Source organism: Streptomyces sp. NBC_01775, from assembly GCF_035917675.1.
In the GTDB taxonomy this organism is placed as follows: Bacteria; Actinomycetota; Actinomycetes; order Streptomycetales; family Streptomycetaceae; genus Streptomyces.
Genome location: NZ_CP109104.1, coordinates 1,183,873 through 1,240,012 on the forward strand (window position 1 = coordinate 1,183,873; position 56,140 = coordinate 1,240,012).

At 71.7% G+C, this 56,140-nt stretch carries 51 protein-coding genes and 1 pseudogene (1 of these 52 cut by a window edge); 19 read left to right on the forward strand and 33 right to left on the reverse strand.

Annotated features, from left to right (window positions below; all coding sequences use genetic code 11):
• Positions 1-1,090, reverse strand: partial view of a beta-glucosidase family protein gene (locus tag OHB04_RS05655; protein WP_326806943.1) — the 5' end (the start) only. 1,553 nt of this gene lie to the left of the window's left edge; only the first 1,090 of its 2,643 coding nucleotides appear in the window; its start codon is at positions 1,088-1,090; its stop codon lies beyond the left edge, outside the window.
• Positions 1,091-1,219: 129 nt separating this feature from the next.
• Positions 1,220-1,939, reverse strand: coding sequence for a TetR/AcrR family transcriptional regulator (locus OHB04_RS05660; protein ID WP_326686573.1), 720 nt, complete (start codon positions 1,937-1,939; stop codon positions 1,220-1,222).
• A 119-nt stretch (positions 1,940-2,058) separates the two neighbouring features.
• Between OHB04_RS05660 and OHB04_RS05665 the strand changes: the two genes are divergently transcribed.
• The gene (locus OHB04_RS05665; protein WP_326806944.1) at positions 2,059-3,399 is read left to right on the forward strand and encodes an MFS transporter; all 1,341 of its coding nucleotides are present in this window, start codon (positions 2,059-2,061) and stop codon (positions 3,397-3,399) included.
• Positions 3,400-3,599: 200 nt separating this feature from the next.
• Positions 3,600-4,628: a cation diffusion facilitator family transporter gene (locus OHB04_RS05670; RefSeq protein WP_326686575.1), complete on the forward strand. Its 1,029-nt coding sequence runs from the start codon at positions 3,600-3,602 to the stop codon at positions 4,626-4,628.
• Positions 4,629-5,093: 465 nt separating this feature from the next.
• On the opposite strand, the gene OHB04_RS05675 is transcribed toward OHB04_RS05670, so the two are convergent.
• From OHB04_RS05675 to OHB04_RS05755, 17 genes are all read right to left on the reverse strand, one after another.
• Positions 5,094-6,005 (reverse strand): YceI family protein, encoded by a 912-nt coding sequence (locus OHB04_RS05675; protein ID WP_326686576.1) that lies wholly within the window; start codon positions 6,003-6,005, stop codon positions 5,094-5,096.
• 217 nt (positions 6,006-6,222) lie between these two features.
• The gene (locus OHB04_RS05680; protein WP_326806945.1) at positions 6,223-7,515 is read right to left on the reverse strand and encodes a lytic transglycosylase domain-containing protein; all 1,293 of its coding nucleotides are present in this window, start codon (positions 7,513-7,515) and stop codon (positions 6,223-6,225) included.
• Positions 7,516-7,552: 37 nt separating this feature from the next.
• Positions 7,553-8,179, reverse strand: a complete 627-nt coding sequence (locus tag OHB04_RS05685) for a hypothetical protein (RefSeq protein WP_326806946.1) — start codon at positions 8,177-8,179, stop codon at positions 7,553-7,555.
• 285 nt (positions 8,180-8,464) lie between these two features.
• Positions 8,465-9,010, reverse strand: a complete 546-nt coding sequence (locus OHB04_RS05690) for a nuclear transport factor 2 family protein (protein ID WP_326806947.1) — start codon at positions 9,008-9,010, stop codon at positions 8,465-8,467.
• Positions 9,011-9,180: 170 nt separating this feature from the next.
• The gene (locus tag OHB04_RS05695) at positions 9,181-9,768 is read right to left on the reverse strand and encodes a hypothetical protein (RefSeq protein WP_326686581.1); all 588 of its coding nucleotides are present in this window, start codon (positions 9,766-9,768) and stop codon (positions 9,181-9,183) included.
• 1 nt (position 9,769) lies between these two features.
• On the reverse strand, positions 9,770-10,450 hold the full coding sequence (locus tag OHB04_RS05700; protein WP_326686582.1) for a hypothetical protein: 681 nt from the start codon (positions 10,448-10,450) through the stop codon (positions 9,770-9,772).
• The gene (locus tag OHB04_RS05705) at positions 10,447-11,763 is read right to left on the reverse strand and encodes an MlaD family protein (protein WP_326806948.1); all 1,317 of its coding nucleotides are present in this window, start codon (positions 11,761-11,763) and stop codon (positions 10,447-10,449) included. Before OHB04_RS05705 ends, OHB04_RS05700 begins: the two co-directional genes overlap by 4 nt.
• Positions 11,763-13,010 (reverse strand): MlaD family protein, encoded by a 1,248-nt coding sequence (locus OHB04_RS05710; RefSeq protein WP_326806949.1) that lies wholly within the window; start codon positions 13,008-13,010, stop codon positions 11,763-11,765. Before OHB04_RS05710 ends, OHB04_RS05705 begins: the two co-directional genes overlap by 1 nt.
• Entirely contained in the window at positions 13,007-14,218 is a 1,212-nt protein-coding gene (locus OHB04_RS05715) for an MCE family protein (RefSeq protein ID WP_326806950.1), read from the reverse strand. The genes OHB04_RS05710 and OHB04_RS05715 overlap by 4 nt, the downstream gene beginning before the upstream one ends.
• On the reverse strand, positions 14,215-15,285 hold the full coding sequence (locus OHB04_RS05720; protein WP_326806951.1) for an MCE family protein: 1,071 nt from the start codon (positions 15,283-15,285) through the stop codon (positions 14,215-14,217). Before OHB04_RS05720 ends, OHB04_RS05715 begins: the two co-directional genes overlap by 4 nt.
• A complete protein-coding gene (locus OHB04_RS05725; protein ID WP_326686587.1) occupies positions 15,282-16,313 on the reverse strand; it encodes an MCE family protein in 1,032 nt (343 codons plus the stop codon). The genes OHB04_RS05720 and OHB04_RS05725 overlap by 4 nt, the downstream gene beginning before the upstream one ends.
• Positions 16,310-17,599 (reverse strand): MCE family protein, encoded by a 1,290-nt coding sequence (locus tag OHB04_RS05730; protein WP_326806952.1) that lies wholly within the window; start codon positions 17,597-17,599, stop codon positions 16,310-16,312. The genes OHB04_RS05725 and OHB04_RS05730 overlap by 4 nt, the downstream gene beginning before the upstream one ends.
• Entirely contained in the window at positions 17,596-18,507 is a 912-nt protein-coding gene (locus OHB04_RS05735; protein ID WP_326686589.1) for an MlaE family ABC transporter permease, read from the reverse strand. Before OHB04_RS05735 ends, OHB04_RS05730 begins: the two co-directional genes overlap by 4 nt.
• Position 18,508: 1 nt before the next feature.
• The gene (locus OHB04_RS05740; RefSeq protein WP_326686590.1) at positions 18,509-19,399 is read right to left on the reverse strand and encodes an MlaE family ABC transporter permease; all 891 of its coding nucleotides are present in this window, start codon (positions 19,397-19,399) and stop codon (positions 18,509-18,511) included.
• A complete protein-coding gene (locus OHB04_RS05745; RefSeq protein WP_326806953.1) occupies positions 19,396-20,511 on the reverse strand; it encodes an ABC transporter ATP-binding protein in 1,116 nt (371 codons plus the stop codon). The genes OHB04_RS05740 and OHB04_RS05745 overlap by 4 nt, the downstream gene beginning before the upstream one ends.
• A 19-nt stretch (positions 20,512-20,530) precedes the next feature.
• Positions 20,531-22,033 carry a DUF6801 domain-containing protein gene (locus tag OHB04_RS05750; protein WP_326806954.1) on the reverse strand — a complete coding sequence of 501 codons (1,503 nt, stop codon included), beginning with the start codon at positions 22,031-22,033 and terminating at the stop codon, positions 20,531-20,533.
• Positions 22,034-22,232: 199 nt separating this feature from the next.
• Positions 22,233-22,850 (reverse strand): hypothetical protein, encoded by a 618-nt coding sequence (locus OHB04_RS05755; RefSeq protein WP_326686593.1) that lies wholly within the window; start codon positions 22,848-22,850, stop codon positions 22,233-22,235.
• A 568-nt stretch (positions 22,851-23,418) separates the two neighbouring features.
• On the opposite strand from OHB04_RS05755, the gene OHB04_RS05760 reads away from it, so the two are divergent.
• A complete protein-coding gene (locus OHB04_RS05760; RefSeq protein ID WP_326686594.1) occupies positions 23,419-24,735 on the forward strand; it encodes a helix-turn-helix domain-containing protein in 1,317 nt (438 codons plus the stop codon).
• Between the two features lie 44 nt (positions 24,736-24,779).
• Here the strand turns inward: OHB04_RS05760 and OHB04_RS05765 are convergent, their stop codons facing one another.
• Positions 24,780-25,499, reverse strand: coding sequence for a hypothetical protein (locus OHB04_RS05765; protein WP_326686595.1), 720 nt, complete (start codon positions 25,497-25,499; stop codon positions 24,780-24,782).
• A 387-nt stretch (positions 25,500-25,886) separates the two neighbouring features.
• Here OHB04_RS05765 and OHB04_RS05770 point away from each other — a divergent pair, with 387 nt between their 5' ends.
• On the forward strand, positions 25,887-26,999 hold the full coding sequence (locus OHB04_RS05770) for an isoaspartyl peptidase/L-asparaginase family protein (protein ID WP_326686596.1): 1,113 nt from the start codon (positions 25,887-25,889) through the stop codon (positions 26,997-26,999).
• A gap of 213 nt (positions 27,000-27,212) precedes the next feature.
• Here the strand turns inward: OHB04_RS05770 and OHB04_RS05775 are convergent, their stop codons facing one another.
• Together OHB04_RS05775 and OHB04_RS05780 are read right to left on the reverse strand one after the other, a co-directional pair.
• Positions 27,213-27,983 carry a CoA-transferase subunit beta gene (locus OHB04_RS05775; protein ID WP_326806955.1) on the reverse strand — a complete coding sequence of 257 codons (771 nt, stop codon included), beginning with the start codon at positions 27,981-27,983 and terminating at the stop codon, positions 27,213-27,215.
• A gap of 57 nt (positions 27,984-28,040) precedes the next feature.
• Entirely contained in the window at positions 28,041-28,988 is a 948-nt protein-coding gene (locus OHB04_RS05780) for a CoA transferase subunit A (RefSeq protein ID WP_326806956.1), read from the reverse strand.
• A gap of 150 nt (positions 28,989-29,138) precedes the next feature.
• On the opposite strand from OHB04_RS05780, the gene OHB04_RS05785 reads away from it, so the two are divergent.
• Entirely contained in the window at positions 29,139-30,038 is a 900-nt protein-coding gene (locus tag OHB04_RS05785) for a LysR family transcriptional regulator (RefSeq protein WP_326686599.1), read from the forward strand.
• Between the two features lie 135 nt (positions 30,039-30,173).
• Positions 30,174-31,391: an acetyl-CoA C-acetyltransferase gene (locus OHB04_RS05790; RefSeq protein ID WP_326806957.1), complete on the forward strand. Its 1,218-nt coding sequence runs from the start codon at positions 30,174-30,176 to the stop codon at positions 31,389-31,391.
• A 208-nt stretch (positions 31,392-31,599) separates the two neighbouring features.
• Here OHB04_RS05790 and OHB04_RS05795 read toward each other — a convergent pair whose 3' ends face one another.
• A complete protein-coding gene (locus tag OHB04_RS05795; protein WP_326686601.1) occupies positions 31,600-32,553 on the reverse strand; it encodes a helix-turn-helix domain-containing protein in 954 nt (317 codons plus the stop codon).
• 453 nt (positions 32,554-33,006) lie between these two features.
• On the opposite strand from OHB04_RS05795, the gene OHB04_RS05800 reads away from it, so the two are divergent.
• Together OHB04_RS05800 and OHB04_RS05805 are read left to right on the forward strand one after the other, a co-directional pair.
• On the forward strand, positions 33,007-33,201 hold the full coding sequence (locus OHB04_RS05800; protein ID WP_326806958.1) for a hypothetical protein: 195 nt from the start codon (positions 33,007-33,009) through the stop codon (positions 33,199-33,201).
• On the forward strand, positions 33,202-34,371 hold the full coding sequence (locus OHB04_RS05805) for an amidohydrolase family protein (RefSeq protein ID WP_326686603.1): 1,170 nt from the start codon (positions 33,202-33,204) through the stop codon (positions 34,369-34,371).
• A gap of 97 nt (positions 34,372-34,468) precedes the next feature.
• On the opposite strand, the gene OHB04_RS05810 is transcribed toward OHB04_RS05805, so the two are convergent.
• The 3 genes from OHB04_RS05810 to OHB04_RS05820 form a co-directional block, all read right to left on the reverse strand.
• Positions 34,469-34,984, reverse strand: coding sequence for a lytic polysaccharide monooxygenase auxiliary activity family 9 protein (locus OHB04_RS05810; protein WP_326686604.1), 516 nt, complete (start codon positions 34,982-34,984; stop codon positions 34,469-34,471).
• A gap of 323 nt (positions 34,985-35,307) precedes the next feature.
• Positions 35,308-36,402 carry a PP2C family protein-serine/threonine phosphatase gene (locus OHB04_RS05815; protein WP_326806960.1) on the reverse strand — a complete coding sequence of 365 codons (1,095 nt, stop codon included), beginning with the start codon at positions 36,400-36,402 and terminating at the stop codon, positions 35,308-35,310.
• A 255-nt stretch (positions 36,403-36,657) separates the two neighbouring features.
• Positions 36,658-37,548 (reverse strand): NmrA family NAD(P)-binding protein, encoded by an 891-nt coding sequence (locus OHB04_RS05820; protein ID WP_326686606.1) that lies wholly within the window; start codon positions 37,546-37,548, stop codon positions 36,658-36,660.
• A gap of 164 nt (positions 37,549-37,712) precedes the next feature.
• Between OHB04_RS05820 and OHB04_RS05825 the strand changes: the two genes are divergently transcribed.
• From OHB04_RS05825 to OHB04_RS05850, 6 genes are all read left to right on the forward strand, one after another.
• Positions 37,713-38,627, forward strand: a complete 915-nt coding sequence (locus tag OHB04_RS05825; RefSeq protein ID WP_326686607.1) for a hypothetical protein — start codon at positions 37,713-37,715, stop codon at positions 38,625-38,627.
• A gap of 174 nt (positions 38,628-38,801) precedes the next feature.
• On the forward strand, positions 38,802-38,933 hold the full coding sequence (locus OHB04_RS05830; RefSeq protein ID WP_326686608.1) for a hypothetical protein: 132 nt from the start codon (positions 38,802-38,804) through the stop codon (positions 38,931-38,933).
• A gap of 268 nt (positions 38,934-39,201) precedes the next feature.
• Positions 39,202-40,557, forward strand: coding sequence for an OFA family MFS transporter (locus OHB04_RS05835; RefSeq protein WP_326686609.1), 1,356 nt, complete (start codon positions 39,202-39,204; stop codon positions 40,555-40,557).
• A gap of 688 nt (positions 40,558-41,245) precedes the next feature.
• Positions 41,246-42,271, forward strand: coding sequence for a diiron oxygenase (locus tag OHB04_RS05840; protein WP_326686610.1), 1,026 nt, complete (start codon positions 41,246-41,248; stop codon positions 42,269-42,271).
• A gap of 23 nt (positions 42,272-42,294) precedes the next feature.
• Positions 42,295-43,263, forward strand: a complete 969-nt coding sequence (locus OHB04_RS05845; protein ID WP_326686611.1) for an ornithine carbamoyltransferase — start codon at positions 42,295-42,297, stop codon at positions 43,261-43,263.
• Positions 43,264-43,365: 102 nt separating this feature from the next.
• On the forward strand, positions 43,366-44,298 hold the full coding sequence (locus OHB04_RS05850) for a methyltransferase domain-containing protein (RefSeq protein WP_326686612.1): 933 nt from the start codon (positions 43,366-43,368) through the stop codon (positions 44,296-44,298).
• 25 nt (positions 44,299-44,323) lie between these two features.
• Here the strand turns inward: OHB04_RS05850 and OHB04_RS05855 are convergent, their stop codons facing one another.
• Positions 44,324-45,181: a phytanoyl-CoA dioxygenase family protein gene (locus OHB04_RS05855; protein ID WP_326686613.1), complete on the reverse strand. Its 858-nt coding sequence runs from the start codon at positions 45,179-45,181 to the stop codon at positions 44,324-44,326.
• Between the two features lie 450 nt (positions 45,182-45,631).
• Here OHB04_RS05855 and OHB04_RS05860 point away from each other — a divergent pair, with 450 nt between their 5' ends.
• From OHB04_RS05860 to trxA, 3 genes are all read left to right on the forward strand, one after another.
• Complete coding sequence (locus OHB04_RS05860) at positions 45,632-46,006, forward strand: ectoine synthase (RefSeq protein WP_326686614.1); 375 nt, start codon at positions 45,632-45,634, stop codon at positions 46,004-46,006.
• Between the two features lie 74 nt (positions 46,007-46,080).
• On the forward strand, positions 46,081-46,356 hold the full coding sequence (locus OHB04_RS05865; RefSeq protein ID WP_326692603.1) for a muconolactone Delta-isomerase family protein: 276 nt from the start codon (positions 46,081-46,083) through the stop codon (positions 46,354-46,356).
• Between the two features lie 288 nt (positions 46,357-46,644).
• Positions 46,645-47,049 carry a thioredoxin gene (trxA, locus tag OHB04_RS05870; protein ID WP_326686615.1) on the forward strand — a complete coding sequence of 135 codons (405 nt, stop codon included), beginning with the start codon at positions 46,645-46,647 and terminating at the stop codon, positions 47,047-47,049.
• A gap of 165 nt (positions 47,050-47,214) precedes the next feature.
• On the opposite strand, the gene OHB04_RS05875 is transcribed toward trxA, so the two are convergent.
• A complete protein-coding gene (locus OHB04_RS05875; RefSeq protein ID WP_326806961.1) occupies positions 47,215-48,636 on the reverse strand; it encodes a carboxypeptidase regulatory-like domain-containing protein in 1,422 nt (473 codons plus the stop codon).
• A gap of 180 nt (positions 48,637-48,816) precedes the next feature.
• Between OHB04_RS05875 and OHB04_RS05880 the strand changes: the two genes are divergently transcribed.
• On the forward strand, positions 48,817-49,506 hold the full coding sequence (locus OHB04_RS05880; RefSeq protein WP_326806962.1) for a TetR/AcrR family transcriptional regulator: 690 nt from the start codon (positions 48,817-48,819) through the stop codon (positions 49,504-49,506).
• Here OHB04_RS05880 and OHB04_RS05885 read toward each other — a convergent pair.
• Entirely contained in the window at positions 49,473-50,540 is a 1,068-nt protein-coding gene (locus tag OHB04_RS05885; RefSeq protein WP_326686618.1) for an ATP-dependent DNA ligase, read from the reverse strand. The two genes, OHB04_RS05880 and OHB04_RS05885, sit on opposite strands and share 34 nt — an antisense overlap.
• Before the next feature lie 51 nt (positions 50,541-50,591).
• Between OHB04_RS05885 and OHB04_RS05890 the strand changes: the two genes are divergently transcribed.
• Positions 50,592-52,127: an ATP-dependent DNA ligase gene (locus tag OHB04_RS05890; RefSeq protein ID WP_326692604.1), complete on the forward strand. Its 1,536-nt coding sequence runs from the start codon at positions 50,592-50,594 to the stop codon at positions 52,125-52,127.
• Positions 52,128-52,170: 43 nt separating this feature from the next.
• Here the strand turns inward: OHB04_RS05890 and OHB04_RS05895 are convergent, their stop codons facing one another.
• From OHB04_RS05895 to OHB04_RS05910, 4 genes and pseudogenes are all read right to left on the reverse strand, one after another.
• Positions 52,171-52,578, reverse strand: coding sequence for an HIT family protein (locus OHB04_RS05895; protein ID WP_326686619.1), 408 nt, complete (start codon positions 52,576-52,578; stop codon positions 52,171-52,173).
• 16 nt (positions 52,579-52,594) lie between these two features.
• Positions 52,595-52,882: pseudogene (locus tag OHB04_RS05900) on the reverse strand (aldo/keto reductase); the annotation flags it as partial.
• Positions 52,883-52,987: 105 nt separating this feature from the next.
• The gene (locus OHB04_RS05905) at positions 52,988-54,571 is read right to left on the reverse strand and encodes a purine-cytosine permease family protein (protein WP_326686620.1); all 1,584 of its coding nucleotides are present in this window, start codon (positions 54,569-54,571) and stop codon (positions 52,988-52,990) included.
• Positions 54,572-55,059: 488 nt separating this feature from the next.
• Positions 55,060-56,016 carry a universal stress protein gene (locus tag OHB04_RS05910; RefSeq protein WP_326686621.1) on the reverse strand — a complete coding sequence of 319 codons (957 nt, stop codon included), beginning with the start codon at positions 56,014-56,016 and terminating at the stop codon, positions 55,060-55,062.
• Positions 56,017-56,140: the final 124 nt, after the last annotated feature.

A 56,140-nucleotide genomic window follows, 5' to 3' on the forward strand; every position in this document is an offset into this window, starting at 1 on the left:
AGGAGCGCGCTGCCAACTCGCGCACAGTGGCCTCGCCGTCCAGGGGGCGGGGCAGCGCGTGCGGGGGCACGGCGGGGGGCGCGCCGTCCAGCACGCCCGCGCGGGCGGCCAGCAGCAGTACCCGCCGCACCAGCGTGTCGACGGTCTCCTCGGGCACCCGGCCGTCGCGGACCGCGGCGACCAGGTGTTCGCCGTAGACCGTGTCGGGGCCCGGCATCGCCAGGTCGAGGCCGCCCAGGGCGCAGCCCGTGGTGGAGCGGGCGCCGGTCCAGTCGGATACGAGGACGCCGTCGAAGCCCCATTCGCCGCGCAGGACACCGTTGTTGAGCGTGTCGTGCTCGCTCATCGTCACGCCGTTGACGCTGTTGTAGGCGGCCATCACGCCCCAGGGGCGGGCCGTGCGCACGATCCGTTCGAAGGGGGCGAGGTATTGCTCGCGCAGGGTGCGGCCGTCGGCGCGTACATCGACGGTGTAGCGGTCGGTCTCCGAGTCGTTGCCGACGTAGTGCTTGGGAGTGGTGCCGACGCCGCCCTGCTGGATTCCCGACACGAGCGCGGCGCCCACGACTCCGGTCAGCTCCGGGTCCTCCGCATACGCCTCGAAGTGCCGCCCTCCGTAGGGGGTGCGGTGCAGGTTGACGGTGGGCGCCAGGACGACGTGGGCGCCCTTGCGGCGGGCCTCCTGGGCGAGCAGCAGTCCGGCCTCGTGGGCGAGCGCGATGTCCCAGGTGGCGCCGAGCGCGGTGGGCGAGGGCAGCGCGACGCTGGGGTCCTCGGGCGTCCAGTCCTCGCCGCGCACCCCGGCGGGGCCGTCGGACATCACGAGTCTGCCGAAGCCGGCGCCGGACTCGGGGCCGACCGACCACATGTCGGTGCCGCCCAGCAGCGCCGCTTTGGCGGGCAGGCTGAGCTTGGCGAGCGCGTCCTCCACGGCGGCGGCCCGCGCCCTGGCGTCCGCGCCGGCGCCGCCGGCTGCGGGTGCCGCGCCGAGGGAGGCACCGCTGTCGGGCGTGGTGACGGGGTTCGCTCCGTCTTGGGGCGCACTTCCGGACGTTGGGTTCACACCACTCACATCGCTCATGTCGCTCATGTCGATCACCTGGCTGCCCAGCCTCTCAGATCCAGCCCTCAAGAGCCCTGAGAACGCCGTCGAAGTCGTCGCGGTGGATGACATGACCGGCGCCGTCGGCGAGGGCCGCCGGGGAGGACCTCTTGCGCTTCACGGGGCGACGCGTGCGGCCAGACCCTCGGTGAGGGTGCTCAGCGCGAAGTCGAAGAGCGCGTCGGGCGTGGCGGGTGGCAGCCCGGCGAGACGGGACAGATGAGGCAGCTCCACACCGGCATCCCGCTCGTGGGGGGTGAGCCACGGCGGCGGGACCCGCGTCACGTCGGAGGGGTCCACCTGCTCGGGCGGCCGGTCATGGGGGCCGTCCTGGAACTCGACGAACCCGACGACCGTCCGCAGCGTCTCCCCACACGCCCGATAGGCGTCGGCGAGGGGCAGCCCGACCTCTTCGAAGAAGCCTATGAGCGCGTCCACGTTGCGCAGCATGACCGGATGGCGGGCCATGGTGATGTTCTCGCCCAGCGCGAGGCTGGTCATCCCCGGATGGCGGCGGTAGTGAGCGCGCAGGTCCCGGCAGAAGAGCGCCAGGCTCTCGCGCCACTTCTCGGGAGCGGGGTCGAGCGGCGGCGGCTGCCAGCCGGACTCGAAGATCTCCGCAGCGACGGCGATCAGATCGCGCCGGTCCTCGACGTAGTTGTACAGCGCGCGGGGTGAGACTCCCAGATCGGCGGCGAGCGAACGCATCGTCAGCTCACCGGCCCCGCGGCGGCCGAGGAAGTCGAGCGCGGCCCTGCCCACCGACTCACGGGAGAGCGTGGGACGGCCCTTGCGGTGCGTGGGCCGGCGACGGGTGGCCGGAGGATCGCTGCTCATCAGGGCCCGAGGCTAGCAAGCCACTGAACTTCACATACGTTGACTTTAAAGGCCGGGCTGCGCCAAGGTGATCCAAGTAAGGCTCACCTAACCCACCCCAGCTCTCCTGGAGTCGCCGCATGCCCCGCCCGGCCGGTCTCACGATGGACCTCACCCCGCTACGGGAGAGCCGCGACTACCGGCTCCTGTACACCGGATTCATCGGGGTGGTCTTCGGCACCCTGATGACCTCCGTCGCCATCGCCGTTCAGGTCCACGACCTCACCGGCTCCTCGCTGCACGTCGGGCTCGTCAGCCTCGCGCGGGCGCTGCCGCTGGTCGTGGGGCTGCTGGCCGGCGGGGTGCTCGCCGACCGGGTCGACCGGCGCACGCTGATGCTGGCCACCCGGCTTCCGCTGGCACTGGTGGCGGCGGCGCTCGCGGTCAACGCGCTGTTGCCCGAGCCTCGGTTGTGGGTCATCTACGCGGCCACGGGCGCCACGGGATTGCTGGCCGGACTCGGCGGCCCCGCGATGCTGGCGGCCATACCCGCGCTGGTCGGCCCCCAACGGCTCGCCGCAGCCGGTGCCCTGACAGCCGCCTCCACCCAACTGGCCGGCGTGTTCGGCCCCGCCGTCGCGGGCGCACTGATGGCCGGGCCGGGGCCGGCCATCTGTTTCATGGCCGACGCGGCGGGATTCCTGGTCTTCTCGGCCGTCCTGCTGTTCATCCGGCCACTGCCGCCGGGCGCGCCACGACCGGCTGATGCGACACGACCGGATGGGGTCCCAGGCGGAGTCGGGGAAACGGCCGGGGAGGAACCGGCCGCTTCCCGGCCCGGGGCCATGACGGGTATCCGGCAGGCTTTCGGAGCCGTCGCCGACGGGGTGCGGTTCATCAGGGGACACCGGCTGATCGTCGGGCTGCTGCTCATCGACGCCGCCGCCATGGTCTTCACCATGCCGCAGGCCCTCTACCCCACGCTGGCCGAGGACCGCTTCGGCGGCGGGCCCGGCCTGGTGGGCCTGCTGTACGCGGCACCCGCGCTCGGCGCGCTGGTGGGTGCCGCCACCAGCGGCTGGACGGGGCGGGCAGGCGGGCACGCGGTGATCGGGGCCGTACTGCTGTGGGGGCTCTCGCTGAGCGGATTCGGGCTGACCGCGTATCTGCCGGTCGCGCTGCTGCTGCTCGCACTGGCCGGGTTCGGCGACCTGATCTCGGAGACGCTGCGATCAGCGCTGCTCCAGCACGGGACGCCCGACGCGCTGCGGGGCCGCGTGAGCAGCCTGTGGATGGTGCAGGCGACGGTCTCCCCCGCACTGGGCAACGCCGCCTTGGGCGTGCTGGCCGAACTGACCGGCGCGGCCTCGGCGGTCGTCATCGGCGGGCTCGTCTGCACGGCGGCCACCCTGGCGATCGCCGCGGCCTTCCCCTCCCTGCGCCGGGCCAGGCTCACCGCGCCCGGCGTCGCGAGGTCGTGAACCGGCCCCTTCGTCACTCGTACGTGGGACTTCGCGCCCCGGCTTCCGACAACGAGAATCACTAAGAAATTGCAGGTCAGAGGCATGTTATCGGTATTGACAACGGTCACCGGTGCAGCCTTTGCGCCTTTCGGCGCGGGTGGGTTTCACTGCACTCAGCCGGACGCCGCGTGGGCGGGTTCCGATGGGGAGGACGGACTGTGAGCGCAACGCAGAAGCAACGAGATCAGACACACGGCAGCGGGCACGGGCACGAGCACGGCCCCGGCGGGGGCCACGGTCACGACGGCCATGGGCACGGGGTCTCCGCCGACGCCGACCGACGCTGGCTGTCGATGGCGCTCGCGCTGATCGCCGTCTTCATCGTGATCGAGTCCGTGATCGCCGTGCTGGCGGGATCGCTGGCCCTGCTGTCCGACGCCGCGCACATGCTGACCGACGCCGTCTCGATCGTGCTGGCGCTGGTGGCCATGCGCCTGTCGGCCCGGCCGGCCCGCGGGGGCTACACCTTCGGCCTGAAGCGGGCCGAGATCCTCTCGGCGCAGGCGAACGGGCTGACGCTGATACTCGCCGGGGTCTGGCTGGGGTACGAGGCGGTGCACCGGCTGATCGACCCGCCCCAGGTGACGGGCTGGATGGTGCTGGCGACCGCGCTCGCGGGCATCGCGGTGAATCTGCTGGCCACCTGGTGCCTGTCGAAGGCCAACCGCTCCTCGTTGAACGTCGAGGGGGCCTATCAGCACATCCTCAACGACCTGTTCGCGTTCATCGGCACCGCGATAGCCGGTCTGATCGTGCTGCTCACCGGCTTCGCCCGGGCCGACGCCATAGCGACGCTGGTCGTCGTGGCGCTGATGTTCAAGGCGGGCTACGGGCTGCTGCGCGACTCGGGCCGCATCTTCCTGGAGGCCGCCCCCGTAGGGCTCGACCCGGACGAGGTGGGCTGCAAGCTGGCGTCGGCGCCCTCGGTGACCGAGGTGCACGACCTGCACATATGGACCATCACCTCGGGCGAGCCCGCGCTGTCGGCGCACGTGCTGGTGAAGCCTGGCGGGGACTGCCACCGGGTGCGGCGCGCGCTGGACCGCATGCTGGCCGAGGAGTACGGGCTGACCCACACCACACTCCAGATCGACCACGCGCCGGCGGGCGCCCCGGAGCCCGTCGGGACCGGACACTGCGCGACCCCGCACGGCCCCGTCCACCATGACGGCCCGCACGCACACTGAGCGTTCGGCGCCGAGAGGGGCGGAACAGCCGGGGCAGGACATGAGAGGAGTGAGGGGCCGGCGGAGCCGCGCTGACGGATATCTCCTCAGACAGGGCCGTTCGGCCCCTGCGGGCGAGGGCCGACGATGGGCACTCTGAAGCACATCACCCCCGGGGCTTGCCTCGGACCCCGGGACAGTGGGGGGGGGAATGAAGGGGGCCAGGTCCATCGCTGAGCGGCCACGGACCGGCCCCCCGTACGCCCAGGCGTTACCCGTCGCACGCCTGGGCGTACGGCATCACAACCGCCGCCCGCGGCCCGTGGGGGGACCGCGGGCGGCCACTCCGGGGCACGGGGCCGAGGGGGCACCGGGGCAGGGGCTCTCGGCGGACCGGGCGGCAATTCAGCCCAGCCCCGGGCCCGGAAGCTTGTCGGGAGGCCGTCTCGCTGGGGGCCGTTCCGGGGGTTGGAGGCTGTTCCGGGGCTATTCCGGCGGGGTGGGGGTGCCTTCGTTGCGGTACATCGCTTGGATGTCCATCTCCAGCTTGACCGTGGGGCCGACGATGGCGATGCCCCGGGCCAGCATGTTGCGCCAGTTCAGCGTGTAGTCCTCGCGGTGCAGTTCGGCCGTGGCCAGGGCAGCACAGCGCAGCTCCTCCGCGTAGCCGCCGTTGACGGCGCCGAGGTAGGTGGTGTCCAGGCTGACGGTGCGGCTGACGCCGTGCAGAGTGAGCGTGCCCTGGACCGCCCACTTGGTGCCGCTGCGGTGGGTGAGTTTGTTGCTGACGAAGTGCAGGTAGGGGTAGCGCCCGACGTCGAGGAAGTCGGGCGAACGCAGGTGGTTGTCGCGGGACTTGTTGCCCGTGTCGATGCTGGCGGCGTCGATGGTGATCTCGATGTACGAGTCCTCCATGCGATCGGCGACCCGGATGCCCCCGTCGAAGCGGGTGAAGCGGCCGTGGACATGGGCCATTCCGACGTGCCGGGCGACGAAGCGGATCGAGGTGTGCGGGGGGTCGAACATCCACACGCCGGTCTGCGGCAGCCCTGGCTGCTGGCCCGCCTCCATCCGCACCCGCTCGGGCTGGGCACGGAAGCCGGGGGCGACCTCGACGGTGCGGTGCACCGGCTGAAGTCCCTCGACGCTCCCCATGAGCGTGTAGCCACCCGCTGGCAAGGTCACGGTGACCCGCCCGTAGGGGTCGGTGGTGGCCTTGATGACGCGCCGGCCGTTGGCGGCGTCGGTCAGGGTGACGTCCGCCCCGGGAAGCGGGTGCCCCATCGGGTCGCACAGCTCCACGCTGAAGAGCCCGGCCCCCTCCGGGAGCCCGACAGCCTGCGGGCCCCCGGTGTCGGCGGTCTTCGACTTCCTCCTCAGGAGTGCCCCGAGGCCCATAACTCTTCGCCCTGCTTCCTGGCTGCTGTGCCGCATTGGTGCGCGTACTCGTGGGGAACGGCCGGGTGTGGCCGGTTCCGATCGTACGTACGTGCCCCATATTCCCGCACACCAGGTCCTCCCAGGCAAAGCTCCCGAACGGTTCAGCGGCGCGGTTCACCGGCGGCGCCGCCCCGCCGCCGGCGTCCGACTCCCGGCCGGGAGCTGTCCGTTCGCCTCATGTCCCGGGCGTCTCGCAGGGGGTCTCACTCGGGGAGGAGGTCGGGGTGGGCGAGGGCGACCCGGTGTCCGTCGGGCTCGGCGAAGGGGACTCGGTGTCGTCCTGGCAGCCGGGCGGGTCGCCGGGATCGCTGCCGCCGGGGCCGGGCGTCCCGGGGCCGGTGGGGTGGGGGCCGGGCTCGCCGGGCCCGGGCTCGCCACCACCGTCTGTGCCGCCGCCCGCGCTCCCTCCTCCGGAGCCCCTGCCGCCCTGGCCCTTCCCCTTGCCCGGGGCCTTTCCCTTGCGGTCCTTGCCGCCCTTCCCGTCCTTGTCGCCCTTCTTTCCGTCACCGTCGCCGTCGCTGCCCGCGCCGGGGCTTGAGGGGAGCACTCCCTCGCCGTCGGGTACGGCATGGGTTCCCTTGCGGTAGAAGTCGAGCCAGGCGAGGACGGTGCGCAGGTAGTCCCCGGAGTGGTTGTAACTGAGGACGGCGGCGTGCAGACCCGGCTTGTCTCCCAGGTCGCGACCGCCGGCGCACAGATAGCGGCCGGCCGCGAGGGCGGCGTCATGGATGTTGTGCGGGTCCTTCCTGCCGTCCCCGTTGCCGTCCGCGCCCCAGCCGCGCCAGGTGGAGGGGATGAACTGCATGGGGCCGACCGCCCGGTCGTACGTACTGTCTCCGTCGTAGGCGCCGCTGTCGGTGTCGGTGATGCGCGCGAACTCTCCACCGTTGAGGACGGGGCCGAGTATGGGCTTTCGCGTGGTGCCGTCGGCTCGTACGTCTCCGCCGCGGGCCTGGCCGGACTCGACCTTGCCGATGGCCGCCAGCAGTTCCCAGGGCAGGCGGCAGCCGGGGGACTTGGTACGCAGCGTGCGCTCCGCGTTCTTGTACGCCTTCAGCACGGTGGCCGGGATGCCGGACTCGGCCTTGATCTCGCTCTTCAGCGCGCGGGCCGCCAGTTTGCCGTTCGCGCCCTTCAGGGGCGGGAGTTCGGTGTGGTACGAGCCGTCATCGGGGCTGCCCGCCTGGTAAGGGGCGCCGGAGCGGCCCGACTCCCAGGGCTTGCGGGCGTCCCGGGCGCCGACAGCGCCGGGGGCCTGCGAGGCGGTGAGGGCGGCGACGGCGACCGCGGCCAGCGCGGTGGCCGCCGCGCCCCTGCGCAGCCTGACCCTGTCACGGGTCCGGGCGGGCCCGGCCGCCCCGTGGCGTCCGGCGTCCTCGGGACATCCGGTCTCCTCGGGACATCCGGTCTCCTCCGTGCGGGATGCCGCTGTGTGGCGGCCCCGGCGGCTGCTGTCCCGCTGCGTCATGTCTCGTCCTTCCGCCGCCGTCGGCTGAGGGTGTCGATCAGTTGAGGGTGTCGATCGCGGCGATCTTCCATGTGCCGCCCTTGCGCACGGCGTCGACGGAGAGCATGGCGCCCGCGTACGTGGCGCCGTCGTCCGTTTCGGCCTTCTTTCCGTCCTTCTCGCCGTCCTTCTCGCTGCCCTTGCCCGCCTCGCCGCCGGACGCTCCGGTCCTGGCGCTGTGCTGGTCGGCGAACAGGAGTACGCGGGCCCGGTCGCCCTCCAGTGCCGAGACGGCACTGTCGGTGACGGTCGTGGTGAGCACGAGCCGCTGCTTGCCCGCCTGGGCGCGCACCTGCGCGAGGAGCTTGCGGTGCTGGGCGACGGCGCGACCGGTGAGCAGCTTGCCGGCGGCGCGCGCGTTCTTGCCCGGGTGGGCGTGGTCGTAGGAGAACAGGGCGTCGACGGCGCTGGTGACCTCGCCCTTGACCTCGCTGGTGCGGCCGGCGTCGGCCAGCGCGGTGTTGTGCGTGGCTGCGCCGTCCCGTAACGCGCCTGCCTCGGTCGCCGCCCAGGCGGCGAACCCGCCGAAGACGACGGTGAGGACGGCGCACACCACCAGCAGCCGCCGGGAGGCGTGCGCCGCGCGGCCGGGGTGCTGCCCGGCAGGCGCTGTCGCGGTCTCCATCGCCGTTGTGTGCGTCTTCGGCTTCGGCTTCGACTCCGGACCGGGCGTGGTGCCGGGGCCCGGTCTCGCGGTGGCCCCAGTGGGTGTGCGAGGCCGGACAGCCGTGGTGACAGCACTCTTCGCGGACGTACTCCTGGGCGCGGACATGTTCCTGGGCGCGGGCGTGCTCTCGGCCGCGGGCGTGCTCTCGGCCGCGGGCGTGCTCTCGGCCGTGGGCGGCTGAGCGGCCAGCCGACGACGGCGGTTGAGGAGGTGGCGGGTGGTGGACATGGCTTCCTCCGGTTCTCAGTCGCGCTCGGACGGGTCGGTGGCGGTGTAGCCGACCGGCACCTGTTCGAGGGCGCTGAGCTTCCAGCCGCCGGCGGTGCGGGTGAGTTCGCCGCGCATCCGTGTCTGCTTGGTGGCGGGCTTCTCCTTGGGTGCCTTGACCGTTGTCCGCACGGCGATGAGCACCCCGGCCCGGCCGGCGCGCTCGTCCAGTTCGGCGACGGCGCTGGAGAGGATCCGCGCCGAGGTCACCGTCCTGGCCCCCCGGATCTGCTTCTCGAACTGCTTACGGCCCTTCTTGAGCTGCCCGCGCAGGTCGCCCGTCGTCGAGGACTCCCAGGCGTCCAGGCCGCTGTTGAGCTTGCGGTGATCGAGGGTGTTGAGGTTTTGCACCGACTGCTCTCCCGCCGCACGCACCTCGTCCCGTGTCGTGGCGTAGCCGAGCGCGTCGTCGTGTGCCGCGCCGTACCAGGCGGCGCCCGCCCATGCCGCGCAGCACACCGCCGCCAGGGCCAGGACCACCGCCACCAGGGCCACCGGATTGGCCCGTCTCACCCATCCCACCTGAGTCACCTCTTCCGCCCGTCCTCGTCCTCGCACCACTGCGTTCCTGTGTTCCGCCGCGCTCCCGCGTTCCGCCGCGTTTCTCGCGTTCCGCCGCGCTCCCGCGCTCCCGCGTTCCCGCGTTCCCGCGCTCCGTTCCGTCCGTCCGTCGTCTCATCGCGCCCCGATGCTCATCGCGCCTTGATGGCGACGATCCGCCAGTCGCCGCCCTGGCGTTCCGCCGTGACCGAGAGCTGGGCACCGGCGTGTGCGGCCTTGTGTCCGGGGCGGCTGCTGGTCTGGTCGAGGAAGACGAGGAGGTGGGCGCGGTCGCCGTGCAGCCGGGTCACCCCGGAGCTGACCACCCGGCTGGCCAGCGTCAGCTTCTGCTCGGCGACGCGCTGTCCGACCTGCCCGAACAGCGCCTCGTACTGGCGTGCGGCCTTGCCGTCGAGCACATCCCTCGCCGCCTGTTCGGTCCCGGCGACGCCGTCGGGGGTGTAGGAGAAGATCCGGGCGAGCGCGTCGCCCACCTCGCCCGAGACCCGGCCGGTGGCGGCCCGGTCGGTCAGCGCCTGGTTCCTGGCGGCGTCGTCGCCCGTCAACTGGCCCGCCCGCATGAGCAGTCCCGCGCCCGAGGCGAAAGCCAGGACGAGCACGGCGAAGGCGCACCAGCGGGCGCGGCGCCCCTCCAGGACGGCGAGCGCCCGTCCCACCCCCGGGACACGGAGCGTGCGGGGACGGCGCAGGGCGCGGGGAATCCGTGGCGTCCAGCTCATCTCAGTTCCCCTCCCCCACCGGCACCGGCGTGAGGGAGGTGAGCTTCCAGCCCTCGTCCGTGCGCTCCAGACCGGCCTCGAACCGCTTGCGGTCGCTCGCGGGTGTGCCGCCCCGGGTCGTGGTCTTGACCTGTACGGTCGCGATCAGGGCCGCTGTGCCCGCCCTGTCGTCCAGTTCGGTGAGCGCGGCGTCGGTGACCCGGGCCCGCGCGCCGGTGCCGCGCTCGCGCAGGGTCTGTGCGCTCTTCTTCTCGCTGCGGCGCAGCTCTTCGCGCAGCGGGCCGGTCGCGGTCTCGCGCCAGGCGCGCAGGCCGGGGCCGACGCGCCGTGCCTCGATGGAGTTGAGGGTGGTGATGTGGGCGCGGCCCTCGGCGAGGGCGCGGTCGCGGGCCCGGGAGTAGGCCAAGTCCTCGTCCGAGTGCGCCGTCCAGTAGATCCAGCCGGAGAACGCGCAGAAGAGCAGCGCGGCCACCAGGAGTCCGCCGAGCCAGGCGGCCCGCCGCGCGCCGGACGCGTCGCCCGCTCCGTCCTCGGGGCGGGAGGGCGCCTGCTCGTCGACGCCCTGCTCGCCAGACGCCCCCTCGCCGGACACCTTCTCGCCGGACATCTCCTCCGTGCCGGGTGCCACGGAGCCGGAGCCCTGCTCGTCCGGCTCGGTGGGGTGTTGGAGCTCGGTGCTCATCGGCCGTCCTCCAGTCCGAGCAGGCCCGCCATGTCGCGCGGCCCGCGGTCGGGCAGCGCGGGCAGTCCGAGCGCTCCGGGGGCGCCGGAAGCACCAGGGGCGGAAGCGCCCTTCGCGTGGGAGCCCGCAGTGCCGTCGCTCTTGGCGCCGTGCGCGGTGCCGCTCAGCGGGAGGGAGCCGGGCCGGGCGGGGGCGGGGAGGGCGCCGCCGCCGGGCGCGTGCGCGGAGCCGCGCACGTTCTTGCCGCTGGAGGCCGGGGACGCGCAGTGCGCCCGGTCGTTGAACGGCGGGGGTGTGCCCGTCTGGAGACCGTTGCGGTAGCGGGTGCCCTGGTAGCCGGCGGTGCACGGCAGCGGGTCGAAGAAGGTGAGTGACATGCCGAAGGAGGCGCCCTTCTTGGTGATGGCCGTCGAGCCCGCCGCTGCCACCCGGGGAAGCTTGACGAGGAGTTCCTCGATGCCGCGCTCGCGGGTGACGGCGAGCTCCGAGGTGGTGGTCAAGTTGGCGAGCAGCACGCTCACGCTGGGGTCGAGGTCGCGCAGCAGCCCGGTGATCTGGGTGGCGGCGCCGGGGGTTTCGGCGATGAGCCTGCGCAGGTCCGGGTCGGAGTCCTTGAGCCGGCCCATCAGTTCCTTGGCGCCCTTGGCGAAGGACTTGAGCGCCTCGCCCTCCTCGCGCTGGGTGCGCAGCACGGTCTCGCTGTCCGTGATCAGGCCGGTGGTCTCGGGTGCCGCGCGGTCCGCCGCGTCCAGGAATTCGCTGCCGGTGTCGAGGAGGACCTCCAGGTCGTCGCCCCGGCCCTCGAAGGTGGTGCCCAGCTCGTCCACGAGGGTGCGCAGGGAGTCCAGCGGCACCGAGGAGACGAGGCTGTCGACGCTGGAGAGCACCTTGGTGGGCGGCGCGGGCAGCGCCGTGTCGGGCTGCTTGATGACGGAGCCGTCGTGCAGGTAGGGGCCCTTGCCGGTGGCGGGCCGCAGGTCGATGTACTGCTCGCCGACGGCGGAGAGGTTGGCGACGACGGCCTTGAGGTCGCCGGGGATCCGCGGGGCGGACTTCTTGATCTTCAGCTCGGCCTCGACGCCGCCGTCGGTCAGGTCGATGGCGCCGACCCGGCCCACGGACACACCCCGGTAGGTGACGTTGGAGTGCTCGAACAGGCCGCCGGTACGGGAGAGTTCGGCGCGGACGGTGTAGTGGTCGCGGAAGCCGAAGTAGTGACCGACGTCGGCGTAGCGGACGCCGATGACGCCGAGTACGAGGGCGGCGAGCGCGAAGAAGGCGAGGTTCTTGATGACCGTGGCGCGGGTGAGCATCAGCGATCGCCTCCGGCGTCCGGTGGCGTGGTCACGGCGGGCAGCGGCAGCGCGGCGGTGTCGCCCGTGCCGCCTGCCGCGCCCGTCGCGGGCCCGGGGTCCTGCGGGATCGGCTCTTCCTTCAGGGGCGGGGTGAGGATGGTGCCGGGCTGGGCCGTGAGGTTCAGATAGAGGTTGAGGTAGTCGCCCTTGACGCCGCGCAGCACCTCGTCGGTGAACGGGTAGGTGAACAGCACCTGGAGGGAGTCGGGCAGGTCCTGGCCCGCGTCGGCGAGCCGTCTGAGGGTGGGCGCCAGCGCCTTGAGGTCGGCGACGATGTCGTCCTTGCTGCGGTTGACGGTGCTGACGGCCACCTTCGAGAGGGAGTCCAGGGAGCGGAGCATGGTCATCAGCTGGCCGCGCTGGTCCTCCAGGGTGGTCAGGCCGGGGCTGACGTCGGTGAGGACGGTGCCGATGCTCTTCTTGCGGGCGGCCAGGGTGGCGGAGAGACGGTTGACGCCGTCGAGGGCCTGGGTGATGTCGCCCTTGTGCCGGTCGAGGCTGCCGACCAGCTTGTCGACTCGGCCCAGCATGGATCTGACCTCCGGTTCGTTGCCGTCCAGGGCCTTGTTCAGCTCGGTCGTGATGGTCTTGAGCTGGTTGACGCCGCCGCCGTTGAGCAGGAGGGAGAGCGCGCCGAGCACTTCTTCGACCTCGGGGTTGCGGTTGGTGCGGGAGAGGGGGATGTGGGTGCGGCCCCGGCGGGAGGCGACGGACTCCGCGGCGGAGACGCGGCGGTCGGCCGCTCCCCCGCTGTCCGGGCCCTTCCCCGTGGTGCCCCGGCCGGCGCCCTTGGGCGGCGCGAGGATCTGCACGTACTTCTCGCCCAGGAGGCTGGATTGTTCGATGCGCGCGTACGGCTCGGCGGGCAGCTCGACGTCGCCGTTGACGCGCATGGTGACCTTCGCCGTCCACCCCTTCTCGGCCAGCGAGATCTTGGTGACGCGGCCGACGGAGACGTCGTTGACCTTCACAGCGGACTGCGGGACGAGGCTGAGCACGTCGCGGAACTCGGCCGTCACCTCGTAGGGGTGGTCGCCCAGGTCGGCACCGCCGGGCAGCGGCAGGTCCTCGATGCCGGAGAAGCGGGGCACGTCAACGCCGCCGCCGAGCAGGGTGAGGGCGAGTGCCAGCGCGACCGCTGCCGCCGCCACGCCGGTCCCCGCGCGCGCCGTGCGCCGCGACATGTGCCGTCGGGATCCGCTCATCTGCCCGCCCCCTTATGTCCCTTGCCGCTCCCGGAGGCGTCGCTCTTGCCGCCGTCGGCGGGTGAGCCGTAGACCGTGCCGACCGGGGGCAGCGGGACGGCCGGGAGCGCCTTGCGCCGTCCCGGGTCGACGGGTACGAGGCCCGCCGTGCCGTTGGCCGCCGCGCCTGTCGAGGGGGTGAGGGGGCCGCCCATGCTCAGCTCGTTGATGTTGGCGCGGTTGTCCAGCGTGCCCTTGCCGGGGTTGTACGCCTTGAGGAAGTTGTCGGCGGCCAGCGGTGCCGTGTCGAGGGCCTCGGCGAGGGAGGCCCGCTGGTCGACCAGGGTCTGGGTGATCGGGGCGAGCTTCTTGACATTCTTCTTGAGGCTGCCTCTGTTGTCGTCGATGAACTTCTTCACCTTGCCCAGGGCTGTGCCGAGCTGTTTGAGGGCCTTGGCGAGGTTCTCCTTGTCGTCGGCGAGGAAGGTGTTGACGTCGGCCAGCTGCTTCTCGGCCTTGTGCACCCGTTTGTCGTTCTTCTTGAGCATGCTGGTGAAGGCGTGGAGGTACTCGACGGTGTCGAACATGTCGGTGCTGCTGCCGTTCAGGGTCTTGGCCGCCTTGCCGAACTCCTCGATGGACCGGCCGATGGCGGCGCCGTTGCCGTTGAGGTTCTTCGCGCCGGTGTCCAGCAGCCCGGAGAGCGAGCCGTCGGAGTTGGCGCCCTTGGGGCCGAGCGCGTCGCTGAGTTCGGTGATGCTCGCGTAGAGCTGGTCGACCTCCAGCGGCACCGAGTTGCGGCCGGAGGGCAGCACCGCGGCATCGGCGAGCCGGGGCCCTCCGGTGTAGGCGGGGGTGAGCTGGACGTAGCGGTCGGAGACGAGGCTCGGGGCGATGACGACGGCGCGGGCGTCGGCGGGCAGCTCGATGCCCTCGTCCACCAGCAAGGTGACCTCGACCTTCGTGCCATGTGGCGCGACGGCCGCGACCCTTCCGACGCGTACGCCCAGCACCCGCAGATCGGAGCCCTCGTAGACGCCGACGGCGCGGTCGAACCAGGCGGTGACGCGGATGCCGTCGGAGCCCCCACCGAGGACCGCGGCTCCCCCGGCGCCCGCGCCGATCACCAGCACGGTGGCGGACATCAGCGCGAGGCTGCGCAGCGGCCGGGAGCGCGGTCGCTCCGAGGCGGAGCGGGACCGCTTCATGGTCAGGTGGGGTCGCTTCATCGGCTGCGGCCTCCCGGTTTCGGCGGCCGGCAGTCGTTCTCGGGCGGGGTGCCGGGCGGCAGGTAGCGCTTGGGGACCAGCCCGCACAGGTAGCTGTCGAACCAGCGGCCGTTGCCGAGGGTGTTGCCGATCAGCCGGTAGTAGGGCCCGGCCACCTTCAGTGCGCGGTCCAGCCGTTTGCGGTTCTTCAGCAGGACGTCGGTGACCCGGTCGAGGGCGCGCAGGGTGGGGCCGAGTTGCTTGTTGTTGTCGTTCACCAGCCCCGTCAGCTCGGTACCGAGGTCGCGGGTGCCGGTGAAGAGCTGGTGGATGGCGGTGCGGCGTTTGCGGATCTCCTCCAGCAGGAGGTTGCCGTCGCGCAGGAGCGCGGTGAAGTCGGCGCGCTGGCCCTTGAGGGTCTTGGTCAGCTTCTTGCTGCCGCGCAGCAGTTCGGCCAGTTCGGTGTCGCGGGAGGAGATGGTGCGCGACAGCGCCGAGAGGCCCTTGGCCGCGCCTCGTACGTGTTCGGGGGTGTTCTGGAAGGTCTCGGAGACGGCCTGGAAGCTCTTGGCGAGCTTGTCCGAGTCGATCTCCTCGAAGGTGCGGCCGAGTCCGCTGAACGCCTGCGTCACGTCGTAGGGCGAGGTGGTGCGGCTGGTCGGGATGCGCTTGCCAGGATCCTGTGCTCCGGTGCCGAGCGGGTCGAGGGCCAGGAACTTCTCGCCCAGCAGGGTGCGGATGCTGATGGCGGCTCTGCTGGCGTTGCCGACCCAGGTGTCCTTCACCTTGAAGGTGACCTTGACCTTGGCGCCGTCGAGGGCGACATCGGTGACCTTGCCGACCTTGACGCCCGCGACCCGCACCTCGTTGCCCGGGCGCAGCCCCGCGCCCTCGGTGAAGTCGGCGGTGTAGGAGGTGCCGCCGCCGATGAGGGGCAGATCCTCGGCACGGTAGGCGACGGTGCCGAGCAGCGCGAGGACCACCAGCCCGACCAGGCAGACGGCGATGGGGTTGCGCTCGTGCATGGGTTTCAGGTGCGGCAGTCTCGGCCGCCGCCGGGTACCACGCCGGTTCGCCGTCGCGCTCATGAGCGGCACCTCGACTCCGAGATCTCGATGCCGGTGGGCGGCGTACTGCCGTCGGACGTGCTCAGGCCGTGCGTCCTGGCTTCGCACAGATAGGTGTTGAACCACGAACCGTAGGAGGCGGCCCGGCCCAGCGTCGTCATCTTGGCCGGTGCGTTGCGCAGGAAGGTCTCGAACTGGGGCGTGCCCTTGTCGAGTTCGCGGGAGAGGCGGCCCAGCTCGTGGATGTCCTGCTTGAGCGGCGCCCGGCCGTCCTTGAGGAGCCCGGCCGTGGTGGTGGCCAGGCCGCCCATGGCGGTGACGGCGTCACCGAGGGGCTTGCGGTCCTTGGCGAAGCCGGACACCAGTTCGCGCAGGCTGCCGATGAGGTCGTTGAAGCCCTTCTCGCGTGCGTTGACGGTCTTGAGCACGGAGTTGAGGTTCTTGATCAGGGAGCCGATCACCTTGTCCTTGCCGGCGAGGGTAGTGGTCAGCGAACTGATGTGCCCGACCAGCGAGGAGACGGTGCCGCCCTCGCCCTGGAGGACCTGGATGATCTCTCCGGCGAGCTGGTTGGTGTCCTTGGGCGAGAGCCCTTCGAACAGCGGCTTGAAGCCGTTGAACAGCTGGGTGAGGTCGAGCGCGGGCGTGGTGCGCGAGAGCGGGATGGTGCCGCCGGGGCGCAGGGTGCGGCCGACGGGCCCGCTGCCGCGCTGGAGGTCGACATAGCGCTGGCCGACCATGTTGAGGTACTTCACCGAGGCGCGCGCCGAGGCCGGGACGTCGCGGCCCTCCTCCACGGAGAACCGCACCTCGGCGACCCTGCGGTCCACCACCGCGATCTTCTCCACCTTGCCGACCTTGACCCCGGCGATCCGTACGCTGTCGCCCTCGACGAGGCCGGTGGCGTCGGTGAACCTGGCGCGGTAGGAGTCGGTGTCGCCGACGCCCGCGTTGGAGATGCTCAGCGCGAGGACGGTGGTGGCCAACGCGGTGACCAGCACGAAGATCAGTGACTTGACGAGGGGCCCGGCCAGACTGGCGCGCCTCATTTGATCCTCACCTCCGTCCCGCGCAGGGCCGGCCCGACCAGGACGCTGGACCAGCCGGGCAGGTCGTCCGCACGGGGCGCCTTGCCGCCGTCCAGCGAGGGGGCCAGGAGTTCGTTGACGAGCTGGTTCTCCTGGGGCGAGTTGGGCATCCCCATGCCGCCCTTGGCGTCCGCGATGGTGGCGCCTTCGGGGGCGGCTCCGGCCGAGGCCCGGTCCTTGGCGGCCGTGCCGCCGGAGGGGCCCAGGTAGGGCACGGAGTAGCAGCGCGGTGAGCCGCCGCCGGTGTAGGCGGGGGCGTCCTTGCCGGGCACGTACTTGCCGCGCGACGGCACGACCTTCAGCTCGACATGGAGGCCGGGCTCGTCGGTGCCCTTGCCGAGCGCCTTGTCCATGACGGGCACGAAGTTGCTGAGGGTGCGCAGGGTGCAGGGGAAGGAGGGCGACTGTGCGGCCAGTGCCCGGAGGGTGGGCCGCCCCGCGCGCGCGAGGCGGATGATGTTCTCCTCGTTCTCCCGCAGGAAGGTGGTCAGCTCCCGTGCGGTGCCCGTGGCGGCGTCGTACGCGGTGGCCAGGTCCTCGGCCTTCTCCGCGAGGGTGCTGCTGGTGGTGGCGAAGTCGGAGAGCGCCGTGAGCACGTCGGGCGCCGCCTCCGCGTAGAGGTGGCTGACCTTGACGAGTTCCTTGATGTCCCGGTTGAGCGCGGGAAGTTGGGGGTTCAGCTTGCGCAAGTAGGCGTCCAGTGTGACGAGGTTGTCGCCGAGCTTGCCGCCCCTGCCCTCCAGCGCCTGCGAGACGGCGGTCAAGGTGGCGGAGAGCTTGTGGGGCTGCACGGCGGTGAGGGTGGGCAGCAGGTCATCCAGGACCTGTTCCAGCTCGATGGCGTTGCGGCTGCGGTTCTGCGGGATGGTGGCGCCCGCCCGGATCGCCTCTCCCGTGGAGTTCCTGGGCGGTACGAGTGCGACGTAGCGCTGTCCGAAGACGGTGGTGGGCAGCATCTGCGCGGTGACGTCGGCGGGGATTCCGTCGAGCTTTCCGGGCTGGAGCGCGAGGCGCAGCCGGGCGCCCTCCCCGTCGGAGTCGATCTCGCGCACCTGGCCCACGACGACGCCGCGCAGCTTCACATCGGCGTTGACGTGCATCTCGTTGCCCACCTGCGAGGTGCGCACGGTCAGGTCGGCCTCGTCGGTGAACTGCTTGTCGTAGACGGCCACCGAGAGCCAGATCAGCAGCGCCGGCACCAGCAGGAAGACGACTCCCGCCAGCCTGCGGCGCAGCGTGGCGCTCATCCGGCGACCTTCACCGTGGTCGTGGCGCCCCAGATGGCCAGGCTGAGGAAGAAGTCGGTGACGCTGATGAGCACGATCGCGTTGCGCACCGACCGGCCCACCGCGATGCCGACACCCGCGGGCCCTCCGCTGGCGCGGTAGCCGTAGTAGCAGTGGGTGAGGATCACCATGACGCTGAAGATGAGGACCTTGAGGAAGGACAGCAGCACGTCGGTGGGCGAGAGGAAGAGCCCGAAGTAGTGGTCGTAGGTGCCCGCCGACTGGTCGTTGTAGTAGACGGTGATGAAGCGCGAGGAGAGGTAGGAGCTGAGCAGCCCGATGCCGTAGAGCGGGATGATGCCGACGACACCGGCGATGATGCGGGTGGTCACCAGGTAGGGCATGGAGCGGATGCCCATGCTGTCGAGCGCGTCGATCTCCTCGTTGATGCGCATCGCGCCCAGCTGCGCGGTGAATCCGGCGCCGAGGGTGGCGGAGAGCGCGAGGCCCGCGACGAGGGGGGCGATCTCGCGGGTGTTGAAGTAGGCGGAGATGAAGCCGGTGAAGGCTTCGGTGCCGATCTGGTTGAGCGCGGCGTAGCCCTGGAGGCCGACGACGGTGCCGGTGAACAGGGTCATCGCCGTCATCACGCCGACGGTGCCGCCGATGACACCGAGCCCGCCGCTGCCGAACGCGACCTCGGCGAGCAGCCGTTGGACCTCGCGCAGATACCGCAGCAGGGTCTTGGGCACCCACAGCAGGGCGCGGATGTAGAAGAGCAGCTGGTCGCCGGGCTGGTCGAGCCAGGCGAACAGCCTCCCCGGGCGCACGGTGCGCTTCGCGCGCTCCCCCGCCCGGCGGTCGCCGTCCCCCTGCGGGGTGGGCTCGGGCTCGGGGGCTCCGGTCTGGTCCTTGTCGAGGAGGGCCATCTCAGGCTCCCTTCGGCGGGACGAGCTGGAGGTAGATGCCGGTGAGGACCATGTTCACGAAGAAGAGGAGGAGGAAGGTGATGACGACGGACTGGTTGACGGCGTCCCCCACGCCCTTGGGCCCGCCGCGCGGGTTGAGGCCCCGGTAGGAGGCGACGATGCCGGCGATGAAGCCGAAGATGAGGGCCTTGATCTCGCTGATGTAGAGATCGGGCAGCTGGGCGAGGGCCGAGAAGCTGGCGAGGTAGGCCCCGGGGGTGCCGTCCTGGAGAACGACGTTGAAGAAATAGCCGCCCAGGGTGCCGACGACCGAGACCATGCCGTTGAGAAGTACGGCGACGCACACGGTGGCCAGCACCCGGGGCACCACGAGCCGCTGAATGGGTGAGACGCCCATGACCTCCATGGCGTCCAGTTCCTCGCGGATCTTGCGGGAGCCCAGATCGGCGCAGATCGCCGAGCCGGCCGCGCCGGAGATCAGCAGCGCGACGATCAGCGGGCTGGCCTGCTGGATGTTGACGAGCACGCTGGCCGCGCCGGTGAAGGACTGGGCGCTGATCTGGCTGGTCAGCGAACCGACCTGGAGGGCGATGACCGCGCCGAACGGGATGGAGACCAGCGCTGCCGGGAGGATGGTGACGCTGGCGATGAACCAGAACTGCTCGATGAACTCCCGCACCTGGAACGGCCGCCGGAAGATCGCGCGCAGCACGGTGACCGACAGCGCGAACAGCTTGCCGGGCTCGCGCAGGAAGCCGAGGCCCCGCAAGGGCGTCCTGGCTGCGGAGGTCTTGGCAGCGCGCTTCTCGGCTGCCGACGTCTTGGCTGCGGGCGTCTTGGCGGGTGGCGCCTTCTTCCGCTTCCCGGGGGGCCGGGGCTCGATCGCTGTCATGGCCGCTCCTCCGGCCGGGGGGCGGAGGTGTCCACGGAGAGGGGGGCCGCGTTCGGGTCGACGGCCTGGGCGCTGCCGGAGCCCGGGCCTCGGCCGGGGCCGCTGCCCGGACGGTGCGCGGTGCGCCGGGGTAACGGAGGCGCGTTCTGCGGCAGGCTGGCCTCGATGGCGCGGCGCGCGGCGGGCGGCAGTTGGCCGAGCATGCCCATGACCCGCTCCCTGCGTCGGCGTACGGCTTGGCGCTCGGGCAGGCCCGGGGTGGGTTCGAGCTGGGGTACGACTTCGCGCGGTACGGCGTTGAGCGGCCCGGGCGCACTGCCGTCGGCCTCGCGGGCGAGGGTCGCCGCGTCCTTTTCCTCGGACATTCCGATGGGCCCGGTGCGGCTGCCGCTCAGGAATTGCGCCACCACGGGCTCGTCACTGGTGAGCAGCACCTCTCGCGGGCCGAAGGTGACGAGATTACGGCGGAAGAGCATTCCCATGTTGTCGGGAACGGTCGCCGCGATGTCGAGATTGTGCGTGACGATCAGCATCGTCGCGTCGATCTGGGCGTTCAGGTCGATGAGCAGCTGGGAAGTAAAGGCGGTGCGCACCGGGTCCAGCCCGGAATCCGGCTCGTCGCACAGGATGATCTGCGGGTCGAGGACGAGCGCGCGGGCGAGCCCGGCGCGCTTGCGCATTCCGCCGGATATCTCGCCCGGCAGCTTCCCCTCGTCGCCGATCAGGCCGACCATGTCCAGCCGCTCCATGACGATGCGGCGGATCTCGGACTCCTTCTTCCTCGTGTGCTCACGCAGCGGAAAGGCGATGTTGTCGAAGAGGTTCATCGAGCCGAACAGCGCGCCGTCCTGGAACATGAGCCCGAACTTCTTGCGCGCCTCGTACACATCGCGCTCGCGGCTGTTGACCATGTCGACGCCGTCCACGTCGACGCTGCCCCGCTCGGGCTTGACCAGCCCGATGAGCGACTTGAGGAACACCGTCTTGCCCGTGCCCGAGGGCCCCAGCATGACGCTGACCTCACCGGCGGGCAGCGTGAGCGTGACGTCCTGCCAGATGTTCTTCCTGCCGAAGGACTTGGTGAGCCCCCGGACGGCTACTTCGATTCCCATGACGCCTCCCGGCACGTGGTCACTTCGGCAGTTCCGGGACCGCTGGAGGAGCCGGGCACTTTCCGGTCGAAGCCGATACGCTGCACACCGCCCCTTGGTGCATCTTCAGGTAGTTTCCGCTTCCCGAAATGGCGGCGGTGAAGAGGCTGTCCAGGTCTTCACCGCCGGTACCGCACCCGGAGAAGGGGGGAATGTCGAGCTTGGCCCGCAGGACTCCCCCTTTCAGCACGCTGTATTCGGGCGTCGCACCTTTCAGTTGAATGTCGATGGGGCGGGAGGTGCGGCAGTCAGGCCCCACCGGGAGCGGCTGCCCGTTCACCTTCACGTCGTGCATTCTGAGTGTCTGGCTCATGTAGATGCTGGCGTAGTTCGGCGCCGAGGAGCTGCGCTGTTCGGTGATGATCGTCAGCGGGGAGCTGATGAACTCCACCTGTGCGGTGACCGGCATGAAGTCGAAATCCAGGAATGTGGCGGTGGAGTCAGGGAGGTCGATCTCCCCCACGCTGCGGGTGGAGTTGTAGTTGCCCTGCGGGGTGGTGGCCGAGACGATGGTCTGGTTGGCCCGGAGATTGACGGTCTCGGCGCCGTCCATGGGGTCGTTGATCACCATCGCGCCGTTCAGCTTCGTCACGTTCGACACCGCGACGGGCACGGCGCACCAGTGGACGCCCGGAAGGTTGGTCACTCTCGCGTTGGGCGGCAGCGGCGGGATCTTGGACTTGTCGATCTCGGCCGTGGGCGGGGTGGTCGCGCACGGCTTGGCAGGCGGCAGCGGTTCGTCACCCACGTCGATGCCGCCCTCACGGGCCGACGGGCCGGACTTCGGATCCGACCCCTTCGACGGCGCGGAGGGCTTCGGCGTGTCCGAGGGGCTCGGCGAGGAGGGGTCCGTCTCCTGATCGCGCACCCGCACCGTGGCCAGCCGGAGGTCCTGGTCCGGCGCGGGCCGGCAGACCGCGCTCGGCGGAGCCTTCGCCGGCAGGGTCGAGGGCTCGCCGGTGGGCCGCTGCTCAGGGGTGAGATCGAGCGCGAGGTCCCCGGCGGTGAAGGTCACGTCCCCCTCTTCGGCGACGGTGACGGGCGGGACATCGCCCTTGTGGCTCAAGGACAGCTCGCCGGATTCGGGCACCGGCGTCGGCTCCGCCTTCAGCCCCTCCCATCTGGCGTCGGCGGACGAGTCCCCCTGGACGACCCGCACCGTGAGCGCCGCCTCGGAGGTGACGGTCCCGGTCCCGGCGGGCAGCAGATCACCGAGCGCGCCCTGCGGGATCTTGACCTCGACGCTCAGCTCGCGGGGCTGAAGGGGTACTCCGGGAGCCGCCGCCTCCGGGAAGTCCGCCGAGAGCAGGGCCTGGACGCGCTGGGCCCCCGACGGGAACGCGCAGTCGTAGGACACGGTGACCTTCGCCGTCTGCTCCCTCGCCTCCGAACCCGTCCCGGGCAGCATCCCGGCCAGCAACGCCGCCGCGCCCACGGCGGCCAGCCGCGCGGACAGGCGCCTGTTGTTCGCGCTCCGGTTCACTGTTCTCCTCGTACGGGTGAGGGATGCGCCGCTGCTCCTCGTGCGGGTGAGGGTTCTCCTCGTGCGGGTCAGGGTTCTCCTCGTGCGAGTGCGAGTGCGGGATGCGTCGCCGCGTCACCGGGCGGCGGACGTACCGGCGAACTCGACGGTGCGACTGCCGCGCCCCTCCCGGGTGGGACAGGCGCGACAGCCCCGGTGGTCAGTCGGCCGTGATCGTCTGGGCCGGGTCCGTGTCGTAGGCGGCGTCGAACGTCGCCGCGTCGCCCGGGTTGATCAGGCCGAGGCAGTTGGCATCGGTGGCCTCGAGGTTGCCGGCGTTGATGACCAGCTGATGGGTGGTGTTGTCGAAGTAGCCGGTGACCGTGGCGTTCCCGCCGCCCGGCCCCGCGAAGGAGGCGGTGCACAGGCCGTCGGGGTCGCTGATGGTGGCCTTCACTCCGGACACCGAGCCCACCACCCGGTTCGGGTTGGAGGCGTCGACCGACTGGGCGTTGATGCTCAGCGGGCTGGAAACGGTGACGTTGAAGCTGATACCGGCCAGCGAACAGCCGGAGAACGTCAGCGAGCTGATGGAGCCGAGGCCCGCTCCCGCGTTGCCGGAGCCGGTCTTCAAGCTGCCGGAGGCCGCCGAAGAGTCGCACGTCAGCGTGGCGTTGGGAACGGAGAGGGTGGGGTTCGCAGCCGAGGCCGAGAACGACCCGCCCGGTGCGGCCGTCCAGGTCACCGCCGAGGTGGCGGACGCCGAGGCGGCGGAGAAGCCGAGGGCAGCGGTTGCGGCGACAGCCGCGACCGCGGCCCGCCTGGTGAATTTGCGCACGTGATTCCCTCCACTGGATTTGGGATCCTGAAGAGCTGTACTCCGCACCGGGGCAACCTTTGACGCAGCCGTTTCGATCACTCGGAAGGCTGCGCCACGCCAATTTCCGTATGCCCTGCGGGCATCTGGCAAGACGGACGTTACGCACTAGTAACGCAGCCGTGCAATACCCCTGGACAAGAAGCAATCCGGCTCCTTTGGGGGATCTTTTTTCTTGTCATCCGGCGAGTGTCGGGAAAGAAAAATTCATCACCGGGTGCGCGTCCGGGTCCGTACCGGGTGACGCGACAGCGCGCCGGTGGCAGCGTGGTGGCTCCCGCGTGTACCCCGCATCTTCGTCGTTCCGGAGGGCTGCGCTGCCGGGTCGGCTGGTTTATGGTCTGCGGTGCACGAGCGCCGAGGCCGTACCCCCCAGCGGCCCAGGTGTTGCCCCGCGCGGGCCCGGGAGAGGGGTGCCGCGCCCCGATCGGAACCCGCCGGCCGCACAGGCCGCACACACCGGACTCGTCCCCCACCCTGGCCGGTTGGCTTTCGCCACGCCCCGAGGCCGGCAGTGGAGGGTACGTCCATGGTGCACACAGCAGTTCCCCCGGTCCTGACGGAGGCACCGGGCCCGCTCCCCCAGGAGCTGGCGGCCATCATGTGGCCCGAACTCCCCGCCGTCGCGGAGGAGATGGTGCACGAGATCGGCCGGGCGGTGCCCGAATACCGCCCCTTGCTGGAGGGGCCGTACCGCACCGTCCTCCTGCACTGCGTACAGCAGAACCTCACGACCTTCGTGGAACTGGTCGCCGACCCCGGCGCCTCCACGGACCAGCGGGACGCGATGTGCCGCAGGCTCGGCCGCTTCGAGGCGCACGAGGGCCGGGGGCCGCACTGCCTCCAGTCGGCGATGCGCACCAGCGCCCGGGTGGGGCTGCGACGGGCGAACAGCGTCGGCACCCGCTACAGCCTCCCGGCCTCGCTGATCGTCTCCTTCGCCGACGCGGTCTTCGCCTATACGGACGTGATCGAGTCGCTGTGCCGCGAGGGCTACGTGGAGGCCAAGGGCGGCCGGGACGACGAGTGGGAGTCGCAGCGCGGCAGGCTGCTGCGGCTGATCCTGGCGAGCCCGGCGCGGGAGAGCGCGGGCCCGGCGCACGAGGGCGGCGGCAGTCCGCACCCCACGCTCCTCGAACTCGCGCAGCGCGTCGGCTGGCGCGTGCCGGAGCAGGTGACGCTGGTGGCGCTCGCGCCGGGTGAGAGCCGAAGACGCTTACGCCTGGCGGGACTTGACGACGACGTGCTCGCCGATCTGGACGACCGGCGGCCCCATCTGCTGGTGCCGGGCGAGGTGGACGAGGCACGTCAGGCGATGCTGGAGGCCGCGCTGGAGGGCCGGCGCGCGGTGATCGGCGCGACGGTGGGGCTGGGCGGCGCGCCCGACTCGCTGCGCTGGGCGCGGCAGACGCTCTCCCTGGTGGAGACGGGCACCATCCAGGGGGCGGCCACGACGCGCTGCGAGGAGCACCTGGTCACCCTCTGGCTGCTGGGCGACCCGGCGCTCGCCGAGCGGCTGGCCCTGCGACAGCTCGCCCCGCTCGACGGCCTGACGCCGGGGCAGAAGGAGCGCCTGGCCGACACGCTCAGGACGTGGCTGACCACGCGCGGCACGGCGGCGCACATGGCGGAGCTGCTGCACCTGCACCCGCAGACGGTGCGCTACCGCATGCGGGCGCTCAAACGGATACTGGGCACCCAACTGGGCGATCCCGACCAGCGGTTCGCGACGGAGCTGGCGCTGCGCGCGCTGCACCTGCGGCGGCGGAACACGGGGCGGCTCCCGGCCGCCGCGCACGCACAGGGCCCGGAGCCGGAGATGCCGCGGGGCCACGACGGCGGCTGAGACCGCGCCGGGTCCGCGGCACCTGAACGCTCACTTGTGGCGGGTCACTTCGCCGTCTGCGCCGCGGGAGCCGACGCCGCCGCTGACGGCGGCGGCTGCGTGGCCTTGCCGAGGGTGAGGGTGATGGTGTTGCCGTCCCCCGGGACCATGCTGTTGATGACCGGGGTGGCCAGCAGGCAGTGCTCGAACTCGGGGATGGTGTAGGTCCCGCTCAGCTTGCCGCCCGCGAAGACGCTGAAGCCGGGCTCGGACTTCAGGTCGATGACGGCGGGCGTCTTCGTCTTGCAGTTCGGCCCCACCGGGGTCGGGATACCGGCGACCTTGAGGTTCTTCAGCCGGAGCGTCAGGTGCGAGGAGGTGGTCACCGAGCCGGTTTTCAGGTCGAGCTTGCCGGCCGTCGGCTCCTCCTCGATGAACTCGGTCGTCACCGAGACCGGGATGCCCAGCGCCTTGAACGACCCGTCCGCGTCGGGGAGCTGGGTCTGTGCCGTCAGGGCGCCGGTGGCCATGTCGGTCGAGGACTTCAGCGTGCCGGGGCCCAGCGCCAGGTCGTTGTCGGGCCCCGCGAGGTGGGTGGTGCCGCTGAGGGGGTAGTCGAGGCGGACCGGCGCCGCCGCCGCACCGGCTTCGGCCTGCGCGGTTCCCGTCGCGAGCGCCACACAGCCGAGTGTGGCCGCCACCGCCGCTCCCGCGCGCGCGGCGGCTCCGGCGCGGCGGGACGATCCGTACAGCGTGCGTTTCGTACCGGACAGCGTGCGTTTCATATCAGCTCCTGAATGTCGTGGGCTGCACCCACACGCATGAGCGGACCCCGCGGCCAAGGGGGGCAAGGCCACGGGGTCCTGGCCGCGGAATGCGGCCTGGGGAAACGACTCGCGAGCCATGACGCCGACGGAAAGGCGGCGCCCCGGTGAAACGCACGCTACGGACGGGTAACTCCGGTGGCAATACCCATTCCTTGATTTCCGGAATGCGGCACGGAAAGAGCGTATTTCTTGTCTGTGCCCGAGCAATTCAACGGGATTATTCATCGGCGGCTGAGCACACGCGGGGCGGCCGGGCATACGAGCCGGTGGCGTCCAAGGGGCTCTCGGAGCGCCGCGCCTCCAGTAACGTGCGCGGCGTTCCAAGGTCGTGGATCAGGAGGACTCATGCGTATACGTCCCAGATCGTGGCTGTTCCCCGCACTGGCGACGGCGACGACGCTCACCGTGGCGCTCGTCGTCGTCCCCCGGCAGCTGGACCCGGACGACGACGGCACCCCGGCGGCCTCCGCCGCCGCACCCGCCGCACAGGCGGCACCCGCCCCCGCCGGCAAGGCGAAGCCCGACGCCCGCGATGTGGTGCTCGCCGTGCACGGCGGCGCCGGTACCGCCCTCTCGCGCGACGAGACCAGCCCCGAGCAGGAGAAGGCGTACCGCGACGGGCTCGCGCGGGCGCTGCGGGCCGGAAAGAAGGTGCTGGACAAGGGCGGCACCAGCACCCGGGCCGTCGAGAAGGCGGTGAACGTGCTGGAGGACGACCCGCTGTTCAACGCGGGCAAGGGCGCCGTCTTCACCGCCGACGCGGGCCACGAACTGGACGCCTCGATCATGCGCGGCTCGGACCTGGCGGCCGGAGCGGTGGCCGGGGTCAAGCACGTACGCAACCCGATCACGGCCGCCCGGCTGGTCATGGACAAGACCAAGCATGTGCTGCTGGCCGGTCAGGGTGCGGACGACTTCGCCGTCCAGCAAGGACTCAAGCCCGTGACACAGGACTACTACTGGACCCAGCGGCGCTGGGACGAGCTCATGAAGGCCAAGGGCCACCAGCCCGTCAAGGACACCACCAAGGGCACGGTGGGCGCGGTCGCGGTCGACGGGAAGAAGGACCTGTCGGCGGCGACCTCGACGGGCGGGCTCACCAACAAGATGGCGGGCCGCGTCGGTGACTCGCCCGTCATCGGCGCCGGGACCTACGCCAAGAACAGCACCGTCGCCGCCAGCGCCACCGGCCAGGGCGAGGTCTTCATCCGGGGCGCGGCGACCGCCACCATCTCGAACCTGATGGAGTTCGGCGGGAAGGACCTCGCCAAGGCGTCGTACGAGGTACTCGTCGAGCGGCTGCCGAAGCTCGGCGGTGACGGCGGTGTCATCGCGCTGGACGGCAAGGGCACCTTCGACGCACCGCACAGCAGCGAGGGCATGCTGCACGGGTACCTGACCCGGGACGGAAAACTCGTCACGAAGATCTTCAAGGACGAGTCCCCGCCCAACAGCTGAGTCCCGCTCACGTCCCCCCGCGACGGCGGGACGTCCCACGGCGCGAACCGGCGGTGCCGAACTTCCGTGCGGTGCAGCTTGCTCGGCACCGCCGAACGCGTCGTGTCCGCGACGGAGGATCCTCAGCGGACGGCGAGGAGACCGTCCACCAGAGCCCGGAGCCTGTCCAGGCTCGCTTCAGGCCGAGCCGGGCCCGCAGGGCCGACACGCTCCTCAGCGCAGGTAGACGCGGTCGGGGTCGACATCCTCGCGCAACAGCCGCAGCTCGGCGGGGGCAGGGGGCTCGATCGTGGCCAGGTCGACGGCGACCTGGAGGTCCCAGCCGGTGGCGGCCCGCACCTGGTCGGCCGTCATCCCGGGGTGCACAGCCGTCAGCCGCAGTTCCTCGCCGACGCGCTCGCGGGCGAGTATGCCAAGCTCGGTGATGACACGGGTGACCCCGGCCCCCAGCGGCCTGATGCCCTCGGCGAGGGCGCGGTCGGGGGCGGGTGAGGTGCAGAAGTCGAGCTGCTCGGTGAACGAGCGCGGGTCGTGGCGGCGCATGACGACGAAGACCTCGCGGGCGCTCGCCATCACCTCAAGCGCGCCGCCGGACCCCGGCAGCCGTACCTTCGGCGCACTCCACTCACCGATGACGGAGGAGTTGAGGCTGCCGAACCTGTCGATCTGCGCGGCCCCGAGGAAGCCGACGTCGATATGGCCGCCCTGGAGGACCGAGCCGAAGAGCGTGGGCATCGGCAAGACGGCCTCGGCCCCCGTGATGAGGACGGCGTCGGCGATGGTCTCCGGCAGGTGGGAGGGGTGGGCGCCGCAGACGCCCGACTCGTAGACGATCTCCAGGCCCGGAGCGACGGTGAGGTGGGCGAGGGAGGCGGCGAGGGTGGGCAGCCCTATCCCGGCGAAGACGGTGCGTCGCGCGGCCAGTTCGCGCGAGGCGACCACGGACAGGAGTTCGGAGGAGGTGACCTCGGCGGTCGCGCTCATGTGCGGCTCGCTTTCGGGGAGAGAGGCAACGAGGGAAGGTGGCCACGGGCCGCGCGCTCACAGCCGCCGCCCGTAGTTCACGGGCAGGCTCATCGCCTCTCCGACGGCCAGCCCGTCCCAGAACTCCTCGCCGAGCCGGGCCACGTACGCCGCGTGGTCCTCCGTCCCGTACACCCATTCCGCCAGCCACGCGCGCAGCCGCTCCGCGTCCTTGCTGATGTGCGACCAGGCCCGGTAGAAGGCGTTGTCGCGGTCGTAGTAGCCCTGCGCGAAGGAGGGGTGGGCGCCGCGCGGGCAGGCGACGACGGCGTCGACCGCGTGCGCGGGGATGACGGTGCGGTTGGGGTCGGAGCGTATGACGTGGTCGTCCACGACCTCCTCGACGATGACCACCGCGTGCCGCGCGGCGAACACCGCTTCGGCCTGCACGCCGGTCAGGCCCCAGATCTGGGTGTTGCCCGCGCGGTCGGCGCGCTGTGCGTGGACGAGCGTCACATCCGGGTTGACGGGCGGTACGACGTAGATCTGTTCGGGCTCGCCGTCCGGCCCCGGGTAGGGCGAGATGACCTTGCGCAGCGCGCTGTTGACGGCGGGCAGGTCGCTTCCCGCGTAGGAGCGCAAGGGGTAGAAGGGCAGCCGCTGGGCGCCCGCGAGATAGCGGCAGATCATGCCGTAATGGCTGTACTCCTCGAAGGCCAGCGGCGCGGGCCGCCCGGTCTCCACCCGGCGGCGCAGCTCACCGAGGGAGCCGGCGGAGGAGTTGCCGACGAAGGAGGAGACGAGGGTGGAGACGCAGCCGGCGGCGAGCATCTGGTCGACGACGATGTCGGCGGTCATCCGCACCACGGTCAGGTCCTTGCGGCCCTGCCGGATGATCTCGTGCCCGGCGGCGGTGGGGATGAGGTGGGTGAAGCCCTCCAGGGAGACGGTGTCCCCGTCGTGGACGTACCATGCGACGGCCTCGCGCAGGGACAGGCGCTTGTCGGCTGCGGCGGGTTGAGCCATGGGCGCTCCTCGTCGGGTCGGGGTCGGGGTCGGGGTCGGGGTCGGGGTCGGGGTCGGCCCTACGCTGCCAGCAGCCATTGATCTGGGTCCAATACCAAATTAAAGTCACTTTGAGACGGCAAACTGATAAGTCGGCGGAGGGGAGCGCCCGTGGAGCTGCGGTATCTGGCCTCGTTCGTCGCTGTGGCCGAGGAGCTGCACTTCGGGCGGGCCGCCAAGCGGCTGCACATGGCGCAGCCCCCACTCAGCCAGCAGATCCGTCAGCTGGAGAAGGAGCTGGGGGTCCAGCTGTTCGAGCGCAGCACCCGCTCGGTACGGCTGACCAGCGCGGGCGAATCCTTCCTCCAGCCGGTGCGCAAGGTCCTGGAGGACATCGGCATCGCGACGCGGGTCGCCAAGGCGGCCGGACGGGGCGAGTTCGGGCGGGTGAGCGTCGGCTTCGCCGGTGCCTCCAGCCATGCCACGCTGCCCCTGCTGACCCGCGCCGTACGGGCCGCGCACCCCGGCATCGAACTGGCGATGCAGGGTCAGAACTACGCGAACCGCGCGCTTGCCCGGGTCGCCGACGGCTCGCTCGACCTGGGTTTCGTGCGGCTGCCGGTCGACCGGCCCGGCGTGGCGACCCGGGTGATCGCCGAGGAGGAGCTGGTGTGCGCGCTGGCCTCCGACCACCCGCTGGCCCGTCAGGAGCGGATCGATGTGGCGGACCTGGCAGGCGAGCCGTTCGTCGGCTTCCCCGCCGGCACCGGCTCCAGCGTGCGCGACGTGATGCTCCAGACGTGCGAGAAGGCGGGCCACAACCCGCGCATCGTGCAGGAGGCTCCGGACTCGTACACCATCCTCGCCCTGGTGGCCATGGGCGTCGGGGTCACCCTCACGCTCACCTCGTGCACCCACATCCAGCAGACCGGCCTGGTCTACCGCCCGCTGACGGGCCCGCCCGTGGTGCTCCGCGCCGCGCTCGCCTGGCGTACGGACAACCCGTCGGCGGCCCTGCGCAGCGTGCTGGAGGTCGCCCGCGAGGCGCTGCCCGCCCCGGAGGGCGATTGAGAGCGAGAACATCTCAGCGCATGGCCGATCGGATATTGGACCGTCCGATTCCCGGGATGGAAAGCTCGCCGCACCACGCCGAAGCCCCCCACCCACGCCGCCCGCCACTGCCACCGCCACCAGGAAGGCCCTCACATGTCCGGCATCGTCATCTGTGCGCCGCTGCGCACCCCCATCGGCGCGTTCGGCGGCGGGCTCGCGGGCCAACGCCCCGAGGCGCTGGCCGCGTTGGTGATCTCCGAGATCGTGTCGCGCACGGGCATCGACCCCGAGAGGGTCGACGAGGTGATCCTCGGGCAGGCGTACCCCAGCCCCGAGGCGCCGGCCATCGGCCGCGTCGCCGCGCTGGACGCGGGGCTGCCCCCCTCGGTGACCGGCACCCAGATCGACCGCCGCTGCGGCTCGGGCCTCCAGGCGGTGCTGGACGCCGCGATGCAGATACGGGCCGGGTTCAGCGAGGTCGTCATCGCCGGCGGTGTCGAGGTGATGAGCGCGGCCCCGTATTACACCCACGAGGGGCGCTGGGGAATCAAAGGACCCGGCCTCCAGCTCCACGACTCCCTCGCCCGGGGCCGCGTGATGGCGGGCGGCGTCAACCACCCGGTGCCCGGCGGGATGATCGAGACGGCGGAGAACCTGCGCCGCGAGTTCGCCATCAGCCGCGAGGACCAGGACGCGCTGGCGCTGCGCTCCCAGCACCGGGCCGCACGCGCCCTGGAGGAGGGCCTGTTCGAGGCGGAGACGGTGCCGGTGACCGTACGCACCCGCAAGGGCGAGACCGTCGTCGCGGCCGACGAGCACCCGCGCCCGGACACGACGGCGGAGAAGCTGGCCGGGCTGCGGCCGGTGAGGGGCAAGAGCGACCCCGAGGCGACCGTGACGGCGGGCAACGCGAGCGGTCAGAACGACGCAGCCGCGGCCTGCCTGGTCACCAGCGCGGAGACCGCCGAACGGCTGGGCCTGACGCCGCTGGTGCGACTGGTCTCCTTCGCCCGTGCGGGGGTCCCCGCCCGCACGATGGGCCTGGGCCCCGTCCAGTCGACCAGGGACGCGCTCGCCAAGGCGGGGCTCTCCCTGGCCGACCTGGACCTGATCGAGCTGAACGAGGCGTTCGCCGCCCAGGTCCTCGCCTGCACCCGCTCCCTCGGGCTGGGCGAGAAGGACCACGAGCAGCGCGTCAACGTCAACGGCTCGGGCATCTCGCTGGGGCACCCGGTCGGCGCGACCGGAGCCCGCATCCTGACGACTCTCGCCCACGGGATGCGCCGCGACGGCGCCCGCCTCGGCCTGGAGACGATGTGCATCGGCGGCGGCCAGGGCCTGGCCGCCGTCTTCGAGCGGGTGGACGGCTGAACGCACAACCGTCCGGGTGCGGCCCTGCGGGGTCTGGTGCCGCGACGGGGCAAAGCCGGCCGGCAGCGCCCCGAAGGGGCGCGGTGCTGTGTCATATTGCGAACTCCGCCGCGTGGGCCCGACCAGCCTGGGTGTACCTCCCTGCTCGAAGAGCCAGGGGGAGGACTCGCAGCCGAACGACAGCGCCGCGGCACTTCTCGCGGAGCGCTCAGCTCCCGACGAGGCCGCCCGCCGGCTCGTCCAGCTCCTCCGCGATCCGGCGCAGGACGCCACGCGTCTCGGCCGGGGACAGCGAGCGGGTCACCAGCCGGTCGGTCACCCGCCGGTAGAGCTCGATGTCGGTGGGTTCCTCCAGATAGCGGGCGCTGTCGAGCTGCTCCAGGAACACCACGTCGGGCAGCTCGCTCTCCGGCAGCCGCAGCAGCGTGACGGGCCCGCCCGCCGCCGGGTGGCCTCCCGCGCTGAACGGCATGATCTGCACCGTCACATGGGGCAGCTCACTCAGCGCCACCAGGTGGTTGAGCTGGGCGCGCATCGTCTCGGCGCCTCCGACCGGACGGCGCAGCGCCGCCTCGTCGAGGACGGCCCACACGTGCGGGGCGCGCGGTCCGAACAGGATCTGCTGGCGCCGCATGCGCAGCGCCAGGCGCCGCTGGATACCGGCTTCCGGCTCCTCGTCGTGCGCCAGTTCGATCACGGCTCGCGCGTACTCCCTGGTTTGCAACAGGCCGGGCACGAACTGCACCTCGAAGGTGCGGATCACGCTCGCTGCCTGCTCCAGACCGATGTACGTGTGCAGCCACTCGGGCACCACGCCCTGGTAGGAGTGCCACCAGCCGGGGGTGTTGGCCTGCCCGGCCAGGGCGGTCAGGACCGCGCGCTCGCCCTCGTCGCTGACGCCGTAGATCGTGAGCAGGTCGCAGACGTCGCGCAGCGCGCAGCCGGTGCGGCCCTGCTCCAGCTCCTCGATCCGCTCATGGGTGACCCGGATGGCCTCGGCCGCCTCCTGGCGCGATATGTACTGTGCCTCGCGCAGTTTCCGCAGCCGGGTGCCCAGCACCATCCTCGGGACCGCTGGGGAGGCCGACCCCCCTTCCCACGTCCCGTTCTTCGCGCCGTCCCTGGCATCCGTTTCGCTGCCGGAGACGTCAATGATGCGCATGCCACCGCTCCCGTCCCGTAGCCGCATAGGTCTCGCCACCTTCCAAGTTTCCCTCCCCGCTCCGATGTCTTCACACCCGGGTACCTGCCCAACTGGCACTCAAGTCAGGCACGTCGGTGCTCAGGTGTCTTGCCGATGGCACATCCACGGCCGGATCCGGTGGTCACGCGCACGGCGGCTTGCCCTGATCGCGCGGGCGGAGTAAACGCTCCGTTCATGGGAACCACACGGCGGACGCCCCGGAGACGAGGGCGGCCACAGCGGCCACTTCCGGCCACGGACCGGGCCACCCGGCGCACAGCGGGCAGGGGCGGCCCGGCCACACCGAGGAGCGGGCGCGGGCCGCCGCCACGCGGCTCGCGGGGCCGGGGCGCACGGTACGGCGCTCACCTGGGTGGACAACGCGGGGATCACCCGTGTCAAGGCCGTGCCGGCCCGGTGGCGGGCGATCCGGTGCACGAGGATGGCCGGCCGCTGCCCTCCTCGCTCGCGGAATCGCTGGGCCGCTTCGAGCGCTCCGAGGTGCTGCGTGAGGCGCTGGGCGAGACGCTGTTCGGAGCGGTCGCCGCGGTGCGCCGCGCGGAGAACGAGCTGTTCGAGGGGGCGTCTCTCCAGGAGATCGCCGCAGCCACCCGAGGGAGGTACTGAATGCCCGGATTCCCGCCGCTGATCGACCAGCACTGCCACGGTGTGCTCAGATCGGGTCCCGATCGCGCGGCGTTCGAGACGTACTTGACCGAGGCGAACGTGCCTCCCCCGCCCGCCTCGCCCCCGTCCGGCGTGCCCCGGGCCACGGCGCTCTCCCCCGCACCCGGCGCCTCGGGTCCTCCGTTCAGTTATTTCGACACCCAGCTCGGCTTCGCGCTGCGCCGCTGGTGCGCGCCCGTGCTGGACCTGGAGCCGCGCTGTCCGCCCGGCGTGTATCTGGAGCGGCGGGCCGAGCTGGGTACGGCCGAGGTCACCCGCAGAATGCTGCGGGCGAGCGGCATCTCCACCTTCCTCGTCGACACCGGGCTGCCCGGCCGGCTGCTGACGCCCGGGGAGCTGGCCGAGACGGCGGGCGCCGAGGCCCATGAGATCGTCCGGCTGGAGCGGCTCGCGGAGCGCGCGGCGGACACGGCGCGGGACACCCACGCCTTCTTGGCGGAACTCTCCGACGGGGTGCGCGAGTCGGTCCGCGCGGCGCGCGGTTTCAAGTCCGTGGTCGCCTACCGCATCGGCCTGGACTTCGACCCGGGCCCGCCGGGCACCTCGGAGATCTACTCCGCGGCCGAGCGCTGGCTGACCTCCCGGGTGCCGGGCGGCAGGCTCTCGGACCCGGTGCTGCTGCGGCATCTGCTGTGGTCGGCGGTGCGCACCGGGCTGCCGCTCCAGCTGCACACCGGCTTCGGCGACCCGGACCTGCGGCTGGATCGCTGCGACCCGCTGCTGTTGACGGACTTCATCCGGGCGACGGCGCCCTACGGCACCCCGCTGGTGCTGCTGCACTGCTATCCGTATCACCGGGGCGCGGGCTATCTGGCGGCCGTCTTCCCGCACGTGTACGCGGACTTCGGCCTCTCCCTCTCGCACACGGGGGCACGCGCACGGGACGTGCTGGCCGAGCTGCTGGAGCTGGCGCCGTTCGGGAAGCTGCTGTTCTCCACCGGCGCCTACGGCCTGCCGGAGCTGTATGTGGTGGGTGCCGAGCTGTTCCGGGAGGCGATGACGGATCTGACGCGGGTGTGGACGGAGCGGGGCGAGTGGTCGCACGAGGACGCGCGGAGGGTGACGGCGATACTCGCGAACGGCACCGCGGCGAGGCTGTACGGGCTGTAGCGCGGCGGGGCCGTACGGCTGTGGCGCGGGGCGGGCGGCGACGCCCCCTCACCCGCCGTGGGGGCGGGGAGGGGGCGCGGGTGGCGGGAGGTGACGGTCAGCCGATGTTCACATCGACGCAGGCGTAGAACGCGTTCGCCGTGTCGGCGACGTTCCAGACGGCGAGGACGGTCTGCTTGCCGGAGAAGCTGCCGAAGTCCACGTTGTGCGACAGCTGCGACGGGGGCTGCTGCCCGCCCTGGTCGAATTCGGCGATCTTCTGGCCGTCGATGTAGTACTGCCAGGTGGTGGTGCGGTGGGCGGCGGTCAGGTTCCAGTTGAAGGTGGCCGACTTGCCGACGTTGGCCACGTTCCAGCCGTGGTTGTCGTCCCGCAGCTCGGCCCACTCGTCGTGGCCGCCCGCGCAGTCCTGGAGACCCTTGGGCCCCTCGACGCTCTGGGGCTCGTACTTGATGGAGCCGCACTCGACGACCCCGGCTGCGCACTGAGCCTGCCTGCTCGCCGGGTCGGTGATGTAGCCGTGTGCGCTCGCGGGGGTCACGGACAGGCCGAGGACGAGCAGCGGGGAGAGTCCGGCACCGATGAGCGCGGCCAGCTTCCTCTTCTTGTGCATGTCAACTCCTTCACGGTCGAGGCCCGCACCCTTCTCGGTTTGTCGCGGCGGCCTCGGTGGGGGGTCGCGAGCGCGAAGGCGCTTCCGTCGTCGGCACCGGCCGCGGCAGTCCCGTGAAGTTCTGACCAGCCGCGATCTGGCCGTAACGGCCCACACTCGCCCATTGGTCTAGACTTTACTCGCTGACTGCTCACGGTCAAGAGGGCGTACACCAAAGAGAGTTGAACGGAAACGGGACGCGGGGCGGGGCAGAGCGCGGGGCCGGACACACGGCGAGGGGCGGAACGAGGGCGGAACCGAGGGGCGACCCGCCCGCTCAGCCGTCACTTCTCCCGCTGCTCGGAGACGCGGGTGAGGACGAGCACGGCCATGTCGTCCTGGCGCTGCCCGCCGGTCCACTTGGTGACGGCCTCCAGGAGCCTGTCCGCCAGTTGGTCCGGCCGCCTCGGCCCGACTCCCGACAGCGCTTCGACGACGTCGAAGAAGACGCCGCGATCGTTCCGGGCCTCCGTGACGCCGTCGGTGACCAGGATCAGGGAGTCCCGCGCGGCGAAGGCGAAGTTCTCCTCGACGGGGTCGCCGTGCGCGGGGCCGAGCCCGGTGGACAAAGGCAGCTCCGGGTTGGCCGGCTCCAGACAGGACACCTGGTCCCCGCTCACGAGATAGGGCGGCGGGTGCCCCCGGTTGAGCACGGTGATGGTCTCGCCGCTCGGCGGGATCTGCACCAGCAGCGCGGTCACGAACCCCTCGATGTCGTCGAGGGTCTCCTGTCGCCGCATGCCCTCTCTGTCCAGCGCGCGATCGAGGCGGTCGGCCAGGTCGTGCAGGCTCGGCGCGTGCTCGGCCGCCTCCCGGAACGCGCCCACCGCGACGGAGACGGCGGAGACGGCGGGCAGCCCCTTACCGCGTACGTCCCCGATGAGGGCGCGGATGCCGAAGGGGGTCTCCTGGAGCGCGTACAGGTCCCCGCCGATGGCGGCGCCCACCTGCGCCGCCACATAGCGGTCCGCGACGGCGATGGGCCCGACGGCGGGAGGCGGCGCCGGGAGCACGGCCCGCTGCGCCGCCTCCGCGACGGTCAGCGCGAGGGCCAGATCCCTGCCCTGCCGGTCGACGAGCCACTTGATCCACAGCCCCACCAGACTGATCACCAGCACCACGAGGACATCGGTGGCCTGCGCGTACTTCTCACGACCCGCGTACTGGGCCACGCCGCCCGCCATTCCGCAGGCCAGCAGGGCGAGCAGGGCGCTGGCCCGGAACGAGTAGACGGTCCCGGCCACCAGCGGAGTGCAGGCCAGCAGCGGCAGCCCGTAGTGAGGCCGGGGCGCGAACACATCCACCGCCCCGCCCGCGAGAAGGAGCAGCGGCGGGGCCACGTACGGCACTTTGACCAGCGCAACCTCGGGGCGACCCACCCGGCCCTCCCTGTTCCTTCTCGACGCGGGCGCAGAGCTCGTCGCTCTGTCCCGGTGATTCTCCCATTTGCGTATATTTCTGCACGGTCACGGTGAAGCCGGAAAGGTGTGCGAGCCGCCTGCGGGGCTGACGGCGACGGCCAGGAGATCCGGAGAATCACCCGTTCGGCCCGCAGACCGTGGCGAGGACCCCGTGAAGTCGCGCGCGGCCGGGCCGGCGCCTCCTCGGCCGTCCCGCCCGCGCCGGGCGAGGAGTCACGTGGCGGCCGGCGCCTGGAGCGCGGGAAGCAGGTGGGCGTGGGCCCAGGCCGCCAACGAGGTGGGGGTGGTGGTGAGCACCGTGCGGGGGTCCTCCGCACGGAAGCCGTCGCGCGTCCAGGCCGACATCCCGACGACGCCCTCGACCTGCCTGTCGCCGAGCCCGGCGGCCCGCAGCACCCCACGCAGCGCGTCGTCGGAGATCCGCTCGGCGCGCACCGGACGGCCGAGCGCCCGGGTCAGGATGCCGGCGGCGTGGGAGAAGGAGAGGTCCTCGGGCCCGTGCACCGCCTGCACCCGATGCCCCGTCCAGACGTCCGAGAGCAGGCGGGCCGCGGCCACATCGCCGATGTCGCGGGGGTCGACCCACGGCATCGGCTCGTCGATGTCCATCGCGGTGCGCAGGACGCCGTCCGTGCGCAGCGCCTCCAGCTCGCCCAAGAGGTTGCTGAAGAAGTAGCCGCAGCGCAGATGGAGGACATGGGCGCCGGTCTCGTTCAGCAGCTCCTCGGTGCGGCCGAGCCCGTCGATCTCCCCCGCGCCCGAGCGCTTCTCCGCGCCGACGCTGCTGAGGAACACGGTGCGCGCGATCCGGTTCTCCCGCACCGCGCGCGCCGCGTTGGCCCCGGACTGCGCGTAGCCCTCCACCGGGTCCTCGGCACCGGTCGGCGGGTCGACCCAGAACAGCGCGCCGACCCCTTCGGTCGCCCGCACCACGGCGTCGGCGTCGCTCTGGTCGCAGCGCACCGTCCCGACGCGGTCCACGAGCCGCGCGTCCAGCTTCGACGGGTCCCTCATCAGCAGCGTCGGCCGGACACCCGCTTGGAGCAGCAGCTGGACGACCCGCGAGCCGACGTGTCCGCTGGGAGTGGTCACCGCGATTTTCATTGTTCTCCTTGAACCGTTTCGCCACTGGTTGTCCGGGAGCGTTCGCGTGCTTTCCCCCAGGAGCGGCGCTTCCCCCCTGGAGCGTTCGCGCGTTCCGGCGAACTGGCCTATATCTGGACAATAGGCCGGATTGAGCACCACGCGAGAGCGCGGAGGGCGGAAGCATGGAAGATGCCGAGACCCCCTGGGAGGCCGAGGATCCGGATGTCGTCCTCGACGTCCCCACGCTCCAGGTCGAAGAGATCAACCTGGAGGTCGAGGATCTACGCGCGCGGGTCTCCTTGCAAGCGGAGGTCCTGGACCTGCTCAAGCTCAATGTCGGCGCCGACGTGGAGCTGGGCAAGGTCCAGCTCACCGTCAAGGGCGTGGAGGCCCAGGCGCTGCTGAAGGTACGGCTGGACAACGTGGCGGCGATCATCGAGCGGGTACTGGAGACGATCGACAACAACCCGGAGATCATCCGGTCGGTCACCGACGCCGTCGGCTCCGCGGCCCGCGAGATCGGCAGCGGCGCCGGGACCGCACTCGGCGAGGTGGGCCAGGGTGCCGGTGGCGCTGTCCAGCAGGTGGGCCAGGGCGCGGGAACAGCGGTGGGTGAGCTGGGCGGAAGCGCGGGCCAGGCGCTCGAAGGCGTGGGCCAGGGCGCCGGTGCCGCCACCGGAGCACTGGGGGAAGCGGCGGGCCGGACGGTCGAGAACGTGGGCGGGAGCGCCGGCCAGACGGTCGAGAACGTGGGCGAGAGCGCCGGCCAGACGGTCGAGAACGTGAGCGAGAGCGCGGGACAAGCCGTCGAGAGCGCCGGGCAAACCGCCGAGGAGGCGGGCGAGGCGGCGGGGGAGGCCGCCGCCGGAGCGACGGGCGCGGAGAAGGAGACGGGGGCGAAGAAGGCGTCCGCGAAGACCGCAGCCAAGAAGAGCGCCGCCAAGAAGTCGGCGTCCGGGAAGAAGAGCGCATCCGCCAAGAAGACGTCCAAGAGCGCCGCGTCGTCCCGCTCGGGCAGGAGTGGCGGCGGCAAGAGCGGTGGCTCGCACGGCGGTTCGCACGGCGGTGGGGCCAAGAAGCGCATCCAGCCTCCCTGAAAGCGCGCGTCCTACGAAGGGCCGGACCCGGAGGCATCCGACATCGCCCTGACCACGGGGCTGACGGCCGACGCGCTGCGCTTCGGCACAGAACCGGATGTCACCGTCAGCTTCCACGGCGCCCCCGGCCGTGTCTCCGCCTCGGAGAGCACCCGCTCCCGGCTGCCCGAGCGGGTGGTTGCCGGGGTCGACTACGAGGACATCCAGATCGCCTACCTTCTGGCGAGCCTGCTCACCGGCGACGCCAGTGACACCAGCGACGCCCTGCTGCGAGCCCACCTCCCGGCCGGGAGACCGCACGACTGAGCCCCCACGGTCCCGGCGCCGACCCCGTACCGGACCTGCTTCCGGCCCGTACCACGCGAAGGGTCGGCGCCCAGATCCACCGCGGCGCCCATGCGCCGCACGCCGCACACCCTTCACACGCGTACGCCCTCTGGACACCGCACGCCCTTTGCGGGATAAGGATTCCATACAGTATGAGTCGACTGTATGCGATCCACCCTCCCGTCGACCACGGGAGGGCGCAGCCGCAGTGCACGAGGCAGACAACCTCCACGCGAAGGGTCAGCAGATGGCACGAACTCACGATCCGTCGACGGCCGTCGCCTACCGTGAGGTGACCGACCACAACGGCCGTGTCTACCGGATCGGCGAAACAGACCGCGAACTGCTGGGCCACTCCCGGAAGATCATGGTGTATCTCCCGTGGATCGCGATGATGGCCATCAGCGTCTTCGAGTACGCGTACGGCTCGGCGGAGGACACCCTCTCCGAGGCACATCACTGGACGCAGAGCGACACCTTCTGGATCCTCAGCGTCTGGGTGTTCTTCCAGGCGGGCGTGGCCTTCCCGGCCGGCTGGCTGCGCGAGCATCACCTCCTCAGCCCACGCCGGGCGATGTACGTGGGGGCGGCGCTGGCGCTGGTGGGCTTCTTGTCCCTGTCCCACACCTCCAACGTGCTGCTGGCCATCCTCGGGTTCGGGCTGCTGGGCGGGGTGGGCTCGGGGTTCATCTACGCCACCTGCATCAACACCGTCGGCAAGTGGTTCCCCGAACGCCGGGGCGGCAAGACGGGGTTCGTCAACGGCGGCTTCGCCTACGGCGCCGTCCCGTTCATCTTCTTGTTCAACTACGCCTTCGACACCAGCAATTACCAGGGCATCCTGGACGCGATCGGGGTCTACGTGCTGGTCGTGGTGGCGGTCTGCGCGTGGTTCTTCCGCGACCCGCCGCGGAACTGGTGGCCCGCCGACCACGATCCGCTGGCCCGCACCGGCAGCGCCAAGGCCGTTGCGGCGCTGGACAAGAACCCGCCGGCGGCGCGGCAGTACGCGCCGATGGAGGCGATGCGCACCGGCATGCTGCCGCTGATGTGGTTACTCGTGGTGATGACGGCGGGAGTGTCCATCTTCGGCATCTCCTTCCAGGTGCCGTTCGCCAAGGAGGTCGGCTTCGGGCCAATGGTCGCCGCCTCCTCGATGGGCATCATGTCGATCATCAACGGGATCGGCCGGGGCTTCATCGGCTGGCTGTCGGACCGGTGGGGGCGCAAGACCACGCTGATCTTCGTCATCGTCGTGCTGGGGCTGGCACAGTTCGGCGTCCTGTGGGCCGGAAGCATCCGCAGCCAGTTCCTCTTCCTGCTCTTCGCCTTCATCTCCGGCTTCGGCAGTGGCGCGTTCTACCCGATGTTCGCCGCGCTCACCCCGGACTACTTCGGCGAGAACCACAACGCCACCAACTACGGCATCGCCTACAGCGGCAAGCTGGTCAGCGGCCTGTTCGGCGGGGGACTCGGCGCGATGGCCGTGGACTCGTGGGGCTACGACGGCGCGTACGTACTGGCGGGCGGCATCTCGCTGCTCGCCGCCGCGCTGGCGCTGCTCCTGCACCGCCCCGGCGCCGCCCGACTCGCCGCGCGCTGACCAGCCGTACCGACGACGAAGCCGACCACCCGCACCCATGAAGAACCGGCCCGGCCGGGGTCCCCCTCCCGGCCGGGCCGCGCGGCTCCCGGTGGCACCGCCCGGTGGCACGGGTTCCGCGCGAATATTCCGGACGCATCATTGGGCACGTACGCGGCGTCAACCGCGGTCAGCAGATGGCCAGAACGCATCCTTGTGACCACCGAAACGGAAAACTACGGTAGATAAAGTGACGCGGCCTTCCTGCGGTCTCGTGGAGAAAAGTCCTGAGTTCACAGGGCCTGAGTTCACAGGAAAAGCGCACGGGGAGAATGTCACGCACTCTTCCCGGGCTACGCGGCACTACGTGAATCGCAGTACGGTACGGCAGCGGGGCCACCGATCCGTGGAGTTGCCTTGGCACGGAGTTCTCGTACTCGACCTGCCCCACCGACGATACCGCTCACGCATATGCCGCCCACACCTGTCATTCCTGTCCGCCCTTTCGGCGAGGGCATTTCGCGCGCTTTACGGCTGAAGCCGGAGTCCTACAGGCACGCTCTCCCGGCGGCACACCGGGGGACGACGGCGAGCCGGCGGACGAGGCGGCAGGGGACGGCGGGCCCGGATGGGGAGCCCGGGTGAAATCGCCGCTGCCGTACCCGCCCGAGGGCATGGCGGCGCCCGACGGGGGCGAGGAGGCACCGCGATGACGTCGGCCGACGGTACCCGCGACTGGTACACCAAGGCGGGGGTACGCACGGATCCCAGACGGCTGCTCGCCGGCGAACTGGAGGCCGGGCAGCTGTTCTTCCCGCCGGACCTCATCCCCTACGCCCGGCACCCGGCGGTACTCGCTCTCCCGGAGCCGCGCAGGAAGGAGCTGTTCACCCGCCATCTGTTCCAGTACCTGGGCTTCACCGCGCAGTTCGAGACCCAGGTGGTCAACCGGGCGACGGAGCGCATCGCGGGCGGGCGCAGCGGCGTGGAGCTCCCCGGCGCCGTCCGGCTGGACGCCTACCGCATCTACTGCGACGAGGGCTACCACTCGCTCTACAGCTTCGATGTCGTCCAGCAGCTCTCGGCGGCCACCGGAACCGCGCCCCTGCCCTACGACTTCACGCCGTTCCTGGCCCGGCTGGACGACGTCGGTGCGCGGGCCCTGCCCGGCGAGACGGCGCTGGCACAGCTGCTCCAGGTCGTGGTCTTCGAGACGCTGGTGACCGCCTTGCTCAACGACATCCCCCGGGACCGCCGTGTGCTCACCGTCGTCCGGGACATCGTGCGCGACCACGCGCGCGACGAGGGGTGGCACCACGTCTTCTTCTCCCGGCTCTTCCGTCAGCTGTGGAGTCAGCTTCCGGACGCCACCCGGGGCCGCGTGGCGCGCTGTCTGCCCGCGCTGATCCGCGCGAGCCTGCTGCCCGACCTGCGCCCCGTGCGGGCGTCGCTGACGGCCGCGGGTCTGGCGCCCGCCACGGTCGAGGAGGTCGTGCGCGACGCGTATCCCCGTGCCGAGGTGGACGCGGGAATCCGCACCTCGGCCCGGCATTCCGTACGGCTCTTCGAAGAGACCGGGGTGCTCGATGTGGCGGGCGGCACGCGGGCGTTCGAGGAGGCGGAGCTGCTGATCCCGTCCGGGTCCGGGGCCCGGCACGGACTGCCCGGACAGCGCGGGACCCCCCGGGGTGAACAGCGCGAGACGCACGGGGGCGAGGGGACAGCGAACACCTGACCGGCCAACCGAGAGAGGCACAGATGGACCAGGCAGCGAGAGACCGGGCACGCAGGGGCGGAGACCGGGCGGAGCGCGGGCTGTTCTCGCTCGCCGAGCTGGAGGTGCCGGCCCTGCACAAGCTGGTGACCAGGTCGGTCGAGCTGTTCCACAACCCGAAGGCCCATGAACTTCCGCTGGCGGGCCAGGCCGTCGGCGTGCTCTTCACCCGTACGTCCACCAGGACCCGTACGGCCTTCACCGTCGGGGCGCTGCGGCTGGGCGGCGCGCCCATCGGCTACGGCCCCGGCGATCTCCAGCTCAACACCGGGGAGTCGGTGGGCGACACGGGCAGGGTGCTCGGTTCCATGCTCGACGCGCTGGTGGCCCGCACGGCGGGGCCCGTGGAGGAGCTGAAGACCCTCGCGCGGGAGGGCGGGCTGCCGGTGGTCAACGCGATGTCGACCGAGGAGCACCCGACCCAGGGCATCTGCGACCTGGCCGCCCTCACCCTGGAGCACGGCGATCTGAGCGGCATCCGGGTGCTGTACGTCGGCGAGGGCAACAACACCGCCGTAGCTCTGGCCCACGGTCTCGCCGCGGTACCAGGAGCCCGGGTCACCTTCGCGGTGCCGCGTGGCTACGGGCTGCCGGAGGGAGTGCTGGAGGCGGCCGGGCAGCGGGCCCGGCTGACGGGTGCGGCGCTCCAGGAGATCCACGACCTGGCCGAAGCACCCGAAGAGGCGGACATCGTCTACACCACCCGCTGGCAGACCACGGGCACCGCCAAGGCCGACCCCGGCTGGCGGGAGGTCTTCCGTCCCTTCCACGTGGACGCGGCCTTGCTGCGGCGCTGGCCGCGCGCGCGGTTCCTGCACGACCTGCCCGCGCACCGGGGCGACGAGGTCGCCGGTGAGGTGCTGGACGGCGACAGGTCGCTGGCCTGGACGCAGGCGGCGATGAAGCTGCCCAGCGCGATGGCCGTGCTGGAGGAGGTGGCGGCGCCCCGCTGAGGGGGCGTACCAGCAGCGCACACCTCGGCGGGCGAGCCGCACCGGCACCCGCACCAGCCCGTACCCGCACCCGCACCCGCACCGACCCGGAGTGAGGACCGTATGCCGGAAATCTCCTACGTCTCCCGCTACGAGCATCTGACGGCTGACGATCTCGTGCCGCCCTCCCCCGGCGTCTTCTTCGAGCCGGCCGACACCGAGATCGGCGTCTGGGTCGTCAAGGACCTGCTCCCGAAGCGCGGCGGCGGCAGCGTGCTGGACCTCGGCTCGGGCAGCGGCGCCGCCGCCGCTGCCATGGCCCGCGCGGGTGCCGCCAGGGTGCACGGGATCGACGCCAGCGAGGCGAGCGTCACCTGGGCTCGCGGGCACCACGCGGTCAACAACGGAGCCGCCCATGTCACCTTCGCGCACGGCGACTTCGCGCGGCTTTCCGCCGAGCGGCTGCTGGCCACCGCCGAAGGGCCGCTGCCCCGGCCGCTGATCGTCACCAGCAACCCCCCGTACGTGCCCCTGACCCCGGAGGCCGATGCCCTGCGCCGCTCGATCAGCGGCGGGCCCGACGGCCTCAAGTGGGCGGAGGCGATCATCGGCCACGCCAGGACGCTGGGCACGGATGTGGGGTTCACCTTCGGCAGCTACTCCAGCCCCCGGCGGGCGATGGAACTGCTGGAGCACGCCGGGTACCGCGTCGCGGCGGTGACGCTGTGCCCGCTGCCGCTGGGCGACTTCACCCGCGAGCATCCCGAGCGGATGGCGGAGCTGGAGCAGCGGGGCGAGGCCGTCGTATGGCACCACGGGCCCGAGGCGCCGGGGTACTTCATCGTCGGCCTGGCCTGCCGCCGGACGGCGCCCGAACCGGTGAACGGCCACGGGCCGCTGACCGGCGAGGGCCTCATGGAACTCCTGCGGGCAGCGGCCACCTCGCGCTCCACCCGGCTGGAGGCCCTCAACGGCCGGGCGCCTTCGCCTCTGCCGTGGTCCGGCCCCCTCCGGGTGTTCGACCCGCCCCCGCCCCCCGCGCGGCACCACTGGTGACAGGGCGCCAGGTCCTGTGACCTCATCAGCGGGGTACCGGGGTGAACCGGCGGTCCGCCAGGAAGCCGGGCCTGGGCGCCGGGGCGGCGAAGGGCGGGCCCAGCGCGTTGTCGACGCTGTTGTAGACGACGAAGAGGTTGGTGCGCCGGAAGGGTGAGACGTTCCCGGCCGAGGCGTGCAGACAGTTGCAGTCGAACAGGACGGCGGAGCCGGCCGACGCGGTGAGCTGCTGGATGCCGTTGCGCAGCGCCAGTTCGGTGACCACGGTGCGGTCGGCGGGCGGGGTCTCCCCCACCGCGGGCACGAAGGTCCGGTGCGAGCCGGGGATGATCATCAAGGGCCCGTTGACAGGCTGGTTGTCGGTCAGCGCCACGGAGAAGCTCAGCGCGCGGGGCACCGCCATGCCGTCCTCCGAGTGCCAGGTCTCGAAGTCGGCGTGCCAGCCGCACATCGATCCGTTGAAGGCGGACTTGAGGCTGACCCCGCTCTGGTGCACGTACACCTCGGAGCCGAGGAGCTGACGGGCCACGTCCGCCAGCGGTGAGGAGCGAATGACGCGGGCGAAGACCTCGCTCAACGCGTGCACCTCGAAGACGGAGCGGATCCCGTCGGCGTCCGGCCCCGGCGCGACCCGCCCCGAGGCCCGCAACCCGGCGTCCCGGCCCAGGCGCTCGGTCTCCTCCAGGCAGCCGAGGATCTCCTCGGCACCGAGCAGCGCCTCGAAGGAGAGGAACCCGTCGCGGTCGAAGGCGGCCAGCTCACCGGCGCTCAGCGGCCCGTCGGCCTCCGTGCCCCACACAACCGGGTGCCGCCGGCGGAAGGGCACCGACTCGCGCACGGAACGGGTGGGATACAGGTCCTCCACGGGCTCTGCTGCGGTCATCCTCGTCCGTGCCCCCCTTCCGGGCCGATGAGTTCCCCGGAGACCTGCCCGTTGCCGGATGCGAAAAACTCGGCGCATATCTGTGGCCGAATCGGCGGAATGATTTCCGCCAAGGTCGAAAATTCCCTGGAAGAGGCGTGCGTATGGCGGGCAACCGACGCCGAAGATGCCCCCGGCAATTCATGTTCCGCGAGGCCCGGACAAGTCCGGCGCCAACGCCCCTCCGTATGCGAACGAGCGAACAGCAAGCGGGCCTGACGGGGAATTACCGCGGCGATTTCGTTTCCCGCACCCGCACACCTGTCCCGTGCCCTCGCCCCGCGCCTCCGTGACGGGGCGGCGCGCGGCACAGCGGTCACCCGGGTGGCGCACGCCGATGCGCCGCCGTCCGGCCTTCCGTGCGTTTCTGGAGGAGGAACGTACGGGCCCGGAGGCGGGAGGAGATCCGGCGTGATCATCCGCGATCTGGAGAGCGTCACGGCGGTCGAGTGGGGCAACGGCCTCAGCCGCCGGCTGCTGCTGGCCGCCGACGGCATGGGGTACAGCGTGACCGACACCCTCGTCCGCGCGGGCACCACCTCCCCGCTGGAGTACCGCAACCACTTCGAGGCGTGTTACTGCGTCGGAGGCTCCGGTGAGGTCATCGAGCGCGACGGGACCTCCCACCGCCTCACCCCGGGCACGCTGTACGCGCTGGACGAGCACGACCTCCACCACCTCGTGGCCGCGCCCCATGAGGACCTGCGCCTGGTCTGCGTCTTCGCCCCTCCCCTGCGCGGCGACGAGGCGCACCGGTTCGGCGAGGGCGCGCCGTCCTCGTACTGAACGCCCGCGCGGCGCCCTCCGACAACCCGGTCGAGGGCCGGGCGGCGCCTTGGTAGGTTCACCCTGTGCAATTCATGGTGCTGACCCAGCGTTATAGCGACCAGTTCAGCGAAGAGGACTTCGCAGCCGTCCTGCCACAGGAGACCGAGACCGTACGAGGGCTCTACGCCGACGGCAAGCTCCGTCAGATCTGGCTGCGGGGTGACACCCGAGGGGCCTGCTTCCTGCTCGAAGCCGCGTCACCGAGCGAGGCCGAAGCAGCGGTGGCCGCCCTCCCGCTGGCCCAGAAGGAGATGTCCGACTTCCAGATCATCCCCCTGAGCCCCTACGGCGGCTTCGGCCCCCGCTGACCCCGCCCGGCCTGTCGCCGCACGGAGGGCGAGCGGGGCTCGACGCCGACCGGTGCGGGCAACCGGGTGTTCACACTGAGCGACCCCGGCTGAGGGCGCTGCCCGTCGTCTGAGGTCCGCTCCCGCCCGGTGGCGCCCGGTCCCGGCGGGAGGGGAATATCACCGGCCCCGGGACGACTCCCACCTGCCCGTACGGGGAACCCGGTCCGGGAATGACAGGCCGGCCCGCGCTTGTTCCCACCGGCACCAGGGCGCGGCCCGCTCTGATGCCCCGTCGCAGGAGAGAACATGAGCACCATCGAGCTGACCAAGGACAACTTCGACGAGATCGTTCAGGACAACGACTTCATCCTGATCGATTTCTGGGCGTCTTGGTGCGGCCCTTGCCGTAGCTTCGGGCCCGTGTACGAGGCCGCCGCCGAGCGGCATCCGGACCTCGCCTTCGCCAAGGTGGACACCGAGGCCCAGCAGGAGCTGGCGTCGGCCTTCGAGGTCCAGTCGATTCCGACGCTGGCGATCATCCGGGACAGGACACTGGTCTTCTCCCAGCCCGGCGCGCTCCCCGAGGCCGCGCTGGAGGACCTCATCGGCCAGGCGCGCGACCTGGACATGGAAGAGGTACGCAAGGCCGCGGCCCAGGCTCAGGCCCAGGAGGGCGAGGTCCCGGCCCAGGAGGGCGGCGCCACCGCCTGATGAGGGCCCGCCCCTCCCCGCCACGGGGCCTTCCGGCTCCCGGAGAGCGCGGCGCGAAGGCCGCCCGGTCATCGACCGGGCGGCCTTCGCGTGTGCGGACGAGCCGCGGAGTGCCGGCCTTCGTGTGCGCGGACCGGCCCGGGAGATGTCCGGGCTCCCGCCGGGTCAGCCCTGTGCGGTCCGCGCGCCCACTCCCGCCGGGGTGGGGCGGGGCGCCAGACGGAAGTCCTGGCGGACGGGGTGCCCGTCGCGGGCCTGGACGCGGGCGACGGCGGCGAGCCGGTCGGGACCGCTGGCGATGACGTTGACGAAGTGGTCGGGCAGGCCGGTGGCCGCGTACTCGCCCTGCTCGTCGGTGCTCGCGCGCAGCAGTTCCCTGCCGTGGGTGCCGGTGACCGTGATCGCTACGCCCCGCAGCGGCTGGCCGCGCTCGTCGGTGACCCTGCCCTTGAGCGTCGGCTGCTGCTGGAGCAGCCGGTGGGGGTGCGGGAGCACGGCGCAGGGCTGCGGCAGCTCGAACGAGGGGTCCTCGACGGGCGGCTCCGCCGGCACCTCGGCCTGCGCCTGGGCGCCCTCGGTCTCCTTACGGGCCTCGCGCCGCTCCTTCCAGGCGCCGAGCGCGATCAGCGCGATGCCCGCGACGACCCAGGCGCAGATGACCAGGACGTGGCGTCCGACGTCCTTCCCGTCGAAGTAGAACAGTCCGCGCAACGCCTCGATCAAATTGCCCATCGGCATGATCGGGTGCAGCGCCCGGAAGAAGCCGGGCACCATCTGGACGGGTATCGCTCCGCCGCTGGACGGCATGCTCAGCAGCACGAACAGCCCCATGGCCACGCCGGGGAAGAACTGCTTGAAGAACGGCACCAGTCCGTAGGAGGTCAGCGCGACGGCCTGGGTCATCAAGAAGATGAAGGGGATCGCCAGCGGCTCGTTCGGGATCACGTCCATCGCGCGGGCCACGAAGAAGGCGACCAGGCTCTCGACGACGCCGACGGACACCAGGGTGAGGACCTTCTTGCGTCGCCCGAAGGTGGTGGCCCTCAGCAGCATCATCACGCTGATGTACGAGGGGATCGTGCAGGCCAGGACGAGGTAGAACAGCCCGGTTCCCATGCCGTCGCCCGGCGCCGTGGGAGCTGCCTCGTGCACCTGGAGCCGTCCGCCGTCGTGCTCGGCGACGGAGGTGAACGTCTTTTGCAGCACCGACTCCAGCGAGTATCCGTCGGCCTTGGCGACGAAGAGCTGGGGGTGCTTGGCGTCCGGCGCGTATCCGGCGGTCACCGCGCGGCTGGTGACCGCGTCGTGGGCCGCGCCGGCGTCGGCGACGTGGTGGATGTCGAAGGCGCCGGGGCTCTTCTGTTCGAGTGCCTGCTCCAGCTGCCCGGCCGACGGCCCTGCCACGGCCACGTCCACGTGGTGCGGAACGGGGTTGTGGAAGGGCAGCAGATAGCAGACGAGGAAGCCGGCGAAGAAGAACGCCGGGAACCAGAGCGTCGACGCGAGGGTGCGCACGGTCGCGCCGAGCGAGGAGGTGTCGCCTTCCTCGCTCGGCGGGCTCTCCGGTTCCGCCTTGTGTTCCGCCATGGACGTGGTCCGCCTCCCTAGGTGTGTACGGGTGGGATGGCGCCTGAGCAGCGATGCATGCCCGAGGAGAGATGCATGGCAGGGCCAATGATTAGAAAGGCTAACAGAAAAGTGCAGCGCTGCAAAAATGCATTACTGTAGGGAACGAGTCGGGAGAGGCACCGGAGCACGGGAGCGAAGATGGCCGCCGAGACCACCGAGACCGCCGAGGCAGCACACGGCCTCCGGGAGCGGAAGAAGCTGGAGACCCGCACGGCGCTGCGCGGCGCCGCCGTCCGGCTCTATCTGGAGCACGGCCCCGCCGCCGTGACCGTGCACGACATCTGCGAGGCGGCCGGGGTCTCCCCGCGGACCTTCTTCAACTACTTCGACACCAAGGACGACGCGGTCTTCGACTGGGACCACCGCCTCACCTGTCAGCTGGTCGAGCTGCTCGCCGCCCGGCCCCGCGAGGAGCCCCCGCTCGAAGCGCTCCGCCAGACGCTGCGCACCGCCATCCCCGCGCTGGTCGCCGACGCCGGCTGGCACGAGCGGCGCCGCCTGCTGAGCGCCTACCCGGAACTGGTCCCCAAGCTGGTGCACAGCAACAGCAACATGGCCGAGGCCCTCGCCGAGGCCGTCGCCACGCGCACGGGACTGCCCCAGGAGGCGCTCTACCCCCGGCTGGTGGCCGGCTCGGCCCTCACCGCGCTGCGCGCCTCGATCCGCGCCTGGGATCCGGAGACCTCCGCCGAACAGCTGCTGGCCATGCTGGAGGAGGGCTTCGTCTCCCTCGCCGCCGGGCTCCCCGAACCCGAGCCGGACGGGGACGAGGGCACGGGCACGGGCACGGGCGGTCAGCGTCCGCCGAGCGCCTCGTCCAGGTCGTAGCGGACCGGCTGTTCGAGCTGTTCATAGGTGCACGAGCGCGGCTCACGGTCCTCGCGCCAGCGCCGGAAGAGCACGGTGTGCCGGAAGCGGTCCCCCTCCATGTGGTCGTAGGCCACCTCGCACACCCGCTCGGGGCGCAGCGGGATCCAGGAGGCGTCCTTCCCGCCGCTCCACCTGCTCGGCGCCCCCGGCATCCGGCCCTCCTCGTGCGCCGCCTCCTCCTGCCAGCGCGCCCACGGATGCTCCTCGGGGCTGTCCGTCCGCAGCGGCGCCAGCTCCCCCATCAGCTCCCGCCTGCGCACGGCGGGGAAGGACGAGGAGGCGCCCACGTACTGGAGAGTGCCCGACTCGTCGTGGAGCCCCAGCAGCAGGGAGCCGACGGCGTCGTGGTCGGCGCGGTGCGGACGCAGACCGGCCAGGACGCAGTCGGCCGTCCGCTCGTGTTTGATCTTCAGCATGACGCGCTCGCCGGGGCGGTACGGCAGCTCGGGCCGCTTGGCCACCACCCCGTCCAGCCCCGCGCCCTCGTAGTGCGCGAACCACTCCCGCGCGACGTCGCGGTCCTCGGTCACCGGCGCCAGATACAGGGGCGGAAGGGTTCCCTTCAGCGCCGCCGCCAGCATCCGGCGGCGCTCGCTCAGCGGCTCCTCCATGAGGTCGGTCTCCCCCAGCGCCAGCAGGTCGAAGGCGACGAACGAGGCCGGGGTCCGCCCGGCGAGCAGCCGCACCCGTGAGGCCGCCGGGTGGATGCGCTGCTGGAGTGCCTCGAAGTCCAGCCGTCCCGCCAGCGGTACGACGATCTCCCCGTCCAGCACACACCGCTCGGGCAGCCGCTCGCGCAGCGCGTCGGCCACCTCGGGGAAGTAGCGCAGCAGGGACTTGCCGGTGCGGCTGCCCAGCTCGACCTCGTCGCCGTCGCGGTAGACGAGGCAGCGGAAGCCGTCCCACTTGGCCTCGTACTGCATGCCGGGCGGGATGTCGGCGACGGGCTTGGCGAGCATCGGCTTCACGGGGGGCATGACCGGGAGATCCACACCTCGATTCTGCGCCGGGCACGGCGTACGCGCATGAGCGACCATGAGGCCATGCTGCTGGCCGATATCGCACACACATCCAAGGACGTCGCGGAGGCCACCGCGCGCAACGAGAAGGTGGCACTCCTGGCCGAGCTGTTCGGGCGTGCCGAGCCGTCCGAGGTGCCGGTCGTGGTCACCTACCTCGCCGGACGGCTGCCGCAGCGCAGGACGGGCGTCGGCTGGAGCGCGCTGCGGGAGCTGCCGTCGCCCGCCGCGGACTCCACCCTCACCATCGCCGGGGTGGACGCGGCGCTGACCCGGATCGCGGCCGTCGGCGGCAAGGGCTCGCAGGCCGAGCGCAAGCGGCAGGTGGGCGAGCTGCTGTCGGCCGCGACGGCGGAGGAACAGCACTTTCTCGTCCGGCTGATCGGCGGCGAGCTGCGCCAGGGCGCACTGGACGCCTTCGCCGTCGAGGGCCTGGCCGCCGCCGTCGGCGCGGAGCCGGGCGAGGTGCGGCGGGCCGTGATGCTGGGCGGCTCGCTGGGAGCCGTCGCCCGCGCGCTGCTGGCCGAGGGCCCCTCGGCGCTGGCGCTCTTCCGGCTGGAGGTCGGGCGCCCCGTGCTGCCGATGCTGGCGCACACCGCCAAGGACGTGGACGAGGCGCTGGACAAGCTGGGGCCGTGCGCCGTCGAGGAGAAGCTGGACGGCATCCGCGTCCAGGCCCACAAGGACGGCGAGGACGTACGGATCTACACGCGCACCCTCGATGAGATCACCGGCCGGCTGCCCGAGGTGGAGGCCGCTGTGCGGCGGGCCGGCGCGGTGCGCGCCGTGCTGGACGGCGAGGTGATCGCGCTGAAGGAGGACGGCTGGCCCCGGCCCTTCCAGGAGGTCTCGGGCCGGGTCGCCTCCCGGCTGGATGTGGCGGGCGCGAGCAGCGAACTGCCGCTCTCCGCCGTCTTCTTCGACCTGCTCTCCCTCGACGGCAGCGAGCTGCTCGACCAGCCGGCCGTCGAGCGGCACGCCGCGCTCGCCCAGGTGCTGCCGGAGGAACTGCGGGTGCGCAGGCTGCCTGTCACACACCCCGAGGACGAGGAAGTGCGGGGCGAGGCACGGAAGTTCGCGCAGGAGGTGCTGGCGCGCGGGCACGAGGGCGTCGTGGTCAAGGGCCTGGACGCCGGGTATTCGGCCGGGCGGCGGGGCGCCTCCTGGCTGAAGGTGAAGCCCGTGCACACCCTGGACCTGGTGGTACTGGGCGCCGAGTGGGGGCACGGGCGGCGCGCGGGGAAGCTCTCGAACCTCCACCTGGGGGCGCGGCGCGCGGACGGGACCTTCGGGATGCTCGGCAAGACGTTCAAGGGCCTGACCGATGTGCTGCTGGCCTGGCAGACCGAGCGGCTGCGCGAGCTGGCGGTCACCGAGGAGCCCTGGGGGGTGCTGGTGCGGCCCGAACTGGTCGTGGAGATCGCCTTCGACGGGGTGCAGCGCTCGACCCGCTACCCGGAGGGTGTGACGCTGCGCTTCGCCCGGGTCCTGCGCTACCGCGACGACAAGCGGCCCGAGGAGGCCGACACGGTGGAGGCGGTCAGCGCGCTGCTGCCCTGACCGCCTCCACCGGGGGGTGGGGCTCCGGATCCGCCCCCGCTCTTCAGAACTGGGCGCGGATCCTGGCCGCCACCCGGCGCGCCTCCGTCTCGTCGGTGTAGGGGTTGCGCGGCCAGAAGAAGCCGCGCAGCCCGTCCTTCTTCCTGCGCGGCACCACGTGCACATGCAGGTGCGGTACGGACTGGCTGACCTTGTTGTTCGTCGCGACGAACGACCCGTCTGCCGCCATGCCGCGCTCCACGGCGCCGGTGACGCGGCGTACCGCGCTGAAGTACGGGCCGGTCGACTCCTCCGGCAGGTCGGTCAGCGTCTCCACATGGGCGCGCGGCACGACCAGGGTGTGGCCGGAGAAGAGGGGCCGCCGGTCCAGGAAGGCGACGACGGCTCCGTCCTCGTAGATCCGGTGGGCGGACTGCTCACCGTCGATGATCTTGCAGAAGACGCACTCCATACCGCGCCCCCGCCCGTCAGTTCAAGGTGTTCGGGTCGGGGCCGACGCGCTCGCCCGTCTCCAGCCGCTGAAGGGCGCGCAGGTCCTCCCCGTCCAGCTCGAAGTCGAAGACCTCGATGTTCTCCCTGATGCGGGAGGGAGTGACGGACTTGGGGATGACGACGTTGCCGAGCTGGAGGTGCCAGCGCAGCACCACCTGGGCGGCACTCCTGCCGTGCTTCTCCGCGGCCTTGATGACCGCCGGGTCGTCCAGGACGCCGTTGCCCCGGCCGAGCGGCGACCACGCCTCGGTGGCGATGCCGTGCGTGACGGCGGGGACGTGTGCGTTACTCAATGTGACCTCGGCTCGCTCGGGGCTCCGATTGCCCTTCCATTGACGCATACGGAGCCCCTGGCCACACGCCGGGTCCTACGCTCCCGGCACCCTCTCGCGGGGCGTGGCGGTCGCGCTCTCACGGGGCGCGGGCGCGCTCTCGCGGGGTGCCGCCGGTACGTTCTCGCGGGGCGCGGGAAGCACGGCGTACAAGGCGGCGGCGAGCAAGGCGGTGGCCGCCCAGCCCAGTCCGTTGCGGCCGATCCAGGTGGAGACGAGGGGGCCGGTGAACCAGTCGACCTTGGTGAAGCCGAGGCCGAGCAGCAGCGCGACCGCCCAGGCGGTCATGGCCTGCCAGCAGTAGCCGCCCACGTACCAGTAGCGGCTGGTGCGCGAGGTGTCCAGCAGGCCCTCGGGGTCGTAGCGCACCTCCTTGCCGCGCCGCCTCAGCATGTCGACGCCGTAGACGCCGACCCACGCCGAGAAGGAGACCGCGAGCAGGGAGAGGAAGGAGATGAACGAGCCGTAGAAGCTCTTGGCCACCAGCATCAGCAGCAGCCCGCCGACCAGGCTGATGACCGCGTTGATGCTCACGGCCGAGGCGCGCGGCAGCCGTACGCCCATGGTCTGCGCGGTGAACCCGGCCGAGTACATCGACAGGCTGTTGATCAGCACCATGCCGATCAGCGCGATGACCAGGTACGGCACCGCGAGCCACATCGGCAGCGCCTCGCCGAGGAAGGAGACGGGGTCGTTGGTCTTGGCCAGCGCGGGGGTCCCGAAGGACATCACGCCGCCCATGAGCACCATCGGCACCAGCACGAGCAGGGCGCCGGAAACGGTGGTGCCGAAAATCTTCTTGCCCTCGGCGCTGTGCGGCAGGTAGCGCGCGAAGTCCGGCCCGGTGGGGATCCAGCTGATGCCGCCGGCGGCGATGGTGCCGATGCCCGCGATCAGCATGGCGGTGCCGCCCGCGGGCTTGGCGAACACCTTGTCCCAGTCCACGGTGGTGATCAGGTAGATCAGCACCAGGACGGTGAAGACGCCGAACAGGTAGGTCGACCAGGTGTTGCAGATGTTGAGCACCTTGCGGCCCATGCCGCTGACCAGGAACGTCACACCGACGAACAGCAGGAGGGTGACGACGATCAGCGGGGTGTTGCTCTTGATGCCGAAGAGCAGGTCCAAGACGGTGAGCACGGCGTAGGTGCCGGTGACCGCGTTGATGGTCTCCCAGCCGAAGCGGGCGACCCACAAGATCATGCCCGGGAAGTAGTTGCCCCGCACCCCGAAGGTGGCCCGCGAGAGCATCGCGCCCGGCGCTCCGCCCCACTTGCCGGAGACGGCCAACAGCCCGACCAGGCCGAAGGAGACGGTGCCCGCGACGGCTGCCGCGAGCAGGACCTGCCAGAAGTTGAGGCCGTTGAAGACCACGAGCCCCGCGCCCATGGTGAGCAGCAGCACGCTGATGTTGGCGGCGACCCAGGTCGGGAACAGCTCCCGGACCCTGCCGCGCCGCTCATGATCGGGTACGGGCTCGATCCCCCGCGTCTCGACGGCCCCGTGGGCCGAGGAGTCCGGAGAGGCGGGGGACTTCGCAGGGCTCGCAGGGCTCGGGATGTTCGGAGGGTTCGCCGGGGAGGCGTCATCGGCGCCGGCTACGCCGGGGGTAGCTGCCATGGGGGGCTCCGTGCGTGGTTCTCTGGTGCGTCGTGCGTCATTGCATGGCCCTGACCAGGACCGCGGCGGACTCTACGCGCGTTGCAGGGTGCGCTCCATCGTACATAGCCACACGATCGCCCCCCGCGCGCTGGGGCGATCCTCCAAGTACGCGGAGGGCGCGAGGGCGCGGTGAGCGCGCCGGTTCTTCCGCCGCCAGGCGAGGTCGGCCCGCACGTGCGCGGCGCGCGGCGGGCGCTCGCCCTCTCCCCGCCGCGATGGCGCCCGGCGGAGGCACACGTATCCGGCGGTGCCAAACCAACCCCCAGGGCCGCTCGGCACCGCCGACACCCGCCATCGAGGTTCCCGCCACCGCGGCGGAAAGAGGGCCCCATCTTTCCGCCGCGGCCGAAAGAGAGCCCCGACGACCGCCGTCGGGGCTCTCACCGCCGTGGCGGAGAGGCAGGGGCCGGGGCCTCATCGTGGTGGGTGCAAAGGGCGGGGGCCTCTCAGGGGCGGGGTTCCCTGGTGGGCTCGGGGGGAACGGGGACCAGGGCCACGGAGCAGTGGGCGTGCTGGAGGACCGCGTTGACGACCGGTCCGACCTGAAGGCCGAGGCGCCGATGCTCGCGCCGTACGCCGAGCACGATCAGCCCGGCCCCCGCGCTCAGATCGATCAGATGCTCCGCCGCGGGGCCACGGTGCTCTTCGGTGACCGCCCGCACATCAGGGTGCCGTTCCTGGAAGGGGCCGATCGCCTCGCGCACGAACGCCTCGGCGGCCTTGCCCGCCTCCGCGGATTCCTTCTCCCCCTCCCGCTCCTTCGGCGGCCTCTTCAGGCCGAGGCTGGGCAGGACGGGGTGGGTCCAGGAGTGGACGACCCGCACCGTGGAGCCGTCACGCGCGGCCTCCTCGAAGGCGAAGCCGACCGGTTCCGTCGCGCCGGACCACTTGAGCCCGACGATGGTCTCCCCCGGCGTCCCGTCGGCCTCGCGCTCCTCGCCGCGTACGACCAGCAGCGGCCCGGCGGCATGGGCGGCCAGCCGCAGGCTGACCGAGCCGAGCAGCAGGCCCCGGAATCCGCCGTGGCCGCGCGTGCCGACGACGGTGAGGGCCGCGGTGCGGCTGGCCCGTACCAGCGCGTCGGGCGGGGGGTCGCTCACGCCCGCCGCGGCGACCCGGAGGCCGGGCACCCGGGCCCTGGCCCGCTCCGCAGCGGCCTCGGCGACCTCGTGGGCGGCCCTGCGCATCCGTTCCCTGTCGGTGTCGGTCTCGGGGACCACGCTGCGGCGGGGCGGGACGGCGCCGCACAGGACCTCCAGCTCGGCGCCCCGGCGTCCGGCCTCGTCGGCCGCCCTGTCCAGGGCGCGGAGCGAGTGCTGGGAGCCGTCGACCCCCACCACCACCCGGTGGGGGGCGGGGGCGTACGCGGGCGTCCCGCCGGGGCGCTCGTTGGTCTCCGTCATGTCCGTCCTCTCCTCGCGTCCTCACGGCCTTGCTTCACTGCGCGGGTACCCCGCCAGTGTGGGACACACGGGGCGGATGCGGGAGGAGACGCGGTGGATCTTTCCCCAACGGTTCAGCCGGCGG

Coding starts and splice junctions, on each gene's coding strand:
- OHB04_RS05660 (WP_326686573.1), bottom strand. CDS start 1,939: ATGAGCAGCGATCCTCCGGCCACCCGTCGCCGGCCCACGCACCGCAAG.
- OHB04_RS05665 (WP_326806944.1), top strand. CDS start 2,059: ATGCCCCGCCCGGCCGGTCTCACGATGGACCTCACCCCGCTACGGGAG.
- OHB04_RS05675 (WP_326686576.1), bottom strand. CDS start 6,005: ATGGGCCTCGGGGCACTCCTGAGGAGGAAGTCGAAGACCGCCGACACC.
- OHB04_RS05680 (WP_326806945.1), bottom strand. CDS start 7,515: ATGACGCAGCGGGACAGCAGCCGCCGGGGCCGCCACACAGCGGCATCC.
- OHB04_RS05685 (WP_326806946.1), bottom strand. CDS start 8,179: ATGGAGACCGCGACAGCGCCTGCCGGGCAGCACCCCGGCCGCGCGGCG.
- OHB04_RS05695 (WP_326686581.1), bottom strand. CDS start 9,768: ATGAGCTGGACGCCACGGATTCCCCGCGCCCTGCGCCGTCCCCGCACG.
- OHB04_RS05700 (WP_326686582.1), bottom strand. CDS start 10,450: ATGAGCACCGAGCTCCAACACCCCACCGAGCCGGACGAGCAGGGCTCC.
- OHB04_RS05705 (WP_326806948.1), bottom strand. CDS start 11,763: ATGCTCACCCGCGCCACGGTCATCAAGAACCTCGCCTTCTTCGCGCTC.
- OHB04_RS05710 (WP_326806949.1), bottom strand. CDS start 13,010: ATGAGCGGATCCCGACGGCACATGTCGCGGCGCACGGCGCGCGCGGGG.
- OHB04_RS05715 (WP_326806950.1), bottom strand. CDS start 14,218: ATGAAGCGACCCCACCTGACCATGAAGCGGTCCCGCTCCGCCTCGGAG.
- OHB04_RS05720 (WP_326806951.1), bottom strand. CDS start 15,285: ATGAGCGCGACGGCGAACCGGCGTGGTACCCGGCGGCGGCCGAGACTG.
- OHB04_RS05725 (WP_326686587.1), bottom strand. CDS start 16,313: ATGAGGCGCGCCAGTCTGGCCGGGCCCCTCGTCAAGTCACTGATCTTC.
- OHB04_RS05730 (WP_326806952.1), bottom strand. CDS start 17,599: ATGAGCGCCACGCTGCGCCGCAGGCTGGCGGGAGTCGTCTTCCTGCTG.
- OHB04_RS05735 (WP_326686589.1), bottom strand. CDS start 18,507: ATGGCCCTCCTCGACAAGGACCAGACCGGAGCCCCCGAGCCCGAGCCC.
- OHB04_RS05740 (WP_326686590.1), bottom strand. CDS start 19,399: ATGACAGCGATCGAGCCCCGGCCCCCCGGGAAGCGGAAGAAGGCGCCA.
- OHB04_RS05745 (WP_326806953.1), bottom strand. CDS start 20,511: ATGGGAATCGAAGTAGCCGTCCGGGGGCTCACCAAGTCCTTCGGCAGG.
- OHB04_RS05760 (WP_326686594.1), top strand. CDS start 23,419: ATGGTGCACACAGCAGTTCCCCCGGTCCTGACGGAGGCACCGGGCCCG.
- OHB04_RS05765 (WP_326686595.1), bottom strand. CDS start 25,499: ATGAAACGCACGCTGTCCGGTACGAAACGCACGCTGTACGGATCGTCC.
- OHB04_RS05770 (WP_326686596.1), top strand. CDS start 25,887: ATGCGTATACGTCCCAGATCGTGGCTGTTCCCCGCACTGGCGACGGCG.
- OHB04_RS05775 (WP_326806955.1), bottom strand. CDS start 27,983: ATGAGCGCGACCGCCGAGGTCACCTCCTCCGAACTCCTGTCCGTGGTC.
- OHB04_RS05780 (WP_326806956.1), bottom strand. CDS start 28,988: ATGGCTCAACCCGCCGCAGCCGACAAGCGCCTGTCCCTGCGCGAGGCC.
- OHB04_RS05790 (WP_326806957.1), top strand. CDS start 30,174: ATGTCCGGCATCGTCATCTGTGCGCCGCTGCGCACCCCCATCGGCGCG.
- OHB04_RS05795 (WP_326686601.1), bottom strand. CDS start 32,553: ATGCGCATCATTGACGTCTCCGGCAGCGAAACGGATGCCAGGGACGGC.
- OHB04_RS05805 (WP_326686603.1), top strand. CDS start 33,202: ATGCCCGGATTCCCGCCGCTGATCGACCAGCACTGCCACGGTGTGCTC.
- OHB04_RS05810 (WP_326686604.1), bottom strand. CDS start 34,984: ATGCACAAGAAGAGGAAGCTGGCCGCGCTCATCGGTGCCGGACTCTCC.
- OHB04_RS05820 (WP_326686606.1), bottom strand. CDS start 37,548: ATGAAAATCGCGGTGACCACTCCCAGCGGACACGTCGGCTCGCGGGTC.
- OHB04_RS05825 (WP_326686607.1), top strand. CDS start 37,713: ATGGAAGATGCCGAGACCCCCTGGGAGGCCGAGGATCCGGATGTCGTC.
- OHB04_RS05835 (WP_326686609.1), top strand. CDS start 39,202: ATGGCACGAACTCACGATCCGTCGACGGCCGTCGCCTACCGTGAGGTG.
- OHB04_RS05840 (WP_326686610.1), top strand. CDS start 41,246: ATGACGTCGGCCGACGGTACCCGCGACTGGTACACCAAGGCGGGGGTA.
- OHB04_RS05845 (WP_326686611.1), top strand. CDS start 42,295: ATGGACCAGGCAGCGAGAGACCGGGCACGCAGGGGCGGAGACCGGGCG.
- OHB04_RS05850 (WP_326686612.1), top strand. CDS start 43,366: ATGCCGGAAATCTCCTACGTCTCCCGCTACGAGCATCTGACGGCTGAC.
- OHB04_RS05855 (WP_326686613.1), bottom strand. CDS start 45,181: ATGACCGCAGCAGAGCCCGTGGAGGACCTGTATCCCACCCGTTCCGTG.
- OHB04_RS05865 (WP_326692603.1), top strand. CDS start 46,081: ATGGTGCTGACCCAGCGTTATAGCGACCAGTTCAGCGAAGAGGACTTC.
- trxA (WP_326686615.1), top strand. CDS start 46,645: ATGAGCACCATCGAGCTGACCAAGGACAACTTCGACGAGATCGTTCAG.
- OHB04_RS05875 (WP_326806961.1), bottom strand. CDS start 48,636: ATGGCGGAACACAAGGCGGAACCGGAGAGCCCGCCGAGCGAGGAAGGC.
- OHB04_RS05880 (WP_326806962.1), top strand. CDS start 48,817: ATGGCCGCCGAGACCACCGAGACCGCCGAGGCAGCACACGGCCTCCGG.
- OHB04_RS05890 (WP_326692604.1), top strand. CDS start 50,592: ATGCTGCTGGCCGATATCGCACACACATCCAAGGACGTCGCGGAGGCC.
- OHB04_RS05895 (WP_326686619.1), bottom strand. CDS start 52,578: ATGGAGTGCGTCTTCTGCAAGATCATCGACGGTGAGCAGTCCGCCCAC.
- OHB04_RS05905 (WP_326686620.1), bottom strand. CDS start 54,571: ATGGCAGCTACCCCCGGCGTAGCCGGCGCCGATGACGCCTCCCCGGCG.
- OHB04_RS05910 (WP_326686621.1), bottom strand. CDS start 56,016: ATGACGGAGACCAACGAGCGCCCCGGCGGGACGCCCGCGTACGCCCCC.